54 protein-coding genes, 1 tRNA gene and 1 riboswitch are annotated in these 54922 nt (G+C 45.9%); of the genes, 18 read left to right on the top strand and 37 right to left on the bottom strand.

Translation table 11 applies throughout. The features are described from left to right. The first annotated feature begins 626 nt into the window (after window positions 1–626). On the top strand, window positions 627–1082 hold the full coding sequence (locus MHO32_RS20365; RefSeq protein ID WP_005451980.1) for an RNA-binding protein: 456 nt from the start codon (window positions 627–629) through the stop codon (window positions 1080–1082). Here the strand turns inward: MHO32_RS20365 and murI are convergent. The 3 genes from murI to MHO32_RS20350 all read right to left on the bottom strand — a co-directional run bounded on the left by murI (window position 1045) and on the right by MHO32_RS20350 (window position 4511). Next, a complete protein-coding gene (murI, locus tag MHO32_RS20360) occupies window positions 1045–1851 on the bottom strand; it encodes a glutamate racemase (RefSeq protein WP_005451981.1) in 807 nt (268 codons plus the stop codon). The two genes, MHO32_RS20365 and murI, sit on opposite strands and share 38 nt — an antisense overlap. A 40-nt stretch (window positions 1852–1891) precedes the next feature. Beyond that, window positions 1892–2575, bottom strand: coding sequence for an adenine nucleotide alpha hydrolase (locus MHO32_RS20355; RefSeq protein ID WP_239213676.1), 684 nt, complete (start codon window positions 2573–2575; stop codon window positions 1892–1894). An 82-nt stretch (window positions 2576–2657) separates the two neighbouring features. Further along, window positions 2658–4511 carry a TonB-dependent receptor domain-containing protein gene (locus MHO32_RS20350; RefSeq protein ID WP_239213666.1) on the bottom strand — a complete coding sequence of 618 codons (1854 nt, stop codon included), beginning with the start codon at window positions 4509–4511 and terminating at the stop codon, window positions 2658–2660. Between the two features lie 58 nt (window positions 4512–4569). Continuing rightward, a riboswitch (cobalamin riboswitch) is annotated at window positions 4570–4770 on the bottom strand. A gap of 184 nt (window positions 4771–4954) precedes the next feature. Between MHO32_RS20350 and trmA the strand changes: the two genes are divergently transcribed. After that, window positions 4955–6064, top strand: a complete 1110-nt coding sequence (trmA, locus tag MHO32_RS20345; RefSeq protein WP_005451984.1) for a tRNA (uridine(54)-C5)-methyltransferase TrmA — start codon at window positions 4955–4957, stop codon at window positions 6062–6064. Window positions 6065–6129: 65 nt separating this feature from the next. Here trmA and MHO32_RS20340 read toward each other — a convergent pair whose 3' ends face one another. Next, window positions 6130–6495 carry a YijD family membrane protein gene (locus MHO32_RS20340; protein ID WP_005430908.1) on the bottom strand — a complete coding sequence of 122 codons (366 nt, stop codon included), beginning with the start codon at window positions 6493–6495 and terminating at the stop codon, window positions 6130–6132. Beyond that, window positions 6495–7136, bottom strand: coding sequence for an HTH-type transcriptional repressor FabR (fabR, locus tag MHO32_RS20335; RefSeq protein WP_005430912.1), 642 nt, complete (start codon window positions 7134–7136; stop codon window positions 6495–6497). Before fabR ends, MHO32_RS20340 begins: the two co-directional genes overlap by 1 nt. 261 nt (window positions 7137–7397) lie before the next feature. Between fabR and sthA the strand changes: the two genes are divergently transcribed. After that, a complete protein-coding gene (gene sthA, locus MHO32_RS20330) occupies window positions 7398–8828 on the top strand; it encodes a Si-specific NAD(P)(+) transhydrogenase (protein ID WP_012126563.1) in 1431 nt (476 codons plus the stop codon). A gap of 68 nt (window positions 8829–8896) precedes the next feature. Here sthA and dinF read toward each other — a convergent pair whose 3' ends face one another. From dinF to lexA, 3 genes are all read right to left on the bottom strand, one after another. Next, window positions 8897–10240, bottom strand: coding sequence for an MATE family efflux transporter DinF (dinF, locus tag MHO32_RS20325; protein WP_021017946.1), 1344 nt, complete (start codon window positions 10238–10240; stop codon window positions 8897–8899). A gap of 307 nt (window positions 10241–10547) precedes the next feature. Then, on the bottom strand, window positions 10548–11342 hold the full coding sequence (locus tag MHO32_RS20320) for a class I SAM-dependent methyltransferase (protein ID WP_199450285.1): 795 nt from the start codon (window positions 11340–11342) through the stop codon (window positions 10548–10550). Window positions 11343–11576: 234 nt separating this feature from the next. Then, window positions 11577–12197, bottom strand: coding sequence for a transcriptional repressor LexA (lexA, locus tag MHO32_RS20315; protein ID WP_049538444.1), 621 nt, complete (start codon window positions 12195–12197; stop codon window positions 11577–11579). Between the two features lie 368 nt (window positions 12198–12565). Here lexA and plsB point away from each other — a divergent pair, with 368 nt between their 5' ends. After that, on the top strand, window positions 12566–14992 hold the full coding sequence (plsB, locus tag MHO32_RS20310) for a glycerol-3-phosphate 1-O-acyltransferase PlsB (RefSeq protein ID WP_239213664.1): 2427 nt from the start codon (window positions 12566–12568) through the stop codon (window positions 14990–14992). An 84-nt stretch (window positions 14993–15076) separates the two neighbouring features. Here the strand turns inward: plsB and ubiA are convergent, their stop codons facing one another. Further along, window positions 15077–15931 (bottom strand): 4-hydroxybenzoate octaprenyltransferase, encoded by an 855-nt coding sequence (gene ubiA / locus MHO32_RS20305; protein WP_239213662.1) that lies wholly within the window; start codon window positions 15929–15931, stop codon window positions 15077–15079. Continuing rightward, complete coding sequence (locus MHO32_RS20300) at window positions 15932–16471, bottom strand: chorismate lyase (protein ID WP_009695930.1); 540 nt, start codon at window positions 16469–16471, stop codon at window positions 15932–15934. It abuts the gene before it with no gap. A 153-nt stretch (window positions 16472–16624) separates the two neighbouring features. Here MHO32_RS20300 and MHO32_RS20295 point away from each other — a divergent pair, with 153 nt between their 5' ends. Next, the gene (locus MHO32_RS20295) at window positions 16625–17035 is read left to right on the top strand and encodes a flagellar basal body-associated protein FliL (protein ID WP_005451996.1); all 411 of its coding nucleotides are present in this window, start codon (window positions 16625–16627) and stop codon (window positions 17033–17035) included. Between the two features lie 103 nt (window positions 17036–17138). Here MHO32_RS20295 and glpG read toward each other — a convergent pair whose 3' ends face one another. The 6 genes from glpG to ftsY form a co-directional block, all read right to left on the bottom strand. After that, a complete protein-coding gene (gene glpG / locus MHO32_RS20290; RefSeq protein ID WP_069686702.1) occupies window positions 17139–17981 on the bottom strand; it encodes a rhomboid family intramembrane serine protease GlpG in 843 nt (280 codons plus the stop codon). Then, on the bottom strand, window positions 17981–18301 hold the full coding sequence (gene glpE / locus MHO32_RS20285) for a thiosulfate sulfurtransferase GlpE (RefSeq protein ID WP_239213660.1): 321 nt from the start codon (window positions 18299–18301) through the stop codon (window positions 17981–17983). Before glpE ends, glpG begins: the two co-directional genes overlap by 1 nt. A 412-nt stretch (window positions 18302–18713) precedes the next feature. Beyond that, on the bottom strand, window positions 18714–19571 hold the full coding sequence (gene rpoH / locus MHO32_RS20280; RefSeq protein ID WP_005452003.1) for an RNA polymerase sigma factor RpoH: 858 nt from the start codon (window positions 19569–19571) through the stop codon (window positions 18714–18716). 175 nt (window positions 19572–19746) lie between these two features. Next, complete coding sequence (gene ftsX, locus MHO32_RS20275; RefSeq protein ID WP_053049954.1) at window positions 19747–20715, bottom strand: permease-like cell division protein FtsX; 969 nt, start codon at window positions 20713–20715, stop codon at window positions 19747–19749. Further along, window positions 20705–21379: a cell division ATP-binding protein FtsE gene (ftsE, locus tag MHO32_RS20270; protein WP_005452005.1), complete on the bottom strand. Its 675-nt coding sequence runs from the start codon at window positions 21377–21379 to the stop codon at window positions 20705–20707. The genes ftsX and ftsE overlap by 11 nt, the downstream gene beginning before the upstream one ends. 22 nt (window positions 21380–21401) lie before the next feature. Then, window positions 21402–22616: a signal recognition particle-docking protein FtsY gene (gene ftsY, locus MHO32_RS20265; protein ID WP_239213658.1), complete on the bottom strand. Its 1215-nt coding sequence runs from the start codon at window positions 22614–22616 to the stop codon at window positions 21402–21404. A gap of 223 nt (window positions 22617–22839) precedes the next feature. Between ftsY and rsmD the strand changes: the two genes are divergently transcribed. Continuing rightward, window positions 22840–23439 (top strand): 16S rRNA (guanine(966)-N(2))-methyltransferase RsmD, encoded by a 600-nt coding sequence (rsmD, locus tag MHO32_RS20260; protein ID WP_005452007.1) that lies wholly within the window; start codon window positions 22840–22842, stop codon window positions 23437–23439. A 25-nt stretch (window positions 23440–23464) separates the two neighbouring features. Then, window positions 23465–23731, top strand: coding sequence for a DUF1145 domain-containing protein (locus MHO32_RS20255; protein WP_005438504.1), 267 nt, complete (start codon window positions 23465–23467; stop codon window positions 23729–23731). A 65-nt stretch (window positions 23732–23796) separates the two neighbouring features. On the opposite strand, the gene MHO32_RS20250 is transcribed toward MHO32_RS20255, so the two are convergent. From MHO32_RS20250 to MHO32_RS20235, 4 genes are all read right to left on the bottom strand, one after another. Then, a complete protein-coding gene (locus MHO32_RS20250) occupies window positions 23797–24381 on the bottom strand; it encodes a YhgN family NAAT transporter (protein WP_005452008.1) in 585 nt (194 codons plus the stop codon). Between the two features lie 112 nt (window positions 24382–24493). After that, a complete protein-coding gene (locus tag MHO32_RS20245; protein ID WP_005452009.1) occupies window positions 24494–24715 on the bottom strand; it encodes a YecH family metal-binding protein in 222 nt (73 codons plus the stop codon). A gap of 69 nt (window positions 24716–24784) precedes the next feature. After that, complete coding sequence (locus tag MHO32_RS20240; protein WP_009695934.1) at window positions 24785–25405, bottom strand: lysoplasmalogenase; 621 nt, start codon at window positions 25403–25405, stop codon at window positions 24785–24787. A 1020-nt stretch (window positions 25406–26425) separates the two neighbouring features. Continuing rightward, a complete protein-coding gene (locus MHO32_RS20235) occupies window positions 26426–26791 on the bottom strand; it encodes a hypothetical protein (protein WP_005430355.1) in 366 nt (121 codons plus the stop codon). Window positions 26792–27032: 241 nt separating this feature from the next. Between MHO32_RS20235 and MHO32_RS20230 the strand changes: the two genes are divergently transcribed. Next, a complete protein-coding gene (locus tag MHO32_RS20230) occupies window positions 27033–27362 on the top strand; it encodes a DUF2500 domain-containing protein (RefSeq protein WP_009695938.1) in 330 nt (109 codons plus the stop codon). Window position 27363: 1 nt separating this feature from the next. Here the strand turns inward: MHO32_RS20230 and MHO32_RS20225 are convergent, their stop codons facing one another. Continuing rightward, entirely contained in the window at window positions 27364–28377 is a 1014-nt protein-coding gene (locus tag MHO32_RS20225; protein ID WP_009695939.1) for an acyltransferase, read from the bottom strand. Between the two features lie 250 nt (window positions 28378–28627). Between MHO32_RS20225 and MHO32_RS20220 the strand changes: the two genes are divergently transcribed. Then, complete coding sequence (locus tag MHO32_RS20220; protein WP_005438511.1) at window positions 28628–29008, top strand: cystatin domain-containing protein; 381 nt, start codon at window positions 28628–28630, stop codon at window positions 29006–29008. An 89-nt stretch (window positions 29009–29097) separates the two neighbouring features. Here MHO32_RS20220 and arsJ read toward each other — a convergent pair whose 3' ends face one another. From arsJ to rhtB, 6 genes are all read right to left on the bottom strand, one after another. Continuing rightward, complete coding sequence (gene arsJ, locus MHO32_RS20215; RefSeq protein WP_017817450.1) at window positions 29098–30315, bottom strand: organoarsenical effux MFS transporter ArsJ; 1218 nt, start codon at window positions 30313–30315, stop codon at window positions 29098–29100. A gap of 258 nt (window positions 30316–30573) precedes the next feature. Then, the gene (locus MHO32_RS20210) at window positions 30574–31068 is read right to left on the bottom strand and encodes a cyclin-dependent kinase inhibitor 3 family protein (RefSeq protein ID WP_029789246.1); all 495 of its coding nucleotides are present in this window, start codon (window positions 31066–31068) and stop codon (window positions 30574–30576) included. Window positions 31069–31079: 11 nt separating this feature from the next. Then, window positions 31080–32081: an ArsJ-associated glyceraldehyde-3-phosphate dehydrogenase gene (locus tag MHO32_RS20205; protein WP_005430364.1), complete on the bottom strand. Its 1002-nt coding sequence runs from the start codon at window positions 32079–32081 to the stop codon at window positions 31080–31082. A gap of 27 nt (window positions 32082–32108) precedes the next feature. Next, a complete protein-coding gene (locus MHO32_RS20200; protein ID WP_005452016.1) occupies window positions 32109–32444 on the bottom strand; it encodes a metalloregulator ArsR/SmtB family transcription factor in 336 nt (111 codons plus the stop codon). 102 nt (window positions 32445–32546) lie between these two features. Then, window positions 32547–33770, bottom strand: coding sequence for an EAL and HDOD domain-containing protein (locus MHO32_RS20195; protein WP_005452018.1), 1224 nt, complete (start codon window positions 33768–33770; stop codon window positions 32547–32549). 28 nt (window positions 33771–33798) lie between these two features. Then, entirely contained in the window at window positions 33799–34413 is a 615-nt protein-coding gene (gene rhtB / locus MHO32_RS20190) for a homoserine/homoserine lactone efflux protein (RefSeq protein ID WP_005452019.1), read from the bottom strand. Between the two features lie 65 nt (window positions 34414–34478). Here rhtB and MHO32_RS20185 point away from each other — a divergent pair, with 65 nt between their 5' ends. Both MHO32_RS20185 and MHO32_RS20180 read left to right on the top strand, forming a co-directional pair. Continuing rightward, window positions 34479–35468 (top strand): alpha/beta fold hydrolase, encoded by a 990-nt coding sequence (locus MHO32_RS20185; protein WP_005452020.1) that lies wholly within the window; start codon window positions 34479–34481, stop codon window positions 35466–35468. A gap of 171 nt (window positions 35469–35639) precedes the next feature. Further along, window positions 35640–36464 carry a Cof-type HAD-IIB family hydrolase gene (locus MHO32_RS20180; protein WP_050907157.1) on the top strand — a complete coding sequence of 275 codons (825 nt, stop codon included), beginning with the start codon at window positions 35640–35642 and terminating at the stop codon, window positions 36462–36464. A 69-nt stretch (window positions 36465–36533) separates the two neighbouring features. On the opposite strand, the gene MHO32_RS20175 is transcribed toward MHO32_RS20180, so the two are convergent. Then, window positions 36534–37004 carry an EVE domain-containing protein gene (locus MHO32_RS20175; protein WP_005452022.1) on the bottom strand — a complete coding sequence of 157 codons (471 nt, stop codon included), beginning with the start codon at window positions 37002–37004 and terminating at the stop codon, window positions 36534–36536. 41 nt (window positions 37005–37045) lie between these two features. Here MHO32_RS20175 and MHO32_RS20170 point away from each other — a divergent pair, with 41 nt between their 5' ends. Further along, window positions 37046–38596, top strand: coding sequence for a COG3650 family protein (locus MHO32_RS20170; protein ID WP_239213656.1), 1551 nt, complete (start codon window positions 37046–37048; stop codon window positions 38594–38596). Continuing rightward, window positions 38596–39192 (top strand): tRNA-uridine aminocarboxypropyltransferase, encoded by a 597-nt coding sequence (locus tag MHO32_RS20165; RefSeq protein ID WP_239213654.1) that lies wholly within the window; start codon window positions 38596–38598, stop codon window positions 39190–39192. The genes MHO32_RS20170 and MHO32_RS20165 overlap by 1 nt, the downstream gene beginning before the upstream one ends. 110 nt (window positions 39193–39302) lie before the next feature. Here the strand turns inward: MHO32_RS20165 and MHO32_RS20160 are convergent, their stop codons facing one another. The 7 genes from MHO32_RS20160 to lptM form a co-directional block, all read right to left on the bottom strand. Continuing rightward, the gene (locus MHO32_RS20160; protein ID WP_239213651.1) at window positions 39303–41789 is read right to left on the bottom strand and encodes a bifunctional diguanylate cyclase/phosphodiesterase; all 2487 of its coding nucleotides are present in this window, start codon (window positions 41787–41789) and stop codon (window positions 39303–39305) included. A gap of 138 nt (window positions 41790–41927) precedes the next feature. Next, the gene (yigB, locus tag MHO32_RS20155) at window positions 41928–42644 is read right to left on the bottom strand and encodes a 5-amino-6-(5-phospho-D-ribitylamino)uracil phosphatase YigB (protein ID WP_005430399.1); all 717 of its coding nucleotides are present in this window, start codon (window positions 42642–42644) and stop codon (window positions 41928–41930) included. A 12-nt stretch (window positions 42645–42656) separates the two neighbouring features. Next, window positions 42657–43598 (bottom strand): tyrosine recombinase XerC, encoded by a 942-nt coding sequence (gene xerC, locus MHO32_RS20150; RefSeq protein ID WP_239213649.1) that lies wholly within the window; start codon window positions 43596–43598, stop codon window positions 42657–42659. After that, a complete protein-coding gene (locus MHO32_RS20145; RefSeq protein WP_033001370.1) occupies window positions 43564–44268 on the bottom strand; it encodes a DUF484 family protein in 705 nt (234 codons plus the stop codon). Before MHO32_RS20145 ends, xerC begins: the two co-directional genes overlap by 35 nt. Window positions 44269–44288: 20 nt before the next feature. Further along, entirely contained in the window at window positions 44289–45119 is an 831-nt protein-coding gene (dapF, locus tag MHO32_RS20140; protein ID WP_012126593.1) for a diaminopimelate epimerase, read from the bottom strand. 10 nt (window positions 45120–45129) lie between these two features. Continuing rightward, window positions 45130–46383, bottom strand: coding sequence for a diaminopimelate decarboxylase (lysA, locus tag MHO32_RS20135; protein ID WP_005452029.1), 1254 nt, complete (start codon window positions 46381–46383; stop codon window positions 45130–45132). Between the two features lie 61 nt (window positions 46384–46444). Beyond that, on the bottom strand, window positions 46445–46561 hold the full coding sequence (gene lptM / locus MHO32_RS25905) for an LPS translocon maturation chaperone LptM (RefSeq protein ID WP_005533626.1): 117 nt from the start codon (window positions 46559–46561) through the stop codon (window positions 46445–46447). A 74-nt stretch (window positions 46562–46635) separates the two neighbouring features. Here lptM and cyaY point away from each other — a divergent pair, with 74 nt between their 5' ends. Then, window positions 46636–46950, top strand: a complete 315-nt coding sequence (cyaY, locus tag MHO32_RS20125; RefSeq protein WP_005430390.1) for an iron donor protein CyaY — start codon at window positions 46636–46638, stop codon at window positions 46948–46950. Window positions 46951–47025: 75 nt separating this feature from the next. Here the strand turns inward: cyaY and MHO32_RS20120 are convergent, their stop codons facing one another. After that, entirely contained in the window at window positions 47026–49554 is a 2529-nt protein-coding gene (locus MHO32_RS20120; protein WP_005452031.1) for a class I adenylate cyclase, read from the bottom strand. A gap of 348 nt (window positions 49555–49902) precedes the next feature. On the opposite strand from MHO32_RS20120, the gene hemC reads away from it, so the two are divergent. The 4 genes from hemC to MHO32_RS20100 are packed head-to-tail and all read left to right on the top strand — an operon-like array spanning window position 49903 to window position 53982. After that, complete coding sequence (gene hemC / locus MHO32_RS20115) at window positions 49903–50841, top strand: hydroxymethylbilane synthase (protein ID WP_005438556.1); 939 nt, start codon at window positions 49903–49905, stop codon at window positions 50839–50841. A 2-nt stretch (window positions 50842–50843) separates the two neighbouring features. Beyond that, window positions 50844–51572 (top strand): uroporphyrinogen-III synthase, encoded by a 729-nt coding sequence (locus MHO32_RS20110; RefSeq protein ID WP_038890547.1) that lies wholly within the window; start codon window positions 50844–50846, stop codon window positions 51570–51572. Between the two features lie 17 nt (window positions 51573–51589). Further along, window positions 51590–52801, top strand: a complete 1212-nt coding sequence (locus MHO32_RS20105) for a uroporphyrinogen-III C-methyltransferase (RefSeq protein WP_239213638.1) — start codon at window positions 51590–51592, stop codon at window positions 52799–52801. Further along, window positions 52801–53982: a heme biosynthesis protein HemY gene (locus tag MHO32_RS20100; protein WP_239213636.1), complete on the top strand. Its 1182-nt coding sequence runs from the start codon at window positions 52801–52803 to the stop codon at window positions 53980–53982. Before MHO32_RS20105 ends, MHO32_RS20100 begins: the two co-directional genes overlap by 1 nt. 843 nt (window positions 53983–54825) lie before the next feature. Here the strand turns inward: MHO32_RS20100 and MHO32_RS20095 are convergent. Next, a tRNA-Ser gene (locus MHO32_RS20095) sits at window positions 54826–54916 on the bottom strand. Window positions 54917–54922: the final 6 nt, after the last annotated feature.

Below are 54922 nucleotides of genomic sequence, written 5' to 3'. Positions count from 1 at the left end.
CTCTTCAATTTAAGATTTTGTTCGGCTCAATGAATACTGAACATTCCTTTCGCTAATAAATAGCAGAAGTAATGTTTGAATTGACTGTGCTCTTATTGGCTTTCACTTTTAAAAAGTGAAATAAAACAGCTCAAGGCTGCTTCCCAATTCGAATGGTCACTTCGTTTCATTGAAACCTAATTTGAAGCCGAAGCTTCTAATTGGATTATCATCAACGAGTGCCCACACAGATTGATAGGTCTATATTTTTAAAGAACTTTTCTAACTAACTTGCCGCCTCAGCGCCTCGTCGTTAGGGGTGCGTATCTTACGCTTCCCGCTTTGAGAGTCAAGTATTTTTTCAAATTCTTTTTTCTCTCTTCCGACTCGCTGTGTGACTTTCGTCTCACTCCGTGTCGGTGGATGCGCAGTATAGGGAGTTGAGAAATTAGCGCAACCTTTTTTTGAAAAAAACTTTCCAAGCGGTTATTTATCCACCAAATGCGTTATATCTGCATATTTCTTCGTCACATTTGAGACATATCACAGCAATTGGTTGGAAAAACACCAACCATATACGTAAGATTCATGTGTCTATTTTGTTAATAGGCAGCCAATCTCTTTATCATCTATATGTAGTAATCAAAATGACGTCTAAAAAAAATCTGATCTTGTGTGCTGGGTTGGCGGTCATTGGGGGAATCATCTTCTCTCAGTTACCTGTGTCACCTGCCTTGAGCTTTGTTATCGGTGTTGTCGCTACTGCTTTTCTTTTTTCACTTTCTAGCAAAACACCTGTTCTTCAATCTTCGGATTCCGATCCTTCAACTAAAACGCTGTATGTCGGCAACCTTCCTTATAAGGCAAATGAAAGTCACGTTCGAGATTTGTTTGCTGAGTATGGTCAGGTCTATGCAGTACGCTTAATGAAAGATAAGCGCACTGGTAAAAGGAGAGGGTTTGGTTTTGTAGTGATGGCTGCGGCAGATGCAAAACCTGCTATCGCTAAACTTAACGAGAAGGAATATATGGAGCGTACACTTAAAGTGCGTATTGCTAACGATCCTAAACACCCTGATGGCGGTAAACCTGAACAGGATTAAACCCTAAGGTCGCCAAACAGGTATTCAGTGCATCTTCTTGCCAAGGAGGTGCACTGGCATAAATCTTCTTACTCCCTTCCTCTTGGCTTTCTTCCTTCATATCGCTGAGTAGTAATGCTTTCACTCGTCGAGCAATGGCTTCGCCAGAATCAATTAACGTAACCTCTCCACCTAACGCTTGATGGATTTCCTCTTTAATCAAAGGAAAATGAGTGCACCCCAATACAGCTACATCGACTTTATTACGTAATGGGAGAAGAATGCTTTCGAGCTCTGGAATAGAAATACTTTCGCCACGCAGCTTTTCTTCTGCCATATCCACTAAGCGAGTGGAACCTAATAGTTCGACAGGTTTGCCTTGAGCAAAGTCACGGATCAGTTCATGAGTATATTGACGAGTCACGGTCGCGGGCGTAGCAATAAGTCCTACACCCTGAGAAGCGAGTAATGAGGCCGGCTTGATCGCAGGCACCACTCCGACAACCGGAATGGATAGATTCGCACGCAATGATGGCAACACTATGGTACTTGCGGTATTGCAGGCGATGACTACTATGTCAGCTTGATGCTCTTCAACCAATGCTGCCACCAGCTTATTAACGCGAGTGATCAGCACATCTTGGTCTAGCTCGCCATATGGGTAAGCTTCGTTATCGAACAGATACAAGTAATCCATGTTTGGTAGAAGTCGGTGGATTTCTTGGAAGACCGATAGCCCTCCGACACCGGAATCAAACACTAGGACTTTTTTCTTACTTGATGCTCGCACGAGTCTTACCTGCAAATTAGAGACTCGGCGATCATACTGGTTAGATTTGTTTTGGCAATGCTTTGGCTCGGTATCTTTGATGACTGAATCGCTCCCCTGTTTCCACTTCAAGCTTAGCCAACTCTATATGTCCTTGAAATGATGAGGTTGATGTCACCAATGTATGGAATTCGCCATCTTCGCCACAGGGATCAATATGACCGGGTAATGACTCAATCAACGTTTTGTCATACCAACGTCCACACCACTCCGGCGGCAATACATTTCCATCGGTGGTAATCAACATGGTTTGAATTCCACGCTCGATAATTTCAAATGCCAATGCCTTGCTTTCTTCCCCCAACAAAGGGAATACACATTCCCAGCCGGCAGGTTCAATATAGCTGCGTCGATAATCAGCAATACCATTACAAAGCATATCACCGAACGCGACAGCTTCTACATTCAGCCCACTGCTTTGTAGTGCATTAACGATCGTCGATTGATAAATGTCGTTATTCGGGAACACTTCAGGCAGTTCGATAGTAATGAGCGGAAGGCCAAGTAAGTCCGCCTGCATTTGCACGACCTCAAGCGGGGTTGCTTGAAAAGGGACTTCTTTATCAACATAAGTGGTGTACAAGCCAACTACCTGATAATGCGGATCTTCGTTTAGACGCTCCAACGTTAATGTAGAGTCTTTTCCGCTTGACCAGCTAATCACAACACGTTTTGGTTTAGTCATCGTCTTTCCTTGTTACCTATTTCCACCAGCGCTTTACTTACAAAAAGAAAGACCGCCGATATGGCGGTCTCGTTTAGCTTGATTAAAAGCGGTAGTCTGCCGAGACAAAGTACTGACGCCCTGGCGTCGCGTAACTAGTGTACATCTCGTAGTTTTTATCGAAAGCGTTGCTTAGCTTCGCATTAATATCCCAGTTTTGGTTCACGGCGTAAGAAGCAGTGAAGTTCCATAGGCTGTAGCTCGGTAGTCTGGTACTGCCATTAAAGCGTTCACCTTGGTACAGGTACTGCGAGCCCAACGTCCATTGGTCAAACGTTGCGTAGGCGTTCCACTTAGCACCACGCTTAGAGCGGTACGCTAGCTGAGTATCTTTTGCCCCAGACTTATCGACAGGATCTTTATAATCTAAGTAAAACTCGTGAGAAACGATATCCGTGTCGAATTTCACCTCTAGTTCGACACCTTTGATCTCAGCTTCACCCACGTTTTGCATGCCAGAGCCTTTCCAAATCAACATGTTCTCAATTTGGTTGTAGTAACCCGTCACCGTCCAATCAACAATCGATACAGCACCAGATAGCGACAGCTCGGTATTTTCTGATTCTTCTGGTTTTAGGTTTGGCATTTCGTAGCCTGGGTAATACAAATCAACAAAGCTCGGCGCACGGAAAGCAGTACCGTGGCTCAGGATTAACTCATAACCTTCGTAAAAACTCCAACCCGCAGCGGTTTGCCATGTGGTGTTGTTACCAAATTGATTGTTGTCGTCATTACGTACGCTTGCTTCTAACGTCCATACGTCATAAACATATTGAGCAATGGCACTAACACCAAAGTTAGTTCTTGGGTTCTTCTCTGGATCATAGTCTTTAGCTGGTCCCCAACTGTTCGCCGCAATGTAGCCTTTTGCTAGCTTCTCAGTACGGTAATCCAAACCGCCACCAATACTCAGTTCTTCGTTAACGCTGTACGAGTTCAACCAAATCGCGTTGAACTGCTCAATAGCAACATGATCGCCAGTAGATTTGTTTTGACCTGATTTATGGTCGTAGTTGTCTTGTTGACCATAAGCCAATTTTAATTCAGATGAGTAAACGTCTTTGTTGTATTCCAGCGATAAGTCGGTGCCTACATACTCTACTTCACCAGTTTTTTTCTCATGACCACTCCAAATACTACTGTTGTCGTAATCGTATTCATTGTTGTAAGCACTCACCCCAACGTAACCAGACAAGTTGTCAGAAAAGTTTTGTTGGTAACCCAACTTCAGGTTTAGCGTTTCGAAGCCATGCTCATCGCCATCATTCAATCCTGGCTGAGGCTTAACATTAAAACCATCGGTTTTCTCGTATCCTAAGACACCCTTAAAGTGTTTACCTTCACCCACAGGTTTAGAGACCACAAACGTGCCTTTTTTATGGTTATTTGAGCCATAACCTGCAGACACTCGACCTGAATCGTCATTAATAGGCGCACGAGTAATAATGTTGATTACGCCAGAGATCGCTTCTGAACCATAGATAGAGGCTCGTGCACCACGAATGTAATCGATACGTTCGACAGAGTTGATTGGAAATTGGTTAAAGTCGATACCACCCATGATTGCACGAGGCATACGCACCCCATCAACTAAAACGAGTACTTGAGACGAGCTACCACCTCGAACGTAGATAGATGCGGATTGACCACGCCCACCGTACTGAGCAACTTCAACACTCGGCAGTGTACGGAACACATCAAACAGACTATTTGCTTGCAGGCGTTTAATGTCTTCTTTGGTTACCGTGACGGTTTGTGCAAGAACAGCACCATCAATTTGCTTGAAGCGGTTTGCCGTAACCACAACCGTTTCATCTGCGGAAACTTCTTGGGCCTGTGAATAAAAGGTAGGTGAAAGCAGCGATGCACACGTGATCGCAAGAAATGTTTTTCTCATTGTATTGTCCTAAGTCGCGTAATTCCTACCGAGCCCTACTCGTGTTGAGCAGTCCAGTGCTGTGGCTCAGTTGCTGGCAGGTATTCGGACTTAAGAGCAAGGTTGTACCGCCTACTTACTCGACTTCCCACATAAACTAATGCAGTGTCTTGATGAGCGTTCGTTCTCTTTTACCGCTGCGCGTCAGTTCTGGATTCTCACCAGATTCCCATTTCAGCCATCTAGATTGCTAGATAGCACCAGCTTGGGGCAAATACTATTAAGCTATTGATTATTTGTCCAGCCAATATTACCTCTGACAATTGTAACGATTTGGTTCATTGGTGTATCAACTGACACAGAACACACTATCTTTAAATCAATTGGGGCACAAAACTGGACATCCTATTGAGATTGAATAAAATCTGCGCTCTTAAATTGAATGCACCATAAAAGGTAAGATCATGGCTACTCTTGATGTAAACCCACAACGCTACCAAGAACAACTGGCTGAAAAAGTCGAACGTCTGAACGATATGTTCGCGCCATACAACGTGCCAGAACTGGAAGTGTTTGAATCACCAGAGCAGCACTACCGCATGCGTGCTGAGTTCCGCGTTTGGCATGAGGGTGAAGACCTTTACTACATCATGTTCAATCAAGAAACTCGTGAGAAATACCGCGTTGACCAATTCCCAGCAGCAAGCCGTCTGATCAACGACCTGATGCCACTATTGGTTGAAGCGATGAAAGACAACGAATCGCTACGTCGTAAACTGTTCCAAGTGGACTTTCTATCAACGCTTAGCGGTGAGATTCTGGTTTCACTGCTTTACCATCGCCAACTGGATGAAGAGTGGATTGAAAACGCGAAAGCCCTTAAGCAGCGTTTGAATGATGAAGGCTTCAACCTAAACATCATTGGTCGTGCTCGTAAAATGAAGATTGTCTTAGACCGTGACTACGTGATCGAGAAGCTAGACGTAAATGGTCAAAGCTACATCTACCAACAAGTAGAAAACAGCTTCACTCAACCAAACGGCAAAGTCGCTGAGAAGATGTTGGAATGGGCAGTCGACTGTACTCAAGAAAGCACTGGTGATCTCCTAGAGCTTTACTGTGGTAACGGTAACTTCTCTTTGGCGCTGGCACAAAACTTCGACCGCGTTCTTGCAACTGAATTAGCGAAGCCATCTGTGGTTTCTGCGCAATACAACATTGCAGCGAACGAGATTGATAACGTACAAATCCTACGTCTATCAGCAGAAGAGTTTACTCAAGCAATCGAAGGTAAGCGTGAATTCCGCCGCCTACAAGATGCAGGTGTGGATCTGAAGAGCTACAACTGCAATACGATTTTTGTCGATCCACCACGCTCAGGTATGGATGTCGACACTTGTAAGATGGTGCAAGGTTACGAGCGCATCATGTACATCTCTTGTAACCCAGAGACACTTAAAGAGAACTTGGACATTCTATGCGAAACCCACAACGTGACGCGTTTTGCTCTGTTTGACCAATTCCCTTACACACACCACATGGAAGCAGGTGTACTGTTGGAACGTAAAGCGTAATCCACCAGCCTCAGACATAAAAAAAGCGAGCTCAACGGCTCGCTTTTTTGTTAGATTCGCTTTGCTTATTCAGCAGTGGTCTTCTTTTCCATAAAACCCAGTTTCTTGCCGATCCACGCTAGGAGAATCATTGAAACCAGAATTGCGAAGAAGTTAGAGCCTGCTTCTGGGTATTGCGCTTTGATAAACGCAGAGTGACCAAATGCACCTACGAAGAAACACGCCAGACCAACAAGTGGGATATCTTCTGATACTGGGTTGTTTAGGTATTCTTGGTACAGCGCCTGTACAGCTAGCACGAGTGCAATCAGAGGGAAGATTGAAAAAGATACTTCACTCATGGTCAACCATGACAACAAAGCATCACCACACATACCTGCAACCAGTGCCAAAATCAGCGTTTTCTTTTCAGATTTATTTCCATTCGACATTATTCTATCCCGCCTTTTAATCGGTTACGTTCACGTTCTTTGCGATACCAATAGGCCCCTTTGGCTATCATTCGCAATTGCATGATCAATCGCTCGGCGAGTTCATCGCGCTCGCGTCGATCTAAATCTAAAGCTTCCGCACCAGAGCTAAACACCAAAGTAACCGACGCCTCTGCTTGAGTGAACGCCTCTTCTTTGGTCATGCCGGTGCTCATTAAGTACTCAGTTAATTCTGCCGCAAAATGCTGAATTTCTCGAGCGACGGCAGTACGAAATTCAGAGGAAGTGCCGGAGCGCTCACGCAACAATAAGCGGAAAACGTTAGGACTACTTTCAATGAATTCCATGAAGGTTTCAACTGAAGTTCGAATCACACTGCCTTCTTTGACAATACGCTGACGCGCCTGACGCATCAGCTGTCGCAACAACAAACCACCTTCATCAACCATGGTTAAGCCCAGCTCGTCCATGTCTTTGAAGTGACGGTAAAAAGAAGTCGGTGCAATTCCTGCCTCTCGGGCAACCTCACGCAAGCTGAGATTGGAAAAGCTGCGATCCGCACTGAGTTGATTAAATGCTGCATCGATCAACGATCGACGTGTTTTTTCTTTTTGCTGCGCGCGGATTCCCATCGATTTCATTCTTTAACTTGCTCTTTTTCTATTGGGTACGAGAGCTTCAATATAACGCATATCGCCCCCACGTATAAAGCGACGTTATCTGCCGATAAGCGGCGAGCACGTTACTATCGCCATGCATCTAATTGCAATCGCCTCACTTCAAATAGTAGACATACAGCATACCAATTAGTTCTTTTGGGCGATTCTGCGTGATCACTTCCACTCTCTAGCAGGCATTACGTGTTCCCAATAGAGTAAATGAGTTAAAATCCCGCTACAGCAATGTTAAGCAAATATAACAAGGAAGACATCATGGCGCATGCTAATCACTATGACGTGATCGTAATTGGTAGTGGCCCGGGCGGTGAAGGGGCGGCGATGGGATTGACCAAAGCCGGACTGAATGTTGCCATCGTAGAAAAGGAAAGCAGTGTTGGTGGCGGTTGTACGCACTGGGGAACCATACCATCCAAAGCATTGCGTCACGCAGTTAGCCGTATCATTGAATTCAATAGCAACCCGTTATTCTGCCGCAATAACACCAGCCTTCATGCAACATTTTCTGACATTTTAGGTCATGCAAAATCGGTAATAGATAAACAGACTCGACTTCGTCAGGGCTTTTATGATCGCAACTCATGCACACTGTTGTTTGGTACAGCCCGCTTTATCGATAACTACTCCATCGCCGTCATGCAAAGTGATGGTACGGAAGAAGTATACTCAGCAGATAAATTTGTTATCGCTACAGGCTCTCGTCCATACCAACCAAATGACGTTGACTTCTTACATGAACGCATCTACGACAGTGATTCCATCCTGAGCCTGAAGCACGACCCTCGCCACATCATTATTTACGGTGCAGGCGTGATTGGTTGTGAATACGCCTCAATCTTCCGCGGTTTAGGCGTGAAAACTGACCTGATTAACACTCGCGACCGCCTGCTCTCTTTCTTAGATAACGAAGTATCAGACGCATTGTCTTACCACTTCTGGAACAGTGGCGTGGTGATTCGTAACGATGAAACATTCGAGAAAATCGAAGGCACTGAAGATGGTGTTATCGTGCATCTTCAATCTGGCAAGAAGATGAAAGCCGATTGCCTACTGTATGCTAATGGTCGAACGGGTAACACAGACAAACTCAACTTACCTGCGGTTGGACTTGAGGGTGATTCGCGCGGACAGCTCAAAGTAGATGGTAACTACCGTACAGAGGTAGAACACATCTACGCAGTCGGTGATGTAATTGGCTACCCTAGCCTAGCGAGTGCAGCGTATGACCAAGGTCGTTTCGTGGCACAAGCCATCACTAAAGGGCAAGCTGACGGTAATCTGATTGATGACATCCCAACGGGTATCTACACCATTCCAGAAATCAGCTCAGTGGGTAAAACCGAGCAAGAACTGACTGCGGCGAAAGTGCCTTACGAAGTGGGACGTTCTTCGTTCAAGCATCTAGCTCGTGCACAGATTGCAGGTAAAGACATCGGCAGTTTAAAAATCCTCTTCCATCGCGAAACCAAAGAGATTCTTGGTATTCACTGCTTTGGTGAGCGCGCTGCGGAAATCATCCACATCGGTCAGGCCATCATGGAACAAAAAGGCGAAGCCAATACGATTGAATACTTCGTCAATACCACCTTTAACTACCCGACGATGGCAGAAGCGTATCGCGTAGCGGCGCTAAACGGTTTGAACCGATTATTCTAATTCAATTGGGTTGCCATGATCCAAAAGCTAAAACAGCAGGTTTCGACCTGCTGTTTCTATTTGAGTGACTAGGCAAGAAAGCTTCCCTTACGCCATTGATAAAAGAAGATAGCGCCGAGTCCAATCCCTCGCATTGCCATGAAACTGGTCATCGCAAACCATAGTGCATGGTTTTGCCAGCCAGAGAACAAAAAGAAGATTGCAAAGAAGCAGCAAGTCGCCACGAACATACTGTTTCGCATGTCTTTACCTTTGGTGGCACCAACAAAAATGCCATCAAACAGGAAGCACCACATCGACGCCAATGGCATGACCACCAGCCACGGCAGATATACCGCCGCTTGCTGCTGCACCGCTTCAATCGAAGTGATCATGGCGATCAAGTGCGATCCCGCCAAACCAAATACCGCAGTCAAACCTAAACAGATGATAAGGCTCCAAAAGAAAGTACCAATCAGCGAAGCATTGAGCTGCGCTCGGTCTTTGGCGCCAATCGCTTTGCCAACCATGGCTTCCATGGCGTAAGCAAAACCGTCCATGCCATAGGAAATCATCATCAAGAAACTCATCAATACCGCATTGGCCGCAACCACATCATCACCAAAGCTTGCACCTTGGAAAGTCATAAAGCTAAACGTAGCTTGTAAACATAGCGAGCGTAAGAAGATATCGCGATTGAGTTTTACGAACCGCCCTAGCCCATGTTGAGTATCGGTTAGCAGGCTCTTAGGTGATGGCAACAGACGGGCACACCACGTCCTCCATACACACATCAAGCCAAACGCCATGCCAGAGTAATCAGCAATCACTGAGGCTAGCGCTGCCCCTTCAACTTTCCAACCCAAACCAATCACAAACAGTAAATCGAGCGCAATATTGGTCACGTTGGTGATAATCACCATCCACATTGGGGCTTTGGAGTTTTGCGTTCCGAGTAGCCAGCCCAACAACACAAAGTTCATCAGCGCAGCGGGGGCACTCCACACTCGGATAGAGAAATATTGCATGCCGTAGTGCTTCACTTCAGCACTGGCATCACTCCAACCAAATATCAGATCCGCGATCGGGTTATGGGCAATAAGGAAGACTAACGCAAACAGCAGTGCCATCAGTGAGCCTTGCATAAACACCAAAGCAAGTTGTTTTCGGTCTTCACCACCATAGGACTGCGCCGCTAATCCAGTGGTCGACATACGTAAAAAGCCAAGCAACCAAAACGTCACACTGATCATGGTACTACCAAGCGCAACACCACCTAGATACCAAGCGTGTTCAAGGTGACCGATCACCGCAGCGTCAACCAAGCCCAATAGTGGAACAGTAATATTCGACAGCACCATAGGGATAGCGAGCGCTAACACTTGGCGATGCACTTGAGGATTCGATAAAGGAGAGAAGATAGAGTTTGTCACAGGCACCTCGTTGTTTAGATCAGCGAGTGTACCTGAGTACTAAGGGTCTGTTGACCTTTAGAGCTTATTTTTGCAGCTGTTTGTGGGTTCTTACTATTCAATCAAAAAAGAGAAAAGTTTGAAATACAGTAACTCAGTACAAGAGAGCCACAAAGCTGCCCAAGGGTTCGGCTAAAAGCGCTTTACTCTTTGTTGATAGGTCATTGCTTAGAGTGACTAGGCGGCTAACCTATCGTCGCGATTAAAACGCTTTTATCTCGAACAAAATTTAACCGCAAAAGGTAAACAGACCCTCGTGCCTATCCAATTACCACTTGATGTGAACGAGAACTGGCGTGAGACGATGCTTCAACATTGGGATCTTATTCAGCCAGCGCTGCCATGCTTTCCAGCGTGAGCAAAATCGGTCGAATGGCGAAAAGGCTTTGACCCATTGCGCCCATGGCAGCCAATGCAGTACTTGTTGTGCTGGTGCTTCAAAACCATGTGCATACGTATCTGAGCCGAGCTTCTGACCCCATTTACTTTCGGTTAAGTCACCTGCTAGTACCATGCACACTTCTGCCGATACAAAATGACGACCCAGAGTTTGGATGAAAGTCGCAACGCGCGATTCATTACAATCGAGTAAAGCCATCTCACACAGAATCAATACTGGTGCTTTTTCAGGAATGCGCAGTTCATCTAACCAATTCATGTCTTCTACGCTGCCACAACGATGCTCGTAGCGTTCGTTTTTATGAAACAATCGCTGACGCCAAACCAGATTCTCGGTGACATCCAGTTCAATCCAGTGACAACGACCATTGTCCAAACGGTAGAAACGCGTATCTAAGCCCGCACCAACGTTAATGATCCAAGCGTCTGAGTGTTGTTGAAGAAAGTGACTAACCTGCTGATCGCACAGCTGAGTTAAAGTCACGTGCAGCAGCTGCTTCTGATCGACGTCGCCACTGATGCAATCTGGTGCCATCTTGCAGCTCAAGCACGCTTTTGCAGCGATCGGATCGTACACCAAACCGTTATCGACCAAGCTTTCGCGGCTACGCAAAAACAACGGTTTCAACAGATGATTGGGTACGTGATGTTGAGGCTTGGACATGGGCATTTCCTTGCGCCGAAAAGAAAATGGTTAAATGGAATTAGATGATAATAAATCTCAATATCACTTGCAAGTTTTAACGCAACAGCCAAACGCTCTGAATCAGTGCGAGCGTAACTATGCTCGGAAGAAAAGAAATATGCTTTGAAGAAAATAAAAGTGGGTATAGAAAGTGCAGAAAACACAAAGCCCAGCAGAATGCTGGGCTTTATTAGAATGCTTGAGGTAAGAAACCTACATCCAGTCAGTGTTACGGATGATGCCAACCGCCAGACCTTCAATCGTCAGGTGTTGCGATGTTAGGTCAACTTGGATTGGTGAAAACTCTTCATTCTCTGCATGCAGTAGAACTGTAGAACCTTTACGCTCTAAACGCTTCACCGTCACATCATCATCAACACGTGCAACCACAACTTGACCGTCGCGCACATCTTGAGTTTTGTGCACAGCCAGCAAGTCGCCGTCCATAATACCGATGTCTTTCATACTTTCGCCGTTTACGCGAAGTAAGAAATCTGCTTTTGGTTTGAACATCGTAGGATCCACTTGGTAGTGAGACTCCACATGCTCTTGAGCCAGAATCGGCTCACCAGCAGCAACCTGACCAATCAAAGGCAGACCTTGATCGTCGTTTGCCGCATCTTCGAGTAGGATTCGGATCCCGCGAGATGCGCCTGGAATAATTTCAATCGCTTGTTTACGAGCAAGCGCTTTTAGGTGTTCTTCTGCGGCATTCGCAGAGCGGAAGCCAAGCTCACGCGCAATCTCTGCACGAGTTGGTGGCATTCCGGTGTCTTCGATTTTGCTTTTAATCAAATCGAAGACTTGTTGTTGGCGTGGCGTTAACGGCTTCATATGTCACCTGTCTTTTTATACAGTTAACTGTGAGTATATCCAGTAAATGAACAAATGAAAACCCAATTGGTTGTTTTTTAATTTATTTGCGCCAGTTTCAGATCCCACCCACAAACCTCAAGTGAACATACGTTTTAAACGCGCAATAGCCAATTCGTCTAATGAAAGCAACAACCTAGGGGTTCGACTAATTTCCGCTCAATAAAATTAAAAGGTTTGACCAGTTTCTGGTATCCTTGCTGCGCTTAAAATTTATCGCCTAGGCTTATTTCTATAGCCGTATCTATTTCCTTTCCTATAGAAGAAGGGAAAGCGGACGCAGAAATAAGGTTAGGTTTGTTTGAATACCTATTGAGGCTGTGAACTTTATGTCTTCTGGACAATCATTTTCACGTTCATTACTAAAACTACCTTTATCGGTAATGGTAAAGGGCACCACAATCCCATCGAATCCGATTGACGATCTCAACATCGACCTAGCGAAACCGATTGTGTACGCCTTACCGTTCCGTTCGAACGTGGATTTGCTGACACTACAAAAACAAGCTTTGAGCCTTGGTCTCCCAGACCCGCTTAGCCCGCTAGAAATCAATGGCAAAAAACTGACTCGTTACGTGTTTATTGCCTCTCGTCCAACCGTGATGAGCAATGATAACGACGTACCGAGTGAGTCTGTTTCTCTGTTTACTGATTTACTTGAATTGCACAAGCTCGATAGCGAACTAGACGTGCAAATGATTCCAGCGACCGTACTTTGGGGTCGTAAGCCAGGTAAAGAAGAAAACCATAAGCCGTACCTGCAACCAATGAACGGTCCGCAAAAAGCAAAAGCGGTAATGGCAGCAGGTCGTGACTGTTTGGTGCGCTTTAGCCCAGTGGTTTCACTGCGTTACATGGCAGACTCTCACGGTACCGACAGCGCTATTGCACACAAGCTAGCGCGCGTTGCACGTATCCACTTCTCTCGTCAGAAGCTCGCGGCATCGGGTCCAAACCTGCCTCAACGCCAAGTGTTGTTTGCACGCTTAATGAAATCGCCAGCAATCGAAAAAGCGATTGAAGACGAAGCGCAAAGCAAAAACATTTCTATCGAGAAAGCACGCAAAGAAGCCCATGACATCATGGATGAGATTGCAGCGGACTTCTCTTATGGTTTGGTTAAAAACGGCGATCGTATTCTTGGCTGGTTGTGGACGAAGCTGTACCAAGGTCTACACATAAACAACGCTTCGACCGTTCGTCGCCTAGCGCAAGATGGTCATGAGATCGTGTACGTACCATGTCACCGCAGTCACATGGACTACCTACTGCTTTCTTACGTTCTATACCATGAAGGTATGGTGCCACCGCATATCGCTGCGGGTATCAACCTGAATTTCTTCCCTGCGGGTCCAATCTTCCGTCGTGGTGGTGCGTTCTTTATTCGTCGTAGCTTTAAAGGCAATAAGCTGTACTCCACGATTTTCCGTGAGTACCTATCAGAGCTGTTTGCTAAAGGTTACTCGGTTGAGTACTTCAGTGAAGGTGGTCGTTCACGTACTGGTCGTCTACTTCAAGCAAAAACCGGTATGTTGGCAATGACGATTCAAGCCATGCTACGCGGTCTAAACCGTCCAGTAACATTGGTGCCTGTTTACATCGGTTACGAGCACGTAATGGAAGTAGGTACTTACGCCAAAGAGCTTCGAGGTTCACGCAAAGAGAAAGAAAACGCGGGTCTTGTGCTGCGTACTCTGCGTAAGCTGCGCAATTTTGGTCTTGGTTACGTTAACTTCGGTGAGCCAATTCAGCTAAACCAATACCTGAATGAACACGCTCCTGAGTGGACGAAAGACATCGATCGCATGGGCGGCAGCAAGCCACAATGGATGAACCCAGTGGTGAACGGTCTGGCAAACAAGATGATGACGCACATTAACGATGCAGCAGCGACTAACGCGCTGACTCTATGTGCGACCGCGCTATTGGCGTCTCGTCAGCGTGCATTGTCTCGTGACTCTCTAATCAACCAGATTGAATGCTACCTGAAGCTACTTAAGAACAACCCATACTCAAACACTTCAACAGTTCCAACAGAAACGGCTGAAGAGTTGGTAGATCACGCTATCTCACTTGATAAGTTTGTGATTGAAACCGACACCATGGGTGACATCATTTCGCTGGATCGTAGCCAGTCTATTCTGATGACTTACTACCGCAACAACATCATTCACCTGTTCGCCCTACCATCATTGATTGCTCAGATGATTATTCGTCAGCGCAACGTGACCGTAGAGAAGATTCAAGAAAACGTCGCTCAAATCTACCCATTCCTGAAAAAAGAGCTGTTCCTAAGCTACAAGGAAGAAGAGTTGAACGAGCTGGTCGTGAAGATCTTGAACGAGTTCATTGAGCAGAAGATGGTTTGCCAAGATGGTGACAAACTGGAAATTAACCAGTCAAACAACCAATCCTTGGTTTTGTTGGGTCGTACTATCACTGAAACACTGCAACGCTACTCTATTGCGATGAACTTACTGGTAGCTGACCAAGAACTGGGTAAATCAGACCTTGAACAGCAGAGCCAAGACATTGCGCAGCGTTTGGGTCGTCTACACGGTATTAACGCGCCAGAGTTTTTCGACAAAGGTGTGTTTGCTGCAATGTTCAATACGTTGAAAGAGCAACAATACCTAGATAGCGACGGCAACTGCGATCTTGAGAAGACAAAGCAATTTGCCAAACTACTCTTTGCTTTGCTCTACCCAGAAGTGAAATTGACCATCGAAGAGAGTATCCACCAGCTGCAAGCATAATTGGCTTAAGCTCGATATTCATCTAGACAAAACATAAAAGGCATCCAATTGGATGCCTTTTTCTATCTGAACGTTTGTACTGAGTTACCAGAAAGCGATAAACAGACCGACCGCAATCACCATTCCCACATAGTTGTTGTTAAGAAAGGCTCTGAAGCACAAGTCGCGCTCTCGGTGGCGAATCAAGTGTTGCTGGTATACAAACAAAGAAGCCGCAACCAAAATCGTCCAATAGTAGCTTTGCCCAAGTTCGTAATGTTGACCAAGCAACACTAACATCGCCAAGGTAATCAACTGCAGAACACCAATCACCAGCTTATCGTGACGCCCGAACAAGATAGCCGTTGATTTGATACCAATCTTTAAATCATCATCACGGTCGACCATCGCATATTGAGTATCGTAAGCAATGGTCCACAAAGCATTAATCACAAACACAAACCACACAATCCAAGGCAATTCGCCTGTTTGTGCTGCCCATGCCATCGGAATCGCCCAACTAAAAGCCAAACCTAAAAACAGCTGAGGCAAATAGGTGTAACGCTTCATAAATGGATAAATGAACGCTAAAAAGATACCAGCAAAGGATAGCTTGATCGTCAGCGGGTTCATGGTCAGCACCAATAAGAAAGAGCTGATACCTAGAACTAAAAACAGACCAATCGCTTCTTTCGAGGTCACTTTACCTGAGGGTAAAGGACGCTGCTTGGTACGTTTCACATGACCATCAACTTTACGGTCAGCAAAATCGTTAATCACACAACCGGCGCTTCGCATTAGGAATACACCTAACACAAACACGATGAGTACATTCCAACTTGGCATGCCTTGGGCGGCAATTACAAGTGCCCAAACCGTCGGCCACAATAACAAGAGTGAGCCAATTGGGCGATCCATTCGCATCAGTTGCCAATATGCTTTGGCTTTTTCTGCGGACATTTACACCTTCTCCTTAGCGTAAACTGGTGAATTGGGTAAGAATAGCTCAGCAACCAGCATGGGTTTGTGATTCATCCACAGTCTTGAGCGTCGCGCTAAAAGGCGCCCCTGTGGCAAATTAACCCATCCCATTTGCAGAGCATCGCGCTCAACGTTATCGGCGCTGAACACAGTTAAGCCCAGCGGAATATCTCCTTGCTGAGCTAAGTCATACTGTTGATCGACCAAGGTTGAACGAGGAATGAGCGTGCGTCCAATGACCCAATCTGTATTGTCGCCACATAAAATCACCTCTCTCAGTAGGCAATCTTGCTCAGACAATAGCTGGCTCTCATCCTGTTTTAACGTCTTGGCAGTGACGATCTGATTGTGCAGCAATTCCACTGTTAAGCGTTGGCAGTGCTGACCTAAACGACGTGACAAAGAGCCCTTTTCTTCAAGCCAATGCTTGGCGAATTCGTTAGGGAATTCAAAATCTTCGGGGTTTTGCCACTCTACTTCCAATAAAGAAGTAAGATAGAGTGATGTCGGCTGATTCATACTAGTATTCAATTGGAGGCTTTATGCGTACAATAAAGCAACAACTTACCGTCTTATTGAAACTGTAAGTTCCGTTATTTGTTATAGACGGTCTATTGTATCAAGACTGAAGCGATTCGAATATCGCGATCCAGAGAAAGAAAAGTTAGAAATATGTACAAACGTTATATAGCCCAAATTATTTTCGCGCTAAGTCTGCTTATTTCAGCACCGAGTTGGGCTGAATCTGAAGAGGCAGCACCTAAGTTAGCCTACTTTACGCTCGAACCCGATTTAACTACGAACTTCTATACCAAGGGTAATAAACTGGGTTATGTACAGGTGCGTATCGATATCATGGTGATGAGTCAGCAAGACCTCGCCGTTGTCGAACACCACCAACCATTGATCCGAGATGCGGTGATTGAACTATTGGGTAAACAAACAGAAGATACGATTAAGTCTTTATCTGGTCGTGAGGATCTGCGCAAAACGTTGGTGAAAGAACTCAATGAAACCCTACTGCCAGAGACGGGTAAAACCATCATCGCTGATTTGCTGTTTACCAAATACCTTTACCAATAATATGAACAGTTAAAGCTGACGAGCTGCTCCTATTAAACGAAAGACAGATAAACAAAAGACCACCGATTGGTGGTCTTTTTGTTGGTGTCTGTAAATCATTAACTTAGGAGGTTTGTTGGTATTTCTGTTTACCAGAATCAAACAACGCTATCGCCATACCAGAAAGTAAGCCAACTAAGTGGGCCGTGTTGGCAATCGCCATAAATGGTTGAACATAGCCAAGAACCAACCACACCAGCATAAAGCCAATAATAGGTTTAGGAAGTGTTAAGCCAAGATGTGGACAACGGTAACCAAGGATCCACAAGTAACCAAGTAGCGCATAAACCACACCAGATAAACCGCCGAAGTTTGCTCCTTCAACATAAAACTGACCCGCGCCGGAGAGCGCAGCAGAAATAAGGAAGATTTGCAGTAACTTTCCAGAGCTTAAACGGCGCTCGATATCGCCTCCCAATTGCCACCACCACAAGAGGTTGAACACAATATGGGTAACAGAAAAGTGCAATAACGCATGGCTAACCCAGCGCCAGAGCTGCCATTGCTGCCCTTCGAACGCAGGAAAATGCAATAAAGCAAACACACCATCACCAAAGCCGAACATCTGCAAAAAGTAGATAACGGCACAGACAACCATGATCAGCAAGGTCACTGGGCCCGCCTTAGCTTTCACCATACCCATAATGCTCGGGCTGGAATAATGAAATTTGCTCTTACGAGTATCGGCAACGTCCCACGAAGCGGCGCTATATTTCGACGCTGATGGATTGGCTAAGAATTGTTTTAGCTCGGCTTCGACTTCAATTTCATGCTGCGTATCCGTCAGCCAAAGTGCAAACTGTCCTTCACCTTCCGGCATCATCTGAATATCAATCTTGCGTGATGCCATGTAATCAATGAAGGCTTGCGCCATACGTGGATTATTTAACGTTACCAATCTCTTCATTAACTTCTCACTATCGGTAGTTCTGCTCGTTGCCAGGCTTCAAAGCCGCCATCCACACTGTACACCTGTTCGAAGCCTTGGTTAACCAAATATTGTGCCGCACCTTGGCTACTGATGCCGTGGTAACACATCACTAGGATTGGTTGTTCGAATTCCACATCGTTCATGAAAGGAACGATCGAATCATTAGTCAGATGAAAAGCGGATTCTGCATGCGCGACAGCAAAAGATTGAGGGTCACGAATATCTACAAGTTTTGCTTCACCTTGTTCGAGCAATGTCTGAGCGCCTTGAACATCGATATGTTGAAACTGGTCCATTTACTTTCTCTATGTCATTTTCGTTATTGACGCCATTGTAACCTATCCAAAGCCAAACTTAGACACAGAGATAGTCAGGTCATTGAAAGCTGTACACATTCGCACCGTTTGTGGATAAATCTGTGGATTGCGTTGATAAAGTATATTTGGATCATTTGATCCACAAGATGTAGTAATGATCTTGATCTAACTGTGTGTATATTTACAACTATCCCCAAGTGAAAAACCACACCTAAGCCTTATTTAGTCCGGCTTTCGAACAGTTGATGAATAATTACTTCACAGAGTTATACACAGGTAGCACAGATAAATTAGATCGCAAACACTATCGATTTTCGATCGAAAATAAAAAAGCCGAGATCACATGATCTCGGCTTTCTATGAAAATCTTACTTTAGATTAGAAGCGAAAGTTAGAACTCACCAACAGCAAGTTTCAGTTTCTTCATCGCGTTCTTTTCTAACTGACGAATACGCTCGGCAGATACACCAAACTCATCCGCTAGATCTTGAAGTGTTGCTTTCTCATCATCCAACCAACGAGAACGGACAATACGTTGACTACGCTCATCCAAACTCGCAAGAGCGTGGCCTAAGCGATTATTAGTATGCGTTTCCCAGTTAGCAGCTTCAATATTATCTGCTACATCAGACGATTTGTCCTCTAGGTACAACATTGGCGCTGTGTACGAGTTTACATTGTCGTCGTCATCCATTGGCATATCGAACGTTGAGTCCACTGCCGCTAGACGCGATTCCATTTCACGTACTTCTGAAGGCTCGACACCTAGCTCACGAGCTACGGTTTCAACTTCACCGTTGTTGAACCAACCTAGACGCTTTTTCGACTTACGTAGATTGAAGAACAGCTTACGTTGCGCTTTGGTTGTCGCGATCTTAACAATACGCCAGTTACGCAATACGTATTCATGGATTTCAGCTTTGATCCAGTGAACAGCGAAAGAAACCAAACGTACACCCACTTCAGGGTTAAAACGCTTAACCGCTTTCATAAGACCGATGTTGCCCTCTTGTACTAGATCTGCCATTGGCAAACCGTAGCCTGAGTAGCCACGAGCAACGTGAACAACGAATCGTAGGTGTGACAAGATAAGACCTTTCGCCGCGTCAATTTCACCCTTGTAGTGTAATCGTTCTGCAAGCTCACGCTCTTCGTCTGCAGTTAGCATTGGGTAGCTGTTTACAGAACGGATATAGCTATCAAGGCTATCTTGCGTGACTAGAGCCATCGGATACGCTTCTTTTGTCATTCAATTCCTCATCAATCTCTGATCTGGAGCATTACATTGCAATTTAGCTTGGCCATCTTGAACTTAAAATGAACAAGTTTCAAGAAGGGCGAGTAATTATCCATAAACAAATTGTCTAAACAAGAGGTAAAAATTAGCTTGTGCTAATAAATTCCAAGTATAAGACCTTTATCACCTAAACTGGTTCAATTTCTTTTAGATGACGCTGCGCGGATACTCGTGCGGCGATACAACCCAGTAAACTACCAGTGATAATTAATAGCAGAGATTCATCCCAACTCAGACCAATCAAGCGGAACTGACTGTCGTATAGTGAAGCCAATTGCTCAACGGCATTGTTCATCACCACAGTAATCAATGCGGTGACTAACCAAGCAATGCTCGCCCCCAGCACACCGAACCACATACCCGTGTACAAGTAAGGACGTAGAATGAAACCGTCGGTCGCACCAATCAGCTTCATGGTTTGAATCTCTTCTTTGTTCGCCAGCACATTAAAGCGCAATGTATTGCCGACGATTAAAAATACAGCACCTAACATCAGTATTGTCAGGGTGATGACAATAATGCCAGCAAGGGTTTTTATGGCATCAAGACGCGCCAGCCAATCTTCATCGAGCCTAACGTCAGTAACGTCTTGTTGCTCACGGACTTGCTTGGCTATCGACTGAATATCACTCTTTACTTCTGAATCTGGTGTGATCACCAACACGCCTGGTAGTGCGTAACCACTCAACAGACTCAACGCTTGGTCAAAGCCAGCGTATTGGCTTAAATCAGATAGACCTTGTTGCGGCGAAATATATTCCACCTCTTTTACCAAAGACCACGTTTCGATTTGGTCTTTTAACACCATCACACGCGCATCAGGCATGCCTTCTACTAAGTAAGCACTAACTTGCGATGGTGAAGCGACATCTTGTGCTGCGCTCGCCACGTTTTTACCCAGCAAGTACAAGCAAGCAGGCATCGCTAATGCCACTGAAATAACAGCTAAGGTAAGAATGTTACCTAAAGGACGACGCCATAACGCGCCAAAAGAAGATTTTGCTTGTTTTGCATGGACAGAGAAAAAACCATCGGTATTTGCACGCTTGGCACTGCGACCTTTCCCTTTTTTCTGGGTGCGCTTGTTACCTACCATAGTCTTCTACCTCACTTAGGAAGCCTTGGTTCAATTCAAAATGGCGATATTGTGGGCGAGTGTTTACTAACCCGATATCGTGCGTCGCAAGGAGAATCGTTACGCCAGCACGGTTAAATTCTTCAAACAATCGTAACACACGGTTAGACAGCTCTGGATCAAGGTTACCAGTTGGCTCATCGGCCACCAGTAGAGTTGGTCGGTTTACGACAGCGCGTGCAATACCAACACGTTGTTGTTCACCACCCGAAAGTTGACTTGGCAAACAACGGGCTTTATCCAACAAGCCCGTTTTATCCAACGCCGCAGAAACACGGCGTTTGATTTCGTTTTCAGAAATCGATTCGATGCGCATCGGCAGTGCAACGTTGTCGAACACACTGCGATCCATCAATAGACGGTGATCTTGGAAAACAATCCCGATATTGCGACGCAAGAAGGGAATGTCTTTGTTTGGGATACGAGTGATATCGTGACCATTGAAATGGATTTTGCCATCGGTTGGTCGCTCTATCGCACATATCAGTTTCAACAAGGTACTTTTACCTGCCCCGGAATGCCCACCTAAAAACGCCATTTCTCCGCGTCGAAGGTGAAAATCGACTTTCTGTAAGGCTTGTCGACCACCTCGGTAAGCTTTGCTCACTTGCTGAAATTTGATCACCGTTGATTTCCTCTAACTCTTGTTACTCTTCACGACTAAACAGAGCGTCAATGAACTCTTGAGTTTCAAATGGACGCAAGTCTTCGATGCCTTCGCCTACACCAATGTAGCGAATTGGGATTTCGAACTGATCAGCGATAGCGAAGATCACGCCACCTTTCGCTGTACCATCCAGCTTAGTCAATGTAATCCCGGTTAGAGGGGCAACATCACTGAAAAGTTTCGCTTGGCTAATTGCATTTTGACCTGTACCTGCATCTAGCGTCAGCATGATCTCGTGTGGCGCTGAGTCATCAATCTTCTTCATTACACGTACAATCTTACGCAGCTCTTCCATTAGGTTCGCTTTGTTTTGTAGACGACCTGCAGTATCGGCAATCACGACATCGACGCCACGCGCTTTTGCCGCTTCAATCGCATCATAGATAACCGAGGCACTGTCCGCGCCAGTGTGCTGAGCAATCACAGGAACGTTATTACGCTCACCCCATACTTGTAGCTGCTCAACCGCTGCCGCACGGAAGGTATCACCCGCCGCAAGCATGACTTTCTTACCTTGGCTTTGGAATTGCTTCGCCAGCTTACCGATTGTGGTGGTTTTACCGACACCGTTCACGCCAACCATTAAGATAACGTAAGGGGTTTTGCTGCTGTCGATTTCGAGAGGCTGTTCTACTTTCACAAGGATTTCTGCCATCTCTTCTTTCAGCAGACCGTAAAGTGCTTCACCATCTTTAAGATCACCGCGAGAGGCTTTTTCAGTCAGATTGTTGATGATTTTTGTGGTGGTTTCCATGCCTACATCAGCAATCAACAGTTGTTCTTCTAGCTCTTCGAAAAGGTCATCATCGATCTTCTTACCGCTGAACAAACCAAAGAAACCCGCACCGATGTTTGCTTTTGTGCGGCTTAGGCTACGCTTCAGGCGAGCAAAGAAGCTCTCGGTTGGTTTTTCTTGTTCTTGAACGCGAGGTGCAACTGGTACTTGTGGCTCTTCTGCTTCTGCTTCTGCTTCTGCTTCTGCTTCTGCTGGGGCAGCCTCGGCTTTCTCCGGCTCCGCTTCAACCGCTGTTTTTTCTTCTGCTTGCTCGGCAACGTCTTCTGTTGGTTGTTGCTCGGCGGCAGGAGCTTCCGCTGCTTCTTCTTTTACTGATTCTTCAGTTGTCGGTTTTTGGCTTTGCTCTTCATCACCAAAACCTAGCCACGAAAGTAATCCGCGCTTCTTTTTTTCCGTCATCTGGGGCTATCCTAGATTGTCTTCTTATCTATTAATGACTCTTTTCTGACAAGAATATTAACTTTACAGAAAAGGCGAATGACAAAGTTGTGAAAACTTTCCAATTAGGTAAATCTAATCTTATTAGTGTTACACTCTGTCATCTTGAATATTCTGGGCTGTATCCAAGCTCAAAGCTTGGGCGATTGGGTATAGTATCACTTTATTAGCGGTCAAAAAATCTATGGTAAGACGTCGCCAGCAAAACTCATCACAAAAAACGCCAACAACGGGCTTTGTACGCATTATTAGTGGGTTATGGAGAGGTAGAAAGCTCCCTGTTCATGATGCAGAGGGCTTACGCCCAACCACGGATCGCGTAAAAGAAACCCTGTTTAACTGGTTAGCTCAAGATGTACCGCAGGCGAAGTGTCTCGACTTGTTTGCGGGCTCAGGCGGTTTAGGCTTTGAATCAGCTTCACGCCAAGCTGACCAAGTAACTATGATTGAGCTAAATCCACAAGCATTTCAGCAACTGCAAAAGAACGTAACTTCCTTGAATGCCAACAACATTCAAGTAGTGAACACTGATGCAATTAGCTTTTTGCAGCAACCGGGGACACCTCACCACGTAGTATTCATCGATCCGCCATTCCGCAAAGGATTATTGGATGAAACCGTGACCTTGCTAGAGCAAAACGGCTGGCTTGCTGAAGATGCGATGATTTATATTGAAACTGAAAAAGAGCTGAACATTGCTGGGCTACCAGAGAGCTGGCACCTACATCGCGAGAAAACCGCAGGTCAAGTGAGCTACCGTTTATACGAACGCTCACCAGCTTAAAGCCTCGATTTAAAAGGATAGTTAAATGAAAGCATTATTGATACTGGCTAAAGCGGCCATCGCCTTTGTCTGGTTCGTGTTGATCCTCAACTTCTTTATGCCATTCCCTGGTAAAGCAGCGATTGCGTTGTACATCATGACCGCTTTCTTGTTCATCATGCACGGTTTGCAAATGGCGATCTTCATTGGTGCATTTGGCGACAAGATTAAGATGAGCGCATGGGAAAAGTACTCCATTTTGATTTTTGGTATTTTTGCTCTGCTCGATATTCGTCGTAAGCACATGATGTAATAAGACAGATAAACGAAAGCCGCTCATAAGAGCGGCTTTTTTGTATTTATCATCTCGGTAATGGCTCAGCCCATGTAGCTCTTCACCCCATCAAGGAACATTTGGGTAGATATCATCACTAGCAGTAGCCCCATCAATCGCTCAACGGCTTTTAAGCCACGCTCTCCTAGGATACGGTGGAAGAAGCTGTAGAACATCAAAATAAAGAAAGTCGCGCCCCAAGCAATTAACACGGCGGCAGACAGCTCCATAATCTTATCGGGATGCTGAGAAGAAAGTAAAAGCAGCGCTGCAATCACCGAAGGTCCCGCAATCATCGGGATAGCCATTGGTACAATAAACGGCTCTTCGCCGGCAGCCAATCCAGTAATGCTGCCAGCGCTTGGGAAAATCATCTTAATGGCGATGATAAACAGAATGATACCACCAGAAATACTCAAGGTTTCAGGCTGAACATGAAGGAAGCTCATGATGCTCTGCCCTGCAAATAAGAACAGCATCAAAATCATCAAGGCAAACACTAACTCACGGATCAGTACTTTGCGACGACGCTTTGCATCGAGATGTTTGAGAATGGATAGCACAATCGGCAAATTGCCGAGCGGGTCCATAATAAGAAACAGCATGGTCGCTGCAGAAAGAATGTCCATGTTCTGACCTCGACAGGAAAATTGGCGGCCAGTATAACAAAGTGACTACATGAATATATGTTTGAAGGCGAAATGCATTTATCGCCTTCACAGAACAACGCTTAACCGCCGCTTAGTGATTGCAAACGCGCGCCATGTTTACGACAAACTTACCTTCTAGCTCGCGTACTTTTTCTCGCTTTAGCAAAAACTCTAGCAATGCATCTAAGTCTAGATCATTCAGCTTACAGGTATGAAAGCGTGCCTCAGAACCAAAGTGACCCGCAAGCTCATCACGGTTCATTGGGGTTTCACGAAGTAGGTTCAGTAGATTGTGAGCATGAATTTCAGTCATTATTGACTCCGGTCATCAAGTTGAATTCGTCCAGTTTACTGAAAAAAAGACGAGGTACTTTGACCTGAGTTAGTAAATGATAGAGGCAACAATTAACGCATGAGCAAAAAAGTAGCTGCCACTCACCCAGACATAGGCGCGTTTCATCGGCTTACGATAACCATGTATTGCATAAGCTAAGGCGGAATAAATCATCACTAAGGTGCCGCTAAACCCGAGCGCACTAGCAAAGCTCGGCACTTGTAACCACACCTCTCCCGCAGCCCAAGCCAATTGAACTAGCATAATGCCCATAATCACGACCGGAAAGACCATGGAATCCAATTGTGGCAATAGTAGGAAAAATGCGACGATACTTGCTGCGAGAAGCAGAGCTAACAACCACCAAACGATGTCACCATTGAGCTGAACCCAAAATGATTTGCTATAGCAGATTTGTGCTAGGAGATAACCCGCGAAATAAAGAGGTTTGCGAGATTTAAATGAATGAAGAGTGTCAGCAAACATCGAAACCACTAAACCACCAACGATCCAATATGTGTGTGGTGCTGAAGAACCTTCGGTCAGTGCCAAAATCAGCAGCAATAGCAGAGTAAAGATTTTAAATGTGAGAGACTGCGTTGGATTGGCTTGTTTCGCCCCCAACACGGAATACATCCCCGATAGCCCTATCGCTAACCAACTCCACATGCCGATACACCTTTCACGTAATCTCGCCGCTAGTCTAGGTAGACCAATCTTGATGTAAAGATGCAATCAGTGAAAGTTGGATCTCGATAGCGAATCGCAACATTTTGTAGCCGCAACTTACTCAATTAATGGTTATCGTTTTTCTCGCAATCATTGAGGTGAATGATTTAGTGAAAGCAATCAACGGCAGCGAAATAAATTCGCTGACTTTCAATAAATTGAAAAACAAACCGCCAATTTGTTCGCCATGCAACCGTTATGGATAAATAACCGACACAAAAACCAAATCCACCACCTCTGACCACTCAGAAAGCTAAAAACACCGTTCCATAACAAGACTCGTAACTACCAGAGTAGTAAAACCTCAGGTTAAAAGTTCAAACAACCACACCTAACTACATGATATAAAAAAGAATAGCCAACAAAAGCGATAAAAACCTAACCTTAGCTATTGTAGATTATAGCTAAAGCCTTTTGATACTGTAGTTTTCTCATTAGATAGGAAAAATAAGACGAAATAGACGTCCATAAGTGTTCACTTCATTAGCACAAAACCTAATTTTCTCAACTTTTGAGAAATTCAGCAAAAATAGCCAACCAACATCACCACCCAGACAAGAAACACTATTTCACCATAAGATTACTCATATTTAACACATTAAAATCATATACTTAAAAACAAAAAGAAGAGAAAAACAACAAGTCGAACACTTAAAGAACAGCACAAAAAACACAGTTTTATTAGTCAATTTAGGGTAAAAACAGTTAAGTTAAGTGCGAGTTTTGAAAACTTTTCCGCTTTGAAGTTGATCAAAGCTCAAAAACAGTGCTATATTATTTACATCGAGTTCATCAATGATTTTAGGGGTAGTGTTATGATTTCTTCTTCTCAAAAACAAGGGCTGGTAATGATTGCAGTGGTTGTTGGTTTAATGACACTGCCAATGATGTACTAAGTTACTGTTTAAAATAAAAAAGGGACGCTTTCGCGTCCCTTTTTTATTATTCAAATTTTATCGTCTACAAATGCTTAACCAGAATGTCCCAATGCATGTAGTAGAAACCAAGTGCAGCGAGCGTAATCAAGGCCATTAACAAAATCGCCGCTCGCCAAATAAAGCGTGAACTTCGTGGTGTCAGCTCCTTTTCGCATGCATCGCACGCAGCTAAGAAACCTTTTCGATCGTCCAGCTTGTAATCCTCTTCGTGAACAACCTTGTTTCTTACGGTCGCAATAAACCGCAACTTAGCAACAACGTCATGCGGCAAGCGCTCTTCACAACTAGTGATAAGCTGATGTAACCCTTTCCCTTCCGCGTGGTATTGCGTACGCAGAAGTTTCTCGATCGTTCGGGTACGCATGACTACTTTCTCAATATCTGACATCGTAACCCTCCTTACTTGACCCTTCCTTCGTCAGTCATTTCATTCTTCTATAAATTTAGAACTTTTTCGAGCCAAAAGGTGCAAATTTCCTTTTAAATTGTGCTCTTGAACGCATATAAAATGTGAAGTGCGCCGAATAAAATCTACGACGCTTTTACTAGATCACGATTAATTTATCTCAACTCATAGTTTAATCAGGGAGTTCTGTAAAATAGGTGCCAATGAAACATTGGAGGTTATCATGCCAATCTCACTTATTTTGGCTTTGTTCGCTCTGATTGCGCTCGGCGCATGGGCGTTTTTCCGCTTCTACAGCAAACATTACTTTGGCGAAGATGCACCTGAGCAAAGTGCTCAAGTGACCATCTTAGACAAACAAGCAATAGAAGTACCGGATGCAGAGCCAGGTCAAGACGATCAAGAATATTGGATTTATGTACAACGCGGTTCGATTGGACCAAAACGCGAATTTCAAATCGGTGTGCACTATTACCACGCACTCAATCCGGGTGATAAAGGCACACTGACTTACCGTGGCGATAAGTTCTTACATTTCGCCTTAAAGCGCTAATCTACGGTAGCAACCAGCGAGTCTTGGCGGACTTGGAGAACAGATAGCTCATCGCCAAGGCTCCAGCACCACTCAATACAATCCACACAGGAATCACCCATGCAGGGTGACCTTGATACCAACCGAATGCTTTCATCGGCCATAAGAAGATTGGGTGAAGAAGATAAATACCTAAACTGTGCTGGCTAATAAAACTCACCACTTTTTGCGCTTTCGGTGCCAAGCCCTCTCCAAAGTAACGACACAACATAAAAATCATCGATGCTGCGAGAATCACATTCAATGTTTTGTATGAGAACCAGCGCCCTACTGTGTATTTGTCTGCTTCTAAACTGTTGGTCACAACCATAGTAAACGTCACTGCTAATGCCACCAACCCAAACGCAGTAAACGCCGTCACAACGGAACGGTTTAATGGAATTTTCTTAAACAACACATAGCCTAACGGTAAATACCCCATGTAAAGCCAATATTGATTACTCCATGGTCCATCAATTTTGAATAGGAATAAGGTACTCGTGAACAACCAAAACGCTAAATAGGTGTAAATAACGTTGTCATCGACATTGCGAACCATCCATTGAAACAACGGAATCACAAAATAGAGTGGAATAAAGTAGTAGAAAAAACCAAGGTGATAATAAGTTGCATGATACGGACTGTTACTCACCACTTCTTTTACCGTGGCAAAATCAAAACCTTGCGCTGTCCAACCCGATAAATACGCGTAAAACATCGACCAAACCAAAAAAGGCACCAGCACTTTGCCTAAACGTCGTTTGACGTAGTATTTGGCATCAAAAGGACGCGTATCGCTGAGCATCAATGCACCAGTTATCAAAATAAACACTGGCACCGCCCAACGCGTCACGCTGTTCACACCGACTGCCGTCGCCCATTGATCGAATGGAATCACGCCCAATTCATTACGATATGGCGCTAACACGTGAATAGCGATCACTGCCACTGCAGCGACACAACGTAATAAGTCGAAAAACAGAACCCTTTCTCTCATACCCTTTCCTAGTTTGTGTAACTTCACGTCTATAGCATAGGGTAATTTTCGCTCAGTTAAATAGTTAACAATCTGTTTTTGCTTATTTTTAACTCAGCTATGAAGCTCTAATAACATTGATTTGCACAATAGTTAGCGACAAATCCTATTGTACAAATAGGATCACCAGCCCTAAGCTTTCTTGGATATGAAACAGATTTAGCCGTTTCTTTCCATTAGGATGCTGGACAGATTATTAAGAGAGGTCTTTATGAAGAAAACATTATTAGCATCACTGGTTTGTGTAGTGGCTTTAGCTGGATGTAATCAAAAGGAAGAGACCGTGGCACCAACACAATCGCAATCGGAAGCGAACCCTATCTGCAGCACGGAAAATCTTGCTGGCGGCTGGTCACAAGGTGAAGTAACACCTGAGGCTCAGCAAGCGCTCGACTTTGTTCTTGGGCAGATGAATACCGCTGCTAAACTAAAAGAAATCTTGAGCGTACGAACTCAAGTCGTGAATGGCATTAACTACGCGATTGAATTCGAAATGGACAATGGTGAAGTCTGGAACACCATCGTTTACCGTTCGTTAAAAGGTGATATGGAAATGACGCAACCGGCACAGCAAGGTCGCCTTTGCCCATAACCAAGATTTACTGATTTGCGATACTGAATCGTAAATACAAAAATGGCTCCCAATATGGAGCCATTTTTATTTCTAACTCGTAAATCGATTTAAGCCGTAGCTACTTTGGTTTTTGGTAGCTTGATAGAAATGACCGTTGTCAGCGCTAAGAAGGCAAAGGACACCCACAAACATGCAGCAAGCCCTGCTTCTTGGTAAATCCAACCAGAAAGAACCGTACCGATCAAACGTCCCATCGCATTCGCCATGTAATAGAAACCGACATCCAATGAAACACCGTCGCCTTTTGCGTAGCTGACGATTAGATAAGAGTGCAAAGATGAGTTCACCGCAAATACGGCACCAAAAATCATCAAGCCCACCACAATGACCAGTTCTGGTTGCCAGCCAATCTGCACGCCGTAAGCAATTGCACCAGTGATAACAGCAAGGATACCAGCCCAAATTAATGCCGCGCTGCCATCTGGCACTCGACCTTGCGCTTTACCGGTAATACGAGGTGCAAAGCCTTGAACGAATCCGTAAGCAATCACCCAAGCTGCCAGGAAGCCGCCCACCATCAGGTGATCCCAACCAAATACGCTGCCAAGGTAAATCGGCAGTGCAACAACAAACCACACATCACGAGCACCAAATAGGAACATACGCGCTGCAGAAAGGATGTTCACCGATTCTGACTTAGAGAAAATCTGACGAAATTTAGGTTTGCTCTTCGCCTTACCCATATCCGCTTCTAACCAAACTAAACTGCACACGAAGACAATCGCCAACACACTTGCCATGATGATCATCGAAGTTTGGAAACCAAACGCTGATAGCAATAAACCACCAACAAAGAAACCCGCACCTTTCAGTGCATTCTTCGAGCCCGTTAAGATCGCAACCCACTTATAAAGTGCACCTTGTTGCTCGTCTGGCACTAAAGTTTTGATCGCGCTCTTGGCACTCATCTTATTTAAGTCTTTGGCAATACCCGAAATTGCCTGCGCAGCCATTACCCAAGGAATGGTCAACCAAGCACTGGGCACAGCCAACATCAGCAAAGCAAAAATCTGCATCCCTAAGCCGACGTTCATGGTTTTGTTCAAACCAAGTCGAGCACCTAGCCAGCCGCCAACCAAGTTGGTCACTACGCCAAAAAATTCATAGAAAAGGAACAGCGAAGCAATGGCTAAGCTTGAGTAACCTAAGTCATGGAAGTAAAGCACCACCAGCATACGTAGTGCACCATCCGTCACGGTAAAGTTCCAATAGTTGAACGTCACCAGCATATACTGACGGATACTTTTGCTTAGTTTTGAAATCATAACGACCTCAGATGTACAGCATTTAGAGTATTTAGATCATGATGTTCCAAATGCTCTATGACCTGAACACCAGCATTGAGCCATCTCAATACTGACGCTAAATAGTGAAACAAGAACTGATGAGATATCTAAATATTATTCATTAACAAACAATAAGTTAAATATAAAACCAATAAACAAGAATCACATAAATTGGTAAGCCATTACGGCATAAAAAGAGCTTTTGGATCATGATGTACCAAAAGCCCTATAAGCTGATCAAGCGTTTTGAGCTACACGCTCGATGTACTCAACTTGTACAGGCTTTGTGAAAGCACCAGGACGTAGCGCTTGCACTTCACGCACGATGTCTTCTAGCGCCCAATCTTTCTCTAGCAATAGGTGTGCAGCGAACAAACCTGTGCGACCAGAGCCACCCATGCAGTGCATTGCAACCTTGCCATCTTGAGCTAGAATCGCGTGCAGTTCAGGACTCGCTTGTGACCATTTAGCAGCGAACTCTTCGCCCGGAGCACAGTCATCTTCAATCTCAATTTGGAACCATTTCATGCCCAATTGTTGGGTTAATTCGCCCAACGCAGACACGTCTTTAGACGCTAATTCAACATCATCAAGGGCTGTAACAATTGCTTCTACGCCTTGCGCTTTTAGCTGCTCTAGCGAAGCTTGCAGTTCAACACCTTTGGTGCCTGGACATGGAGTCAGTACCAACGCGCCCGCTTCTAAATCTAATTGCCATGTAGGATGAGACATCTTAAAGCTCCTTATGCCATACCAACGTTACGAACCAATTCTGCAGTACGCGTCGCGTAACCCATTTCGTTATCGTACCAAGCGTAAATCTTCACCATACGAGAACCCACAACCATGGTTGATTGCGCATCAACGATCGTTGAACGTTGGTCGCCTTTGTAATCGATAGAAACCAATGGACGCTCTTCAAAGCCAAGGATGCCTTTTAGTTCTCCTTCAGAAGCTTCTTTCAGTAGTGCGTTAACCTCTTCTGCCGTGGTATCACGTTTCACATCAAAAATAATGTCAGTGAGTGAGGCGTTTGCTAGAGGAACACGAACCGCGTGACCGTTAATCTTGTCTTTCAACTCAGGGAAGATTTCAACAATCGCTTTTGCACTGCCCGTTGTGGTTGGAATTAGGCTCATGCCACATGCACGTGCACGACGTAGGTCTTTGTGCGGCGCATCCAGAATCGTTTGTGTGTTAGTTAAATCGTGAATCGTTGTGAATGACGATTGTTCAATGCCCAGTTTTTCGTGAATCACTTTCACAACAGGTGCAATACAGTTCGTTGTACAAGACGCTGCGGTTACGATGCGGTGCTGCGCAGGGTCGAAGATGTGGTCGTTCACACCCACTACGATGTTAGCTACGCCGTCTTCTTTTACTGGTGCGCTAACAACAACACGTTTTACGCCTTGCTCTAGGTATTTGTTTAGGAATGAGGTTTTGCGATGAACGCCCGTTGCTTCAATCACAACATCACATTGACCCCAGTTCACAGCATCGATATCACGCTCTTGTGAAGTCGTGATGCGCTTACCGTTGATCACCATGTCTGTGCCTTCAACTTGCACTGCATGGTTCCAACGACCTTGAACTGAATCGAACTCAAGTAAGTGACCCAGAGTCGCCGCATCACCCGCTACATCGTTGATGTGTACGAACTCTAGTTCTGGCCAATCAAACGCTGCGCGTAATGCCAAACGACCAATTCGACCGAAACCGTTAATACCTACTTTAATCGTCATAATCTTCTACCTTTAAGCTTTCGCTGGTTAACAGCACGCTGCGCGAGCTTTGTCGTGCAAACGTGAAATATCTTCTTGGTACTCTTGCTTCAAGCAGTTCGAGGCTACCAAGTCATCAATCAATTTTTGCATCCATCCCGGTAATTGATCTGACAGCTCGTAGTACACCCATTGCCCCTGACGTTTATCAACCAAAATACCATTTGATCTTAGCTGAGCCAGATGGCGAGAAATCTTTGGTTGGCTTTGTTGTAGCGCATGGGCTAAATCACCAACACAAGTTTCCCCTTCACGAACCACCAGCATTAAGCAACGCACACGAGTCTCGTCGGAAAGAAGTTTGAAAAACTGATGTGGAAGCATACTTACATACCTATATATGGATATGCATATATAGTTATTTAAAAATAGAATAACGTCAAGCGATCGTGCTCGACTGTAATAAAAGTTTAATATTTGATCAGATTAGGCGCCAGAAAAGGTCTGGCTCCAGCGAACGGCTTCGCCAAGTTCAGACTTAACATCATCCACAGAAAGTCCGAGTTGCTGGGAGAATTGCTCCACGCCTGCCCAATCGGCACGCTCGTAGCATTCCTCAATTGCCAACAACGCGCCGTATTCACCTTGGCGATGCAACAAGGCTTGCTGCACGGAAGGGCTTAAAGGCAGCTGTCCCACTAAAGATTCCACAGACAAATCAAGCATGGCGTCGAGAATCGATAACAAGCCAACCATAAAACCCTGCTCGTTGAGATGCGCAAAAGGTTGATAGCGCGACATAGCTTCGCAGAATTGAGCGCGTTGCAAAGATAAGTTGTACAACTCGCGCGGCTTCTGCCCGGAGATATATGACGCAACCACCAGTGAGACAAACATTTTGAGCTTTTCTTGTCCAAGATAAATCAAAGCTTGGCGGAATGAAGTGATGGTCACTTCTAACGTGGTCGATTGTGTATTCACAAAACGCAGTAACTTGTACGACAACGTGACATCTTGAGTAATGATGTTTTCAATCCGGTCAAAGTCTGGATCGGGGACACACACTTCTCGAAATAGCTTGAGCGCCAACACTTGCTCGGGACTCACGTATTTAGTCTGCATCACTTCAGGCTTGCTGAAGAAGTAGCCTTGGAAGAATTTAAAGCCTGCCTCTTTGGTCGCTTCAAACTCAGCTTCGGTTTCTACTCGCTCAGCTAAGAAATGGTATTTGGTGCGCTTTTTAGTGTGCTTCTTAACTAAGTCGCATGCCTTTTTTAGCCCCATCGCCATGATATCGAGTTTCACGATATGGACATACGGTAAGAAACGACGCCATTCGTCAGTCAACGTGAAGTCATCAAGCGCGATCAAATAGCCTTCACGGTACAGTTCGCGAATGGCTTCAAGCAGCTCATCGGTTGGTTGGCAGGTTTCGAGTACCTCAACCACGATTTTGTTTTTCGGCAAGCTTCTTGGCAGCCGACGCAGCAAACTTTGGTGAGGAAAATTGATGAAGCATCGTGAAGATGCAATCAGAGGATTGGTTCCGACAGAGAGAAAGTTCTCTACTATCAATCGGTATGTCGCCCTGTTTGAATCGATGTGCGCAGGATAGGCATTACTTTCACCATCACGGAACAACAACTCATATCCCAGCGTCTGTCTTTTACGGTTAAAGATTGGCTGGCGGGCGACATATGCGTTTTTCATTCGAAATTATTGTGCTTTTTATAACTTGTTACTTAGCTGCCGCTAATAATGCACCACATCCCATGAACATTGAACCGAATACTTTATTAATTTTGCCCATGATCTTATCTGAGCGAATAAAGCGTCCCATTTGTGCGGCCAAACTGGTGTAGCCCAGCATCACAAACGCGTCAATGGTCACCGTCGTCACGCCCAATACCAACAGCTGAGTTAGTTGGTCTTTCGCTGGATCGATAAATTGTGGAAACAGTGCCACCAAGAATACGATCGATTTCGGGTTAGTCAGGTTGATAAGAATGGCTTTGTACAACAGAGAAGTACCTGACATGGTTTGGTGACTTTCGGTTGCAACCAAGCCGGATGTATCACGCCACTTTTGAATGCCAAGCCACACAAGGTAAGCTGCACCAACCCATTTGATCACAGTAAATGCCGTCGCCGATTGCGCGACTAAAGCACCAATGCCAGCGCCAACTAAAGCAATATGAATTGCCAAACCAATCTGTAAACCAACGATAGCACCCAATGACTTGCGCGTGCCGTAACTCAAACCATTACTGATTGAGTTGACGGTGCCAGATCCCGGAGCCAGACTAAAAACGATTGCAGTTACCACATAGGCTAACCAAACATGGGTATCCATTGCATTTCCTCAATAATTCTTCGATGATACATCGCGTAAACAACGTATCTTCAGGTAATCGACTAATGGCTATTAACCATTCACCTTTGACTTATACTCAAGAGACCTTATTTGAGCAAGCAATAGGTGGTCCGATCGCAGCACTTTGGCAAGAACGCCAAGAAGGCTTTGTAAAAGGGACAGAGAAAAAGAAAATCTACTGGTGCAAACTCACCAATCCCGAACACACCAAAGCCGTACTGATCGTCAACGGTCGCATTGAAGCCTCCTGGAAATACCAAGAACTGTTCTACGACCTATATCGACAAGGTTATGACGTGTATTCGTTTGACCACCGAGGACAAGGTTTATCAGATCGTCTGCTACCAGACTCAGACATGGGTCACGTCTATGACTTTAATGATTATATTGACGATATGGAATTGGTACTGCAGCAACTCAATTTGAGTGGATACCAGCAGCGCTTTGTCATTTCCCACTCGATGGGCGGTGCAATTGCAACACGTTACCTGCAAACTCACCCAGACCACAACTTTGACGGTTTGATTCTGAGTGCTCCGATGTTTGGTATCAACCTTCCTTGGTATCTCAGCCCTATCGCGATTCCAGTCACACAAATCCTTGCAGCGGTTTCCCCGCAACCAAGCTATGCGCCAGGTCATAAGGAATACTACCCAAAGCCGTTTGAAGATAACCCACTTAGCCAAAGCTACGATCGTTATCACTGGTTCCGTGGTTTATACCGCGATAAACCAGAGCTACAAGTGGGCGGTCCAAGCACACGCTGGGTATGGCAAGGCTTGATGGCAGCCAAGCAATGTATTTTGCTGACACGCCAAATTAAAGTTCCGGTTTTATTGGTTCAATCAGGTAACGATCGCATCGTGAGTAACGCCGCGCAGCAACGCTTTATCGATAAGCTAAGTAAGACTAACCCCAATGCCAGCCTAGTTTCTATTGCTGGCGCAGAGCACGAAATCTTGTTTGAAAAAGACCAGTATCGCAACCAAGCACTTGATGCGGTTTTTGCCTTCATGCGTGAGCACAGCCAATAAATCAGATTAAAGAGGAAATACGAGCTCAGCGATTTACCCTCTTTTTCCTCCTTATTTTGGCGTAGACTTCATCATGTTCCCCGCACTCGGAGCAGTACGATCTAGTCAATCTACTGCGCTCCGTGTGCAATCAACCTGTTCTACTCTATCCGAACCGTTTACGAGGGCTTCATGAGCACATCGCTACCTTGCAAAGAGATCACTAAAATCGTTGCCTCAGATCTGGATGGCACTTTACTCGCACCAAACCACCAGCTAAGCGCTTACTCGAAAGAGACGCTCAAAGCGCTGCATGAACAAGGCTACACATTTGTCTTTGCAACGGGTCGCCACCACGTAGACGTCGCAAGCATTCGTCGCACGGTAGGTATTCCGGCTTATATGATTACTTCGAACGGAGCACGTGTGCACGACCAGAATGATCAAGAGATGTACAGCCAGAACGTACCTGAAGATTTGGTTCAACCAGTGATCGACACGATCAAAACGGATCCTGAAATACTTATCCACATGTATCAAAACGACGACTGGTTGTTGAACAAAGATGACGATGAGTTACGCGAATTCCATGAAGAGTTCACTTATAAGTTGTACGATCAAGACAACGCACCAACTGATGGCATTGCGAAAATCTTCTTCACTCACCCAGCAAAAGATCACGACCATCTTGTGACCTTCGAAACTAAGTTACGTGAGCAATTTGGCGATCGACTAAACATCGCATTCTCAACACCTTGGTGTTTGGAAGTGATGAGCGCTGGTGTGTCTAAAGGTGATGCGTTGAAGGCAGTCGCGGAGTCTATTGGGCTAACATTGGAAAACACCATCGCCTTTGGTGATGGCATGAACGACGTAGAAATGCTATCTATGGCGGGTAAAGGATTGGTGATGGGCACATCTCACGAGAAAGTGATGAAAGCACTACCAAACAATGAAGTAATCGGCAGCAACGTCGACGATGCGGTTGCACACTACCTACAAGATCATCTGCTATAACCTGTATTGGCTATCAACAACGGGTTATCGGCAAAATCACAAAGGGCTGCACTATGCAGCCCTTTTCTTTTATCGCTGACTCGGCAACTTCTCTTTGCCGAGGATTGCTTGCCACTCTTCTTCGCTCACAGGCATGATCGATAAGCGATTGCCGCGTTTCACCAATGGCATGTTTTCTAGTTCTGGCATCGCCTTCATGACCGACAACGGAATCAAGCGTTCAGTCTTACGCACAAACTCAATATCCACCATAATCCAACGCGGATTTTCTGGGTCGGATTTCGGGTCGTAATAATCGCTCTCAAGGTCAAACTGGAAGTGATCGGGATACGCTTCACGGGTCACTTTGGCAATACCAGCCACACCCACGTTCTTGCAAGAGGAATGGTAAATCAGCACCAAATCACCCAATTTGACTTGGTCACGCATCATATTACGCGCCTGATAATTACGAACTCCCTCCCAACATGAAACCTTTTGGGTTCGAAGCGTGTCAATAGAAAAGGTATCTGGTTCTGTTTTAAATAACCAATATGCCATAATGCCATCCGATGCAGATTAAGTAATGAGGAAGATATAACATGAAGGCTTTGAAAAACCCAGTGGCATTAGCCACACTGCTGGTCCTGCAAGCATGTAGCATGCAACCGCAGCAGTCCGATGCAGACACCCCAACCACTCCGCCTGCATCCTTAGATAAGCCGGAAACCATCTTACCTCAAACCTTTATGCTGCGTGGTGAAGTAGTGATTGGGCATGAAAGCCAGTACATCACACCTTGTGGCAGCGACAAACAATACTGGCTGCAACTGTCACCGCAACAAATCCAACGTGCAGTAGCCATCACCAATGAACCTTATCAAACCATGTATGGTGAAGTGATTGGTCATCTCAACCCGCCGGGCATCGACGGTTTCTCTGCAGATTTCGATGCTAACTTTGTGGTTGAGCAGGTGAACTTCCTCACCACAGAAAATCCGCATCGCTGCAAACAAACCAGTAAACCCACTCGCGTATTTGGTAATGAACCTTCGTGGGCTGCCAACTTTGAAGGCAATACGCTCAAGTTCCAGCAAATGAGCAAGTCGACACAAACACTCGAGATTAAAAGCAGCAAACTGCAACCTCGTCAGCGTACTTACCAGTTGGATGACGGTGAACTGCGCATGACCGAGAACTTGTGTTCAGACACCATGAGCAACTCTCTCTACGGCTGGAAAGCAACACTAGAGCATGGCGATAAAACCTATCAAGGCTGTGGTATGACAGCCAACGTAGATTCAACATTAGAATGGGTGAACACTTACGTCGCGACGTCGACCCAGTCACAAGGCTTCGAAGTGCAAATGACACTCAACAGCGACCACAGTGCCATCACCAAATACAGCTATTCAGACGGACAACCGCCATTGGTTGAACGCGGCTACTGGCAACAATTGAGTCCATCGCAAGTCCAAGTATTGATGACTCATCACCAGCAACAACGCTTAATGACTGAGCGCCTATTCACTCGCGAAGGCAACCAGCTGAAAGCAGTCAAAGAGAAAGTGGGCAATTTGGTTTATCCCATTGCCGATGGCGGTTTAGTGCTATACCCAGCAACAGTGCGTAACTCTGGCACAGAACAACCAGCAGCCGAGCGCAACAGCGATCCAATTGGTGCAGCTGATGTGCCATCCAGTGCCGAATTTAATTCAAAAGTGGATGCGGCGGTGCGAAACTACTTTTTCATTAATCAAACCAACCCAAGCAATAACCAATACCGTTGGCTGACCTATGATCTGAATGGCGATGGTGATGAAGAATTACTGGTGCAACTTGATTGGTGTGGCTCTGGCGGCTGTACTCTACTCATCTTCGAAAACTACGAGAAAGAGTGGCGCTTCAACAGCCGTATGACGCTAGTGCAAAGCCCAATTATGCTTGGTCAACAAACCTCACACGGCTGGCGTGACCTGATTTTCAATGTCAGCGGCGGTGGTGCAACACCGGGACAACACGTGATGCAATACACAGGCGTAAGTTACCCAATCAACCCAAGCTTGGCACCAAAAGCGAGCAAAGAACAAGTCAGCGGCGTGCGTCTGTTCTCAGATGGTATCAGCCCTGTTCGTGATGGAGTGCGCTTGTAATGGCGCAGCCTTGTCCACATTGTGGCTTCCAGTTCAACTGCATCTGTTCCCTGCTGCCGAAGTTAAGCAGTGAACACTCGCTGATGCTGTTAATGCACCCTAATGAACTGACTCGCGATACCAACACTGGCAAACTGCTCGCCCAGTGCCAACTGAATATCACCCAAGTCGTTTGGGACCGAAAAACGCCACCAGCAGAGTTGTTAGAAACGCTAGCGAATCCAAGCCTGCTGCCAGTACTGCTATTCCCAAGTGAAGAGAGCCTGACGCTTGAACAAGTGCAACAGCAAAGTAACGAGCAAAGCAGACGACCGCTGTACATCATTCTTGATGCAACTTGGCAAGAGGCGCGCAAGATGATCAATAAAAGCCGATGGCTAGAAGGTATCGCGATGATGGGCTTAACCACTCAAGTCGATTCTCAGTATCAACTGCGTCGCAACCAACAAGAAGGTAACCTATGTACCTTTGAAGTAGCTGCGCAATTGCTCGGACAACTTGGTGAAGAGCAAAACCAGCAACAAATGTTAGCGTTCTTCAAGCAATACCTTCCTCGTTTCCAAGCCGAGAAAAGTGGTCACGAGCTCAAAGCCTAACATTCTTAAGAATCAAAAAAACGCAGCTCTAACGCTGCGTTTTTTATTGGATGCTGTTTCACGTGAAACAAAACTTTGGAGCTCTTAAGCTCAATTAGAGCAAAGCCACATTAAAACAAGCGTGTCGGTTCACCCAAATAATAACCTTGCAGATAGTCCACCCCCATGTCCTGAGCAATGTCGCACACCTCTTTGTTGTGCACGAACTCCGCGACAGTCTTAGCGTTAAACACCTGACACAAACGCACCAACTGCGAGGCAATCTTGCGCTGCTTTTGGTCTTTGTCGATATAGCGAATCAAACTGCCATCGAGCTTAATCACTTCTGGCTCTAACTTGAGGATCTCATCAATATTGGAGTAACCCGAACCAAAATCATCCACAATGATGCGTGCACCTAGGCTTCTAAAGTGACTGCACACCTCAATCATTCGCCCGTAGTCTTTGATTTGCTCCGACTCCAAGACTTCTAAACCAATCCGTCTTGGGTCGTTCAGCTGAGTAATAGCATGTTCAAGCAACATCAAGGTTTTATCGCTGAGTAAATCCTGAGGTGACAAATTAATTGAGAAGTCGCCTTGTTTGTCCTTCATGTAATTCAACGTGGAACGGATCATGTGACGGCTCAAACGCGTGTACAAATGCGTATCAGAAATGATAGGTAAGAAACGCCCCGGCGCAATGATGCTGCCATCCTCTTCCATGATGCGCACCAAACACTCTTGGCTCGCGGGACGATGGTTGTAAGCGTGCACAATTGGCTGACTGTAGGTAATGATGTTCTGCTTGAGAATGGCGCGGCTCACACAGCTCAACCAACCCAACTGCTCTTTTCGCACATCTTCATTGACCTCAATGTCTTTGGCATTACAGATATGAGTATTACTTCGCACCCCTGCTCTTCGCGCTTCAATGCCTTTGAGGAGCAATTCATCCGGCGATGCGGTTGGAAAATCACGACGGCTAACTAAGCCACCGCACAATGAAATCGAAAGGTAATCAATGTCTCGTAAGCCACTTGGTTCAAAGTTGGTTTGCTCAACCGCATCAGCAAAGCGAGTAAAGTGTTGCTTAATCATTTCACTGCTTCCATCAGCTTTGAATAAGAACGCCCACTCACCGACACCAATGCTATAAAGTTGCAGCGCGGCAGGTTTACCAAGCCGTTTACGCAGGCGATTACTAAAGTGCATCGACAAGTCTTTCAGCAGTTGGTCGCCAACGCGATAACCGTACTTTTCGTTGATATGGCTAAAGTTAAGCAGCTTGAGCGTCAGTAAATGCTCATCGGTATCAATGCTGATCAAGCGCTCTTGCAACGCAACGCGATTTTGTAATCCTGTACGACTATCTCGGCGGAAGCTCTGTTCTAGCTTTTTCGCTTGGCGATCGAGTTGATAGCCCATGTGAGCATTCATGTTGTTGAGATCGCCAATCGCATTGCGGATCAGGCTAAACAAGGGAGAGATAGAAGTGCTCACTTCTTGCTGTGGCATGTTAAGCGCAGTAACTTCATCCCCTTCACGCATCGCCAAGTAAGTCAGGCTATGGTGCAGAATTTCTTGTTGGTGATTCTCCCCGTACAACTCACCCATGCAGTAACTGCCCGACGTGTGGGAAATGTCCGTGAAGGCGCGAACTTCATCACTGCTATCAATAAAATCAAGTCGCGATGCGCAGTTATAAATCATCACTGCTTCAGGTTGATGCATGGAAAGCTCCACCACCCCATGGCGAACTTGCTCAAGCGTTAACGAAGGATGGTTGTAACAGAACTGAACTTCATCACCCAAACACCAAGGACGGTCGAAGCTCATGCTGCCGTCGGGATGGATTTCCGTCACGGCACACACCTCTTTTCGCCCAATGGATTCTCGATAAAGTGGGAAATTCAGCAGTTGATTGAGCGATAGGTCGTGCCCGTCAGCAAGGTAATGTTGGTACACTTCCAACGCTTTACGCTCGCCCAAGCGATACAAGCGCGTCCCTTTGGCGTGAGTAACCTTATGCGGCATACCAATCGGGTTCCACTCAGAATACGCGCTCGTCCATGTTTTCAAAGTATTGCTGTGCAAGGCAACCGCGACAACCGCTTCATCATAAACTTGGTCTTGATGCAGAACCCAACAACCGTCATCGATGGTTTGAGCCAAACCGCCAGAAACCTTCGGACCGTCGGCATCAAATACGCGATACACCGGATAATCACGGCGTTCGATTTGGACAGAAAAGCTAATAATGGCTTTGGAGTTATCTTGCAGTTGTAAAGCTTGCTTGAGATCGTAGCCATCGATATCTGGCGAGAAGGAATAATGCTGAACCGCAGACGTGAGCGTGGTTTGTTCAAACTCCATCACACACACTAAGCAGCCATGGTTGATGATCTCACCTTCCAAGATAACGTGACGGGTGCTGTGACCGATGATGTGCGTGTTGGGTAATCTTTCGAGTATTGCCCGAGCGAGCGAGGCAGCGGAATCGCGTGATTGGGTGGATAGGAGTTGCACCAGATAAAGTTTATCTGCACAACACTGAGAAGTGACTAAAAAGTCATTAAGCTGATCCACATTTTGAACCAGTTGAGAGAATGCTCGCATTTACCCTACCACTGCCGTCATCAAGCCACACCACATGAAAGTGGTTTTATTATTTTACTTTGATGAGAGTAATTTACGTGGCTTTAGACGGCTTTTCTAGAGTCAGAATGAAGATTGAATGGATTAATGCGAAAGTGATTACAAAAGCGCGAGTAACGACTGCAAGTTATTGATTTCAATGTCAGGTAACGTTCGCGTTTTTGCCTGAGTAATGACATTTTTATTCATGTCATTAAACCAGCATGCGGCAAAACTCGCGAGTTTTGCACCTTGAACATCCGTCACCAGATGATCGCCGACATGAAGAATGTGCTCACTAGGCAAATCCAGAAACTGCTGCGCTTTGGTGAACATATCCGGCGCAGGTTTCGCGCTGCCATCCGGTCCTGCTTTCAGCACTTGCTGGAAATAAGGCGTAAGACCAATTCGATCTAAATCCACATTACCGTTAGTGATTGCTACCAGCGGGATTTCTTGCCCGAGTTCAGCAAGTACATCGAGGCTTTGCTGTGGTACTTCAAAACGGTTACGCCAGTCTAAAGCAACCTCGACTGCGGCTTGTGCAGCGGTATGCGCCGCTTCGTTATCGTATCCAACTTGAGAGAAGGCTTGCTTAAGTTGTACTAAGCGCCACAAAGTGACGTCACTCTTCAGCTCAGGTTGTTGCTGCACGACACGTTGCTTGAGTGCAAACCAATCGGCTTTATCCATGTGAGCGACCGCCGGATGATGGAGTTTAAGCCAAGATAACAACTCACGCTCCATACGAACTATCACTGGATAGTTATCATAGAGGGTGTCATCAAGGTCAAACGTCATCGCCTTTACAGGCGCAATACGGCGGTAGAATTTCATGAGACTCCTTGGTTAGTCCGACTTATCGTCGTTTCTCTTACGGGCTCTTGGATGCGCCTGATCATAAGCTTGCGCTAAATGTTGGAAATCCAAGTGGGTGTAGATTTGGGTAGTGGAAATGTTTTCGTGCCCCAATAGCTCTTGCACCGCACGTAAGTTATTGCTCGATTCCAACATGTGCGTCGCAAACGAGTGACGCAGTTTGTGCGGGCTGATATGGCTCGCTACCGACTGTTTCTGCCCCCACTCCGCCATACGCTTTTGCACACTGCGATGTGAGATTCGTGTACCCAGCTTAGAAACAAACAGTGCAGGTTCACCCGGCGCGGCTAGATCACCACGCACACGCAGCCACTTGCCAACCCATTCGGTTGCCATACCAGAGAATGGCACTTTACGTTCTTTATCGCCTTTACCAATCACTCGTAGTTCGCCACTGCGTTGCTGAACATCACGCACATCGACGCTCACCAGTTCTGCCAAACGCAGACCAGCGCCGTACATCAGCTCCATCATGGCACGATCGCGTACCGCTAACGGGTCGTCCTCGTTCACTTCGAGCAATTGGTTTACTTCATCCACATCGAGGTTCTTTGGTAGTGGACGTTTCTTACGTGGCGCCGAAACCCCTTTGGCTGGGTTAGCTGACATTTCTCCACGTAGGATCAGGAAATCGAAAAAGCTGCGTAGAGAAGATAAGCGCGTCGCTAAGCTGCTGGCTTTCATGCCTTCACGCATGCCTTTACCTGCCAATTGACGAACCCAACCAGCATCGACTTGAGACCAATCTTTCAACCCCATCTCAGCCAAGTGGTGAGCCATGGTTTCCAATTGTTGTTTGTAGTTGCGTTGGGTGTGCAGGCTAAGCCCCTTTTCGCTTCGCAGGAATTCGTAGAAGCGTTCAAGAGGCTTTTGAAGACTATTTGGCAGAGGAGTGTTGGGAGTTGTCGTCATCGTGACTTTGCCATACCAATGTTTGAGCGAGATGTGCCACTACTAAGGATAGGTGACGCAAAAACAAGGTATCCATATCTGGTTGGAAATGACCGCCATCTTCGCTAGAAAACGCCAGTACGCCAAGCGTCTGTTTTTTCACAAGCGGTAACACCACATAGGAACCCATTTCTGGAACGTCCATATCTCCAAACAACGCTTCGCGATCCACTTTACGCAGACGACCTAAGTACGCCTCTTTGCCGTTTAAGTGGTTGGTAGCAAAACGTTGGTAGCTTTCCTTACTCAATTGAGTCGCAGCATCACACTGGCTCAATAGACGCACATACGCCTTCAAGCCAAGGTCTTTGGCTTTCAGTTCAATGGCGTTGATGACTTGCTTAAAGTCGCCGCACTTAAGGATTTGTCCTTGCAGATCCATGAACTCGTAAAAGGTGCGATCATTGTTCGCCGCTAAAGACATCAGTGTGGTGATCTCTTCTTCTAGCTCTTCAATTCGTTGACGTTGGCGGTTCATTTGAATGTGAACTAACGAGACCGTGCCTAAATCTGCATGAGGCATAGAAAGGCGATCAACCAATTCTGGGCGTTGAACGAAGAAGTCAGGATGATCTTTTAAATACTGAGCAACGACTTCTGCGGTCAGCGCATCCGCTTCAACTTCTGGGATTTGGTTTTCTTGTTCTTCAACTAGCACGACAATTGACCATCAAATACGTGAGTTGCTGGACCGGTCATAAACAATGGTTTGCCTGGACCTTGCCAAGATATGCGTAGGTCACCACCAGGAAGTGAAACTTTCACGTTTTCATCCAATAGACCCTGCAGGATGCCCACCGCAACTGCGCCACAGGCACCGCTGCCGCAAGCTTGTGTTTCACCCGCACCACGCTCATACACGCGTAGGCGGATGTGATTGCGATTCACAACTTGCATAAAGCCCGCGTTCACACGCTCAGGGAAGCGTTCGTGTGATTCTAATAGCGGTCCGAGTGTTTCCACTTCTGCCGTATCCACATCGTCGACCACAGTCACCACGTGCGGGTTACCCATGCTCACTGCGCCACAGAACAGGGTCTTATCGCCTGCACGCATGATGTAGGTTTTCTCTTTCTGCTTCGCTTTGAAAGGGATCTTGTTCGGCTCGAATTCAGGTACGCCCATGTTCACCGTGACTTCACCATCATCTTCAACATCAAGAATCATCTTACCTTTCTTGGTGCTAACGCTGATGCTGTACCTATTCGTCAAACCTTTCAAACGGACGAAACGCGCGAAACAGCGAGCGCCATTACCACACTGCTCAACTTCACTACCATCGGCATTAAAAATGCGGTAGTGGAAATCGGTTTCTGGATCATAAGGCGCTTCAACCACGAGCAATTGGTCAAAACCGACGCCCGTGTGACGATCCGCCAAACGACGGATCAAATCTTGCGAGAAAAACACGTTCTGGGTAATGCAGTCGACGACCATAAAGTCGTTGCCCAAACCGTGCATTTTGGAAAAGTGGAAATGCATTTGTTGTGTGTTACTCCGGTAGAATCTGTTCCAGCTGCCACAAACTGGTCAGCTCCTCACGCTGGCGAACAAGGTGGCTTTGGTTGCCATCCACCATCACTTCCGCCGCTCGGGTACGAGTATTGTAGTTCGAAGACATCACAAAACCATAGGCGCCAGCAGAGCGAACCGCGAGTAGATCACCTTCTTGCAGTACTAGTGCTCGATCTTTGCCCAAGAAATCGCCCGTTTCACAGATAGGTCCGACTAAATCGTAAGTCTGTGCTTCACCTTCGCGTGGTGAAACTGGGACAATATCTTGCCATGCTTGATACAGCGCAGGACGCATTAAGTCGTTCATCGCCGCATCGATAATCGCAAAGTTTTTGTGCTCAGTGTGTTTTAGGAATTCCACACGCGTCAACAAGATACCAGCGTTAGCTGCAATTGCACGACCTGGTTCGAAAATCAATTCAAGATCTTGATGGTTCTCAAGACGACCTAACAGTGCTTTCGCGTAATCAGAAGGCTGTGGTGGCAATTCATCACGATATACCACACCCAGACCACCACCAACGTCCAGATGACGGATGTTGATGCCTTGTGCTTTCAGATCATCAATCAGAGCCAAGAGGCGATCTGTCGCGTCGATGAACGGTTCAATCTCAGTCAACTGAGAACCAATGTGGCAGTCGATACCTTGCACGTTGAGATTTGGTAGGCTCTGAGCAAATTTATATACTGCCGGAGCACGGTCAAAAGCGATACCAAACTTGTTGTCGCGCAGACCAGTCGAGATATAAGGGTGTGTTTTTGCGTCTACGTCAGGGTTAATTCGTAGAGAAATCGGTGCAACCACACCTAACTCACCTGCGACTTTGTTCAAGCGCTCAAGTTCAGGTTCTGATTCCACGTTGAAGCATTTGATGCCCAGCTCCAGTGCGCGTTTCATCTCTGCTGGCGTTTTACCAACACCCGAGAACACCACCTTCTTCGCATCACCGCCAGCCGCGATAACGCGTTCAAGCTCACCACCCGATACAATATCGAAACCTGAACCCAAACGAGCCAGTGCATTCAATACGCCAAGGTTAGAGTTTGCTTTTACTGCGTAACAAACAAGATGAGGATGCTGACCCACAGCGCTATCAAACGCATTCCAGTGACGCTCTAGCGTTGCTCGTGAGTAAACATAAAGAGGAGTGCCATGTTGCTCGGCGAGAGCTTGGAGTGAGACGTCTTCGGCCCAAAGCTGGCCATCATCCTGATAGTTGAAGTAATCCAAAATTTGCTTCCCTTAATTAATTCGACTGCTAAACCCTGTTTTCACCCGAAGGTGTGGCTGATTATTGTGACTGCTCGTTTTGTTGAGCGTCATCTGGGATATAAAGTGAACCTGATTGACCACAACCAGCAAGGGTCGCTGCAACCATCACAAACAACACAGTAAGTAATTTTTTCATTTTGCATATCGTGATTATTAAACCAATGCCCCCTATAATCGCACCACACTCAGGAAAAGCAATAGGATAGACGGATGAACGATACTGAATTTCATCAACTGGTGGATGCGCAGATGCAACTCATCGAAGAATCCATCGATGATTCAGGTGCAGACATTGATTACGAAGTCACTGGCAACGTAATGACATTAGAGTTTGAAGACCGCAGCCAAATCATCATTAACCGCCAAGAGCCAATGCATGAGATCTGGTTAGCATCGAAGTCTGGTGGCTTCCACTTTAAGCTAGTCGATAACAAATGGACTTGCTCTAAAACGGGCATGGAACTGTTTGCAATGGTGAAAGAAGAATGTGAAAAACACGCTGGTGAAACGATCGATTGGGCATAAGCCAAATGGGTCTTCGTGGCGACCAGTCACCTAAACGACAAAAGAGCACCAAGGTGCTCTTTTTTGTTGTTCGTTTTACGCATTTACCGCTTTGGTTGGGCGAGTCGGCGTACAGCCATCATTGCGGTAAGGGATAATGTAGGTATTCCCTTCTTCCGGATGAATAATTTGGTAGTACTGCGGCAAGTTAAAGTTAATAAACTTCGACGATACACGACTGTCGTCTTTCACCGAGGTGTAGAAGCTGTTCACTGACGCAATCATTTCATCTTTAGAGCCACTGAATTGATGGTAAACCTCAACTTGGTTTGACTCATCCAATACATAGATATTGAAACCATCGTCAGTATCTTCAAAGAAGAACTGCACCAAACCTTCACTGGCAAAGCCATCCACTACTTCTGGTAGTTGGTACTCTTGTTCACGATCCAGCATCAACAGCGGTGAACCTTTCAGCTTGTTGGTTGAAATGCTGCGGTAGAAATCGACCGAGTTTTCTAGCTTCTGAACCGATACACCACGACGCTCAAAGAACAGACCGTAAGTTTGGTTAGCGAGACGCATGGCTTTAAAGCGACGGCGTTTCTCTTGCTCAACCGGCTTCAAACGTAAGTCGATACACTCTGCCAATAGCTGATACACCATATTGCGCATCACGCCACGCATGTTCTTCGCGTAGCAGAATACATCCACCGACTCTGGCGGAATCGCATCTTGGTGCATTTTGCCAAGAATGGTCTTCAATGCATCCAACATCGCGGTTTCACCTTTGAAGTGCAGGGTACGCACTTCGTGCCATGAGTTGCGATAAACCAAATCGACACTGCCGACCAAGTTAATTTGCTCAGGGCCAAAGCTGAAGATATCGGTGTTTTTCACATCCACTTTGAGTGAGCGACCAGACAACTCTGCCGTCGGGTCATTTTCAAAGTTGATGAACATCGCCATCTGACTAATTTCACACGGGCTACCCAGCGCTTGCATGGTTGGGCGACGTTTACGTAACGAGAAGGTGTTACGTAGGTCACTCACCATTTGGTAGAACTTATCGATGTCTAACTGCGCCTCACGAACAACGGCATGCAGGCGAGTAGATTCCGTAATCAAACCGTTGAAGAACGCCCAAGAAACCAACTTACTCAAGTACTCATGATGCTCAAGACAAGGCTGACCAAGAATGCGGTGCGCAATCAGTGGTTGCTTGTACAAGTACCAACCTGATTTGTTCACCCCACCCTCTTTTACTTCAATGAAGCTCAAGTCGGGTTCGTGCAAATCTGGCGAGATCTGAGGGTTAAGCAAAGTAACTTTACCCGGCAGCACTTCGAATGCCGCGTACAGCTTACGAGCAAGAATACTGATGTCTTGCGGGCTGATCGCTGAAGTAATGTCGTTACGACGCGCAAACTGAATCAAGTTACGGTAGCTTTGCATCAAAGCATCCAACAGTGCATGGTGCACCACTTTCACTTGTTCTACTTTCCAGTTACGGCGATCGTCGAGCTCTGCCAATACCACTTCATCCCAATCCCATTTCGCAATCATGTCGCTCAAGGCTTCACGACGCCAAGCTACAGAGCCTACATCAGGTTCACGAGACAGTTTTTCATGGGTTTTAAGGTAGAAACAGCGACGAACTAAATCCAAACGTGTGTCGTCTTGGATTCGCTCTAGGTAACGCGTTACTTTCTCTAGCATCAAGTAGTACGCATCCATGCCGTACAAGTCAGGCTCGTGGGCAAAGAAGCGACGTTTGGTGTCGATACTGAGAAGTTGTGTGTGCGGGTATTCCCACGAGTAAGCTTCAAGCAAGATCGCTTTCAACACGGATTTGTAAGGGGAATCGATACTCTTGTACAGCTGCCACAAGTTCGAGCCGAAATACTCTTCAGCAGGAATGCGGTTAAGCTGACCAAAGTTGATCCACTCATCACAGTTGATGTAGCCATCTTTACAAAGCTGTGCAACGTACTCGTCGTAACACTCTTCCATTTCTGGTGGCACGATTTGCCACAACAAACGCTGTCCTGCCAGACGAACAGCAGAACGGTAGAATTCATCCAGCAGTAATAGATGCTGAGAAGAACCACAGTTATCGCCGGTCATCTCTTCAGAACGGTTGCTACGAAAACGCTCTTCATCCATTAAGAAGAAGTTCGCTTCTACACCTTGGCTTTGTGCCCAATCGGTGATCAGCAAGCATTTGTTGGTCAGCAGTTCACGTTGGTCGTTATCCATCTCCGGTGAGATACACACCCAAATATCCAAATCACTTGAAGTACTTTGACCAATAGAAGAGGTACTGCCCATGGTATACAAACCTAAGATCGCAGGTTGCTCTGCTGTCTTAAGCGGTTGACCGATTGTCAGTTGGGTATCATCAAGGAATTGTTGCTGGAGATCGTTCAGCTCTAGACCAAACACACCATAAGGTACGTCTGCATCGTAGTAGCCGGGAATAACAGGATGGTTGTAGTTCAACAAGGCAGGAATCAAGTGGAAGACTTGCTGGCTTTGCGAATCCATAAGCGCCAGCGCACGGTCGATCCGTTGCTGGTTCAGGTTATCTAATCGCTGAATAAGTTTTTGGGTGTAAGCCTGCAAGGGAAGTTCCTTGGTTGAACAATCACGAAAATCTGCTGATGTTTTAAACCAAAATGGTGTAAAAACGTGATCAATTTAACACTTTCATCAGGGTTGGTAAAGATTTCCACCCGCAAATAGTTGTGGTCTGAAAACCCCACACTAGTCGCAAAAATCGATAGCGCAGTAGTGTCGCTTGTATTCACCTATAACTAATAATAGTCCTTAGCCTAAATGAGAATCCAGTCACACTATTTTCATAACGTCATGTAATTCGATTCATGACACCAAGAGAAGCCTAACTAACATTAAGACTTTCACGCGTTGAGTGGTAGGATTAGGCAAAACTAAAACAGCATTGAGAAGACCATGACACAATCTACGCCAATTCGCATTGCAACTCGAAAAAGCCCTCTTGCCCTATGGCAAGCTCACTATGTAAAAGACGCACTTCAAGCCGCTCATCCAGGTCTGGAAGTTGAGCTGGTTACTATGGTGACCAAAGGCGACATCATTTTGGATACACCGCTAGCTAAAGTCGGTGGTAAAGGCTTGTTTGTGAAAGAGCTAGAAGTGGCAATGCTCGAAGGTCGTGCAGACCTTGCGGTGCACTCAATGAAAGATGTACCTGTAGACTTCCCTGAAGGTCTTGGTTTGGTGACGATTTGTGAACGTGAAGACCCACGTGATGCATTCGTTTCTAACACTTACAACAACATTGATGAACTGCCACAAGGCGCAGTTGTAGGTACTTGTAGCCTGCGTCGTCAGTGTCAGTTAAAAGAATACCGCCCAGACCTAGTTATCAAAGAGCTGCGTGGCAACGTAGGTACTCGTCTAGGTAAGCTAGATGCAGGTGAATACGATGCAATCATTCTTGCTGCTGCAGGTCTGAAACGCCTTGAGCTAGAAGAGCGCATCCGTAGCTTTATCGAACCAGAGCAATCACTGCCAGCAGTAGGTCAAGGCGCGGTGGGTATTGAGTGTCGTGTGGATGACGAGCGTCTACTTAAACTGCTTGAGCCACTAAACCACCAAGATACGGCAGACCGCGTAAGATGTGAGCGCGCGATGAACCTCACCCTTGAAGGCGGCTGTCAGGTACCTATCGGCAGTTACTCACTGCTTGATGGTGACAACATCTGGCTACGCGCACTGGTTGGTGAACCAGACGGCAGCCTAATTGTGCGTGGTGAAATTCGTGGTCACCGCAACGATGCCGAAGCACTCGGTGTTCAACTGGCTAACGAGCTACTTGAAAACGGGGCGCGCGACATCCTAACCAAACTGTACGCAGACCACGAATAATCATGGCAGTGTTGGTCACTCGTCCGGGGGAGCAAGGCATGGCGCTTTGCTCTCTGCTCGAAAGGCACGGCAAAACTGCAATTCATCATCCTCTGATCGACATCGTCGCCGATCTCAGCGACACACAACTCTCCAAATACATTGAAACCGCTCAAATCATCATTGCTGTTAGCCAACATGCGGTGCAATGCGCAGAGCAAATCTTGCAGAACCACGCTAAATCATGGTCTAAGCAGGCTGTATACCTTGCCGTTGGTCAAAAAACAGCACACTATTTGAGCAAATGTACCCAACAGAAAGTACACTATCCACAAGTCAGTGATAGTGAGCACTTGTTGCAGCTTCCCGAGCTAAACAATGTAGAAAAACAAACAGTTCTGATCCTTCGTGGCAACGGTGGTAGAGAGCTGATAAAAGATGCATTGGTGAGACGTGGAGCAAAAGTTCACTATAGTGAGACTTATAAGAGAGAATTTATCCCATTCGATCCAGTAAGCTGTGTCTCACTATGGAAAACCCAACAAATCGACCAGATTATCGTCACCAGTGGTGAACAACTGGATTATTTGTGCAGCCAATTGACGTCAGAGCAATTGACTTGGCTTAATCAACAAGAGTTGTATATCCCCAGTCAGCGAATCGCTGACATCGCAATTCAACGGGGCTTCACTCAGGTCAGATGCACAGGAAGCGCATCCAACCAAGAATTACTGGCTGCTCTCCAGCCCTAGCTACACAGGATATAGGCATGACAAGTAAAAATAACGACCAAAAGAATAACGATAAAAACCTTTCCGAAGAAACTACATCGGCACCGCTAGCTGAAAAAGACACGCCTAAGAAGGAATCTGAGCCAAGTAAGGCAGAATCAAAGCCTGTTGAGCCAACCAAACCAGAACAACCAAACAAAGTTGAATTTGAAGAGAAGCAAGGCAAACGCGGCGTCAAGCTGGGTACTGTCGCTATCGTCTTATCACTGATTTTTGGTGGCGGTCTCACTTACAAAATGCTTGAGCAGCAATCTGAATACCAAACTCAGATCGCTCAACTGCAAAGCCAACTGGAACAAGCTCAATCAGCAATGAAGCAAGAGCTTAGCCAAGTAAAAGAAGAAACTATTGAAAAAGCGACCACTGTCACTCACAAAGCAGAAGTGGTACTGGGTCAGCAACAAAAGAGCATTGAAAGCCTGCAACTGGCTGTCGCTGATGTAAAAGGTCGTCGTCCAAACGACTGGCTACTGGCAGAAGCTGACTACCTAGTAAAACTGGCAGGTCGTAAATTGTTCCTAGAGCACGACGTAGAAAGTGCTACTCAATTGATGGAAAGCGCGGACCAACGTATCGCAGCACTGAACGACCCAAGCTTGGTCGGTCTGCGTAAAGCCATGGCAAATGACATTACTAAGCTGCGTGTTGTTCCTTTGGTAGACCGTGATGGCTTGGTATTGCGCCTCACTGCCCTACAGCAGCAAGTCGACAAACTGCCACTTGCGAATGCTTTGCTACCAGAAGCGGCAGCGGTAGAGAAGCAACAAGTGTCTGAAGACATTGCAAACTGGCAAGATAACCTGATGACGTCATTAAAAGACTTCTCAGAAAACTTCATCACCTTCCGCACTCGTGACGGCAACGTAATCCCTCTATTGTCACCACAACAACACTTCTACTTGAAAGAAAACATCAAAGCGAAGTTAGAGACGGCAATCAAAGCGGTTTACCAAGAGCAAGGTGAAATCTACACCACCTCTTTAGAGACAGCAGACAAATGGGCAATGGCATTCTTCAACCAAGACGATAACTCGGTGAAAGAATTCAACAAAACACTGAGCCAACTGAGCAAGCAAGACATTCAAGTTGAATACCCTGCGAAGCTAGAAAGCCAAAACCAACTCTCTGACGTGATTCGGGAGCGCCTACGTCGTGAAGTGACCACAATGACAGGTACGGAGGATAAGTAATGGTTCGTCTTATTTTCCTATTTGTTGTTCTTGGTGCCGGCTTATTTGTTGGCACTCAATTCTCAGGTCAGCAAGGTTATGTCCTGATCTCTATTGCCAACAAAACCATTGAGATGAGTGTAACCACCTTAGTGATCTTCGTGATTGCGACCTTGGCGGCACTGTTCTTCTTAGAATACGTGGTCAAGAAAGTGGTTTACGCAAGCTCAAGCACATGGAATTACTTTAGCGTGCGCAAAATGCGTCGCTCTCGTCGCTACACCAACGAAGGCATCATCAAGCTACTTGAAGGTGACTGGAAAGGCGCAGAGAAGAAAGTAACACGCTGGGCAAACCACCACGACATGCCTCTTCTGTGTTACTTAGTGGCTTCTGAAGCTGCGCAAGGTCAAGGTGACAAAGCGAAGCGTGACCAGTACCTAGAACTGGCAAGCCAGCAAGAAAACGCGCACCTAGCGGTAGAGTTGACTCGCGCGAAACAGTTCATTCGTGATAACGAATTCGAATCTGCATTCGATACTCTGCAAGCGCTGAAAGGTCAGTACGCAAATAACTCAATTGTTCTTAACCTGCTAAAGACCACTTACATGCAGCTTAAGCTGTGGCAACCGCTGATCGATCTGATGCCTCAGCTAAGTAAAGCCAAACTAGTTACGGAAGAAGAGCAAGCGGAGCTGGTTCAGAAAGCACAATGCGGCTTGCTACACGAAGTGGCTCAGCAGCAAGGCAGCGAAGGTCTTATCTCACACTGGAACGGTTTGCCACGTAAGGTAAAACAAGACGCTCATTTGATCGGTTGTTTTGCTCACGAGCTCATCTCACGTAAAGCAGATAACGAGGCATTCACAGTAATCAAAGAAGCACTGAAGAAGAGCCCAACACCAGAGCTGTACCAGTTACTGCCAGAGCTAAACTTACCGGATAGCCACCCAGTCATCGTATTCTTGGAAGGTGTCTTGAAGCGTGAACCAGAAAACGCAGCGGCGCAAAGTGCATTAGCGCACTTCTTCTTCCGCCAAGAAAAATGGCAAGAAGCGCAAGAGCACTTCGAGGTTGCGCTAAAACTTCGTTCAGACGTTTCTGACTATGCTTACCTAGCAGACACACTAGAGAAGCAAAACCTAACAAAAGCGGCTCACGAGGTCTCTCGTAAAGCGCTAACGCTAGTTCAAAACAACTAAACGACCCAGAAAGCAGAAAGCCGACAGATTACTGTCGGCTTTTTTATTGCCTGCAATTCTTCATGCCCTATCATCGTACGACTGACTCCCCCAAGAGCAGAGTTCTCTCTACTGACTGCACCTGATTAGAAATAATCATCAAAGCTTATGTCGTTCATTCCAAGCTGCTCTTCTTCGTGTCACTAAGAACCACGTGAAGCAACCGCGATCACTTTCTGCAAGACATAGCGACTGGTTTTAAATGGTTAGGAGGGAAAACCTCCTTCAGAACACAGTAAAGCGTAGTGATGGCCAAAGAAGTAACTAGGAGTAATATTATGCACTTATTCGATGTGAGAGCCCCATACAGCGCTTGGGTAACGTTTGTTGTAAAAGCTAAAGCAAAGTCATATTCATCATCAGAGGAGGCTCAGAAGCGCTAATACACATTGAATGCTGCTGCGAGTAGAAACGCTCTTTTGCTGATGCAATAGAGATAGGAATGGCAAGGAGAAAGCTCAATCACTTTCTCTGGAGGACAGTTTCTATAACCCTACGAGGCGAAGATGGCAGAAAGCCTCAAGGTACGCGTAGCACAAGACTTCTCAATAGACGAAGAGTAAAGGCGCTTAGTTTGGAGCGTGTTCGGTTGGGAGGTTGATTCAGACGCCTCAAAGCTACTTTCCAAGAATCAGAAACGACAAAAGCCCGTTGTTTTCTCAACAGGCTTTCTTTGTAGTGACTGAGTTCGAGGACGACTAATCCTAAGTCGCGACTGACTTGAGATTTGATGCAAATCCCGTCTAATTCTCAAACGTCAGAAATGAAAAAAGCCTCGCTATTTCTAGCGAGGCTTCTTAATAGTGGCGGAGAGATAGGGATTTGAACCCTAGATACGCTATTAACGTATGCCGGTTTTCAAGACCGGTGCTTTCAACCACTCAGCCATCTCTCCACAAAT

The organism is Vibrio sp. MMH1-50 (assembly GCF_022347645.1).
GTDB lineage: Bacteria > Pseudomonadota > Gammaproteobacteria > Enterobacterales > Vibrionaceae > Vibrio > Vibrio harveyi.
The sequence above is the reverse complement of the archived record's forward strand: the minus strand, read 5'-3'. Positions and strand labels throughout refer to the sequence as shown.

Coding starts and splice junctions, on each gene's coding strand:
- MHO32_RS20230 (WP_009695938.1), top strand. CDS start 27,033: ATGCCAATCTCACTTATTTTGGCTTTGTTCGCTCTGATTGCGCTCGGC.
- ubiA (WP_239213662.1), bottom strand. CDS start 15,931: ATGTCCGCAGAAAAAGCCAAAGCATATTGGCAACTGATGCGAATGGAT.
- MHO32_RS20245 (WP_005452009.1), bottom strand. CDS start 24,715: ATGACTGAAATTCATGCTCACAATCTACTGAACCTACTTCGTGAAACC.
- MHO32_RS20105 (WP_239213638.1), top strand. CDS start 51,590: ATGACAAGTAAAAATAACGACCAAAAGAATAACGATAAAAACCTTTCC.
- arsJ (WP_017817450.1), bottom strand. CDS start 30,315: ATGATTTCAAAACTAAGCAAAAGTATCCGTCAGTATATGCTGGTGACG.
- MHO32_RS20220 (WP_005438511.1), top strand. CDS start 28,628: ATGAAGAAAACATTATTAGCATCACTGGTTTGTGTAGTGGCTTTAGCT.
- plsB (WP_239213664.1), top strand. CDS start 12,566: ATGTCTTCTGGACAATCATTTTCACGTTCATTACTAAAACTACCTTTA.
- fabR (WP_005430912.1), bottom strand. CDS start 7,136: ATGAAATCGATGGGAATCCGCGCGCAGCAAAAAGAAAAAACACGTCGA.
- MHO32_RS20110 (WP_038890547.1), top strand. CDS start 50,844: ATGGCAGTGTTGGTCACTCGTCCGGGGGAGCAAGGCATGGCGCTTTGC.
- MHO32_RS20320 (WP_199450285.1), bottom strand. CDS start 11,342: ATGTCCAAGCCTCAACATCACGTACCCAATCATCTGTTGAAACCGTTG.
- MHO32_RS20355 (WP_239213676.1), bottom strand. CDS start 2,575: ATGACTAAACCAAAACGTGTTGTGATTAGCTGGTCAAGCGGAAAAGAC.
- MHO32_RS20165 (WP_239213654.1), top strand. CDS start 38,596: ATGGCGCAGCCTTGTCCACATTGTGGCTTCCAGTTCAACTGCATCTGT.
- trmA (WP_005451984.1), top strand. CDS start 4,955: ATGGCTACTCTTGATGTAAACCCACAACGCTACCAAGAACAACTGGCT.
- MHO32_RS20160 (WP_239213651.1), bottom strand. CDS start 41,789: ATGCGAGCATTCTCTCAACTGGTTCAAAATGTGGATCAGCTTAATGAC.
- yigB (WP_005430399.1), bottom strand. CDS start 42,644: ATGAAATTCTACCGCCGTATTGCGCCTGTAAAGGCGATGACGTTTGAC.
- MHO32_RS20235 (WP_005430355.1), bottom strand. CDS start 26,791: ATGTCAGATATTGAGAAAGTAGTCATGCGTACCCGAACGATCGAGAAA.
- MHO32_RS20340 (WP_005430908.1), bottom strand. CDS start 6,495: ATGTCGAATGGAAATAAATCTGAAAAGAAAACGCTGATTTTGGCACTG.
- MHO32_RS20205 (WP_005430364.1), bottom strand. CDS start 32,081: ATGACGATTAAAGTAGGTATTAACGGTTTCGGTCGAATTGGTCGTTTG.
- cyaY (WP_005430390.1), top strand. CDS start 46,636: ATGAACGATACTGAATTTCATCAACTGGTGGATGCGCAGATGCAACTC.
- MHO32_RS20365 (WP_005451980.1), top strand. CDS start 627: ATGACGTCTAAAAAAAATCTGATCTTGTGTGCTGGGTTGGCGGTCATT.
- MHO32_RS20100 (WP_239213636.1), top strand. CDS start 52,801: ATGGTTCGTCTTATTTTCCTATTTGTTGTTCTTGGTGCCGGCTTATTT.
- rhtB (WP_005452019.1), bottom strand. CDS start 34,413: ATGGATACCCATGTTTGGTTAGCCTATGTGGTAACTGCAATCGTTTTT.
- MHO32_RS20185 (WP_005452020.1), top strand. CDS start 34,479: ATGGCTATTAACCATTCACCTTTGACTTATACTCAAGAGACCTTATTT.
- MHO32_RS20295 (WP_005451996.1), top strand. CDS start 16,625: ATGTACAAACGTTATATAGCCCAAATTATTTTCGCGCTAAGTCTGCTT.
- MHO32_RS20225 (WP_009695939.1), bottom strand. CDS start 28,377: ATGAGAGAAAGGGTTCTGTTTTTCGACTTATTACGTTGTGTCGCTGCA.
- lexA (WP_049538444.1), bottom strand. CDS start 12,197: ATGAAGCCGTTAACGCCACGCCAACAACAAGTCTTCGATTTGATTAAA.
- xerC (WP_239213649.1), bottom strand. CDS start 43,598: ATGACGACAACTCCCAACACTCCTCTGCCAAATAGTCTTCAAAAGCCT.
- MHO32_RS20175 (WP_005452022.1), bottom strand. CDS start 37,004: ATGGCATATTGGTTATTTAAAACAGAACCAGATACCTTTTCTATTGAC.
- MHO32_RS20300 (WP_009695930.1), bottom strand. CDS start 16,471: ATGAATCAGCCGACATCACTCTATCTTACTTCTTTATTGGAAGTAGAG.
- MHO32_RS20350 (WP_239213666.1), bottom strand. CDS start 4,511: ATGAGAAAAACATTTCTTGCGATCACGTGTGCATCGCTGCTTTCACCT.
- MHO32_RS20255 (WP_005438504.1), top strand. CDS start 23,465: ATGAAAGCATTATTGATACTGGCTAAAGCGGCCATCGCCTTTGTCTGG.
- ftsY (WP_239213658.1), bottom strand. CDS start 22,616: ATGACGGAAAAAAAGAAGCGCGGATTACTTTCGTGGCTAGGTTTTGGT.
- lptM (WP_005533626.1), bottom strand. CDS start 46,561: ATGAAAAAATTACTTACTGTGTTGTTTGTGATGGTTGCAGCGACCCTT.
- MHO32_RS20170 (WP_239213656.1), top strand. CDS start 37,046: ATGAAGGCTTTGAAAAACCCAGTGGCATTAGCCACACTGCTGGTCCTG.
- MHO32_RS20210 (WP_029789246.1), bottom strand. CDS start 31,068: ATGTCTCATCCTACATGGCAATTAGATTTAGAAGCGGGCGCGTTGGTA.
- MHO32_RS20200 (WP_005452016.1), bottom strand. CDS start 32,444: ATGCTTCCACATCAGTTTTTCAAACTTCTTTCCGACGAGACTCGTGTG.
- sthA (WP_012126563.1), top strand. CDS start 7,398: ATGTTAAGCAAATATAACAAGGAAGACATCATGGCGCATGCTAATCAC.
- rpoH (WP_005452003.1), bottom strand. CDS start 19,571: ATGACAAAAGAAGCGTATCCGATGGCTCTAGTCACGCAAGATAGCCTT.
- glpE (WP_239213660.1), bottom strand. CDS start 18,301: ATGGACCAGTTTCAACATATCGATGTTCAAGGCGCTCAGACATTGCTC.
- rsmD (WP_005452007.1), top strand. CDS start 22,840: ATGGTAAGACGTCGCCAGCAAAACTCATCACAAAAAACGCCAACAACG.
- MHO32_RS20180 (WP_050907157.1), top strand. CDS start 35,640: ATGAGCACATCGCTACCTTGCAAAGAGATCACTAAAATCGTTGCCTCA.
- dapF (WP_012126593.1), bottom strand. CDS start 45,119: ATGCATTTCCACTTTTCCAAAATGCACGGTTTGGGCAACGACTTTATG.
- hemC (WP_005438556.1), top strand. CDS start 49,903: ATGACACAATCTACGCCAATTCGCATTGCAACTCGAAAAAGCCCTCTT.
- MHO32_RS20240 (WP_009695934.1), bottom strand. CDS start 25,405: ATGTGGAGTTGGTTAGCGATAGGGCTATCGGGGATGTATTCCGTGTTG.
- ftsX (WP_053049954.1), bottom strand. CDS start 20,715: ATGGTAGGTAACAAGCGCACCCAGAAAAAAGGGAAAGGTCGCAGTGCC.
- glpG (WP_069686702.1), bottom strand. CDS start 17,981: ATGAAGAGATTGGTAACGTTAAATAATCCACGTATGGCGCAAGCCTTC.
- MHO32_RS20195 (WP_005452018.1), bottom strand. CDS start 33,770: ATGAAAAACGCATATGTCGCCCGCCAGCCAATCTTTAACCGTAAAAGA.
- MHO32_RS20250 (WP_005452008.1), bottom strand. CDS start 24,381: ATGGACATTCTTTCTGCAGCGACCATGCTGTTTCTTATTATGGACCCG.